Origin of the sequence: Exiguobacterium sp. s101 (genome assembly GCF_018617835.1) — a bacterium.
GTDB classification, from domain to species: domain Bacteria; phylum Bacillota; class Bacilli; order Exiguobacteriales; family Exiguobacteriaceae; genus Exiguobacterium; species Exiguobacterium marinum.
Genome location: NZ_JACSKX010000017.1, coordinates 1 through 51,297, shown reverse-complemented (window position 1 = coordinate 51,297; position 51,297 = coordinate 1). Strand labels below are relative to the sequence as shown.

Here is a 51,297-nt window from a genome sequence, read left to right as displayed (position 1 = left end):
CGTCAGACCTGAAAGGCATGACGTTACAGAGCGCAATGAGCATCGTCGCGGTCAATCTGAAGCGAATCATCGCCCTCAGGAAAGAAAAAACAGGATGAGGGCAAAGGGAAAAAGGACGATTGTCCCGACACTAGTCGGTCCAATCGTCCTTTTCTCTGTTCACACTCGGATAGAGCGAAGGTTTTTCAGCGCCCTCACATTTCGTGTCGGCCTTTTTTGCTTCAGTCTTCCATCGTCGATAAGTCACCGGCCTCGAGATTCAACTCCCAAGCTTTCAAGACGCGACGCATAATCTTACCACTCCGCGTTTTTGGCAGCATGTCTTTGAATTCTATTTCGCGTGGTGCCGCGTGAGCAGCCAATCCTTCTTTGACGAATTGCTGAATTTCTTGCTTTAACTCATCCGACGGCTCATAGCCTTTCCGAAGCGCGATGAACGCTTTGATGATTTCACCTCGAATTGGATCTGGTTTTCCGATGACGCCCGCCTCAGCGACAGCCGGATGTTCGACGAGTCGGCTTTCGACTTCAAACGGTCCTACTCGTTCTCCCGCTGTCATGATGACATCGTCGACACGTCCTTGGAACCAGAAGTATCCGTCTTCATCCATGTAAGCCGAGTCACCAGATACGTACCAATCTCCCCAGAAATAGCTCTCATACTTCGCATCGTTCTTCCAAATCTTCCGCATCATCGATGGCCAAGGTGTCTTGAGTGCCAAGTTCCCCATTCGATGCGGCGGGAGCGGTTTGCCACGGTCGTCCAAAATAGCAGCTTCGCATCCAGGAATCGGTTTCCCCATCGACCCTGGTTTGATATCCATTGTCGGGTAGTTACAAATCATCATCCCACCCGTTTCCGTCATCCACCACGTGTCATGGATTCGAAGGTCAAACGCCTCGTAACCCCAGCGAATCACTTCAGGGTTCAACGGCTCACCAACCGATAAAATGTGTCGTAAGGAAGACAGGTCATATTTCTCAAACGCTTCGTTCCCGGCACCCATGAGCATTCGGAACGCTGTCGGTGCACTATACCACACTGTCACGCCGAATCGTTCAATAACCGAGTACCAAAACTCTGGATTGAAGCGTCCGCCGACGATGACGTTCGTCGCGCTATTCAAGAACGGTGCAAAAATCCCATAACTCGTCCCAGTCACCCACCCCGGGTCAGCTGTACACCAGTAAACATCGTCAGGTTGAATGTCGAGTACCCATTTGCCTGTCATCATATGTTGGATCATGGCGTTGTGGACGTGGAGAACACCTTTCGGCTTCCCAGTCGAACCAGAGGTATAGTGTAAAATTAAACCATCCTCACGATCGACCCACGTCAACTCTAAATCTGTTGTCGCATCGTTCGCGAGTTTACGGTAATCGAGTGCTTTTCCCGATTCCTCGACATCGTCACCGACGAGTAAAATCGTCTCAAGATGTGGCAATTGGTCGACTGGGACACGTGGCAATAGTTCTTTCGTCGTTACAATCACTTTCGCTTCCGAGTCGAGTAACCGGTCGTGAACCGCCTGTTCCATGAATGCCTCAAACAGTGGTCCTACGATGGCTCCGAGTTTGATTGCTCCGAGTAAAATAAAATAAAGTTCTGGCTGACGTGGCATAAAGATAAAGACGCGGTCGCCTTTCTCCACACCAATCGACTTCAGAACATTACCAGAACGATTACTCTCTCTCTTCATATCCGCATACGTGTAGCGCTCTTCCCGACCCCCATCGAAATAAAGCAATGCCACTTTTGTCGCCAATTCACTCTCTGCATGGCGATCGATTGCTTCGTATGCCAAATTGACTTTCCCCGTCAAATTCCAAGAAAATAATGTTTCTGCTTGTGTCCATTCAAACGACTGACAAGCCTCTTCATACGACGCTAATTGATGCTCCCCTGTTAACGCTTTCAATTTTTCCATCGTTAAAGATTCGCCTCCCCTGTAAAGATTGGTATAACCACTTTCAGTATAGTGTTAAAATTATGACAAATCAACGAATTTCCAAATTCATCAAAACGGGTGATTCATACGCAATGAAAGCGCTATAATATAAGATGGAAAAGGTGGTGACCTAATGGAAAAACAATATCACTCAAAACTGTGGCAGACCTCACAAGGCGAAGTGACGATTGACGGTCCGGTGGCAGCTGATGTGTTGCAGACGTATCGTCTCGATGAAGGATTAACAGCTTTTCGCGAACCGGAAGATCAGCACGAAGCGCTTGTCGGTATTGCTGACTTAAAAGAGGGACGCATCATTGTCGCTCGACAAAATGACCTCGTCATCGGCTACGTGACATTTCTCTATCCTGACCCGTACGAGCGTTGGAGTGAAGGAAACGACCCGTATATCCTTGAACTCGGTGCGATTGAGGTGAGCCCACGCTTTCGTGGTCAACGGATTGGCAAGCAATTACTTGAAGTATCTATGATGGACCCGCATATGGATGATTTCTTAATTTTAACGACTGAATATTATTGGCATTGGGATCTAAAGGGCAGTGGACTTTCGATTTGGGATTATCGAAAAGTCATGGAGAAAATGATGAACCATGGCGGACTCGTATTCTTCCCTACAGACGACCCTGAAATCGCCTCTCACCCTGCCAACTGCTTAATGGCACGAATCGGGAAGAACGTGAGACAAGAATCAATCGATCATTTTGATTCGCTTCGGCTACGCCGACGATTCATGTACGACTAAGGAGGGGATTTCATGTTAATCGAACAGATGATGAATCGACATGTCGTGACGATTCAACCGACTAATACAATTGCTCACGCCGCTAAACTGATGCGGGAACATCGTGTCAGACATTTGATTGTGACAAATCCGGCAAGACGAGTAGTCGGAATTGTTGGACAATTCGAGATGAGCGGGGCGACGAGTGTATTTCATCCAGAAAGTGAAAATGCCGACTTTCAAAATCCGATATCGAGCATCATGCGCTCCGAGGTTCCTACAGCACATCCTTTCGATTTTTTTGAAGATGCAGCTGCCTTATTTTACGAAAATCGACTAACTTGTCTTCCGATTGTCGAACAAGGAAAACTCGTCGGAGTGCTGACCGAGACAGATTTATTACGTTATTTCGTACAATTGACTGGTGCACTCGAACCGAGCTCACAAATCGAAATCTTGGTTGAGAACACGACCGGCACGCTCGAAAAAGTGACCCGACTACTCGCCAAGACAAACGTCAACATCATTAACGTTTTCGTCCACCCCACGAGTGATCCCTATAAACGGATTGTCTCTTTCCGCATCCAGACGATGAATCCATTACGCATCATTGAACGCTTGAAACGAGAAGGTTATGAAGTACTCGGACCGGAGATGTCGCGATGAGACCGATTTACATATTCGGAGAAGACGAAACATCCTATCGTTTTCACGAGGATCATCCGTTCAATCCATTACGACTTGAATTGACAACATCTCTTCTGCTTGCTTCTGGGAAGCTCTCAAAATCAGAGTGTGTCAATCCCCCAATCGCTTCGGTCGAAGAGTTAGCACTTGTTCATGATTTAGACTACATTGAAGCTGTTCAAACAGCAGCAGCCGGGGAACTTTCATCCTTGAAAGCGAATAAGTTTGGTCTCGGAACGGAAGATACACCAATCTTCCCAACGATTCATGAAGGGGCCGCTCGTCTAGTCGGAGGGACGATTCATGCACTCGACCTCGTGGCGAGCGGAAAAAGAGAGCGCGCCTTTCATGTCGGAGGCGGATTACATCACGGTATGCGGCGTAAAGCTTCCGGGTTTTGCGTCTATAACGACGCCGCTATCGCCATTGCGCATGTCAGGAAACAATATGGGTCACGCGTTCTCTATGTTGATACGGATGCGCATCATGGAGACGGGGTCCAGTGGCTCTTTTATGACGATGATGATGTGATGACGTTATCCATTCATGAGACGGGGCGCTACCTCTTTCCAGGTACCGGAACTGTGACGGAACGAGGGAACGGGAAAGGGTACGGCTATAGTTGGAACGTACCGGTCGATGCATTCACAGAAGACGACTCATTTTTAAAATGCTATGAGACCGTCTTACGAGAGGCATGCGAATGGTTCAAACCGGATATCATTCTGACCCAAAATGGCGCGGATGCTCATGCCTTTGACCCTCTTACGCATTTGGCATCAACGATTCGAACGTTCGAACAAATTCCACAAATCGCTTCTCGTATGGCAGACGAATATACAGATGGGCGCCTCGTCGCGCTCGGTGGTGGCGGATACGACTGGTATCGTGCCGTACCGCGCGCCTGGGCTCAAGTATGGGCCGGATTGACGAGAGAGGCACCATATACTGGAGAACTTCCTGATGAATGGATTGAACATTGGTCAGGTGTTGCCGGTCAACCCTTGCCCTCGCGGTGGGACGATTCACTTTACGCGTTCGACCATATCCCGAGACGGCAACAAATCGAAGAGAAAAATTGGGAAGTCACAAAACGTGCGTTTTGGCCATTCATTTCGAATGACCGCAAATCTATTTATTTATGAAAAGAGCCTCCCCAATCATCACGTGATGATTGGGGAGGCTCTCTGTTAGTCTTGGCGAAGCGAGTCACGGCGTTCGATTCGGTGAGGGAGAACGACGTTTTTCTCCTCAATCTCTTCCGCATTTAAAATTTTCGTCAAGAGACGCATCGCTACAGCTCCGATATCATACATCGGTTGTACGACTGTCGTTAACTTCGGACGAATCATGGTCGCAAGGCGCGTGTTATCGTGACCAACGACTTCAAAGTCGTTCGGAACCGAGTAGCCGGCATCTTGAATCGCATGGATGACTCCAAGAGCCATCTCGTCTGTCCCGGCAAAAATCGCCTTCGGGCAATCATCGCGCTGCAACATTTTTTGCATCACTTCAAGTCCTGATGCGTATGTGTAATTCCCAAGAATCATATCATTCTCATGGAATGGAAGACCCTCATCTTCAAGCGCACGACGGTACCCGGCAAATTTCTTTTCGCCATTGATTTGTTGCTCAAGCGGTCCCGTAATGAATCCGACACGATCATGTCCGTGGTTAATTAACATTTGGGTTGCATCATATGCGGCCTGCTCATAATCGATGTTGACCGCAGGAAGGTCATATCCTTGATTTAACGTCGCTGCGAGAACAATTGGGACCGGTGATTTTTTGAACTCTTCAACGAGGTCCTCGTGCAAACGCCCACCCATGAAGATGATGCCGTCGACTTGCTTCCCTAACAACGTGTTCAGTAAATGAATTTCCTTGTCACGACTTGAATCCGAGTTACCAAGGATGATGTTGTATTTATACATCGTTGCAACATCTTCAATCCCTCGTGCCAAATCGGCAAAGAAAATATTCGAAATGTCCGGTACGATGACACCGACCGTTGTGGTTTTCTTACTCGCAAGTCCACGCGCGACAGCATTCGGACGATATCCGAGACGATCGATTGCATCTTGTACCTTCTTGCGTGTCGTTGGTTTGACATTCGGGTTTCCGTTGACGACACGTGAGACGGTGGCCATCGACACCCCGGCTTCTCGTGCAACATCATAAATTGTTACGTTATTACTATTCATAAATTACTCCTCCTACAAGTCCTGATTTTCAAAAAGTTTTCATAAAACATCTTAAAAAAGGAAGACAGGTATCTGTCATCAGTTTACCCTGTCTTCATGCGATATAAAACGTTTCCATTTGGAAAGCTTACTTTTTCACCAAATCAAGTTGAGGAAACTGGACAGTCAATCCTTCCACAAATTGATCAAATTGATCGAAGTCCAATTGTTGTTGCGCATCCGATAACGCAATCGCAGGATTTGGGTGTACCTCTACCATCACACCGTCTGCCCCGATGGCAAGTGCTGCTTTTGCAGCCGGCAACAACAAATCACGACGACCTGTTGAATGCGTCACATCTACCATGACAGGTAAATGCGTCTCTTGTTTCAAAATCGGTACCGCGGTAATGTCTAACGTATTGCGAGTAGCGCGCTCATACGTTCGAATGCCCCGCTCGCACAAGATGACCTGACTGTTTCCACTAGACATAATGTACTCTGCCGCGTAAATGAACTCTTCGATTGTAGCGGATAATCCACGCTTCAACAAGACTGGTTTGTCCGTCTTCCCGACTTCTTTTAGCAAATCGAAATTTTGCATGTTCCGCGCGCCGACTTGAATGATGTCGACATAGGGCAATGCTGATTCAACCGCACCTGGTGTCATAATTTCTGTGATCACTCGTAAATCATGTCGGTCAGCCGCTGTCTTCAACAATTTCAACCCTTCAAAACCCAATCCTTGGAAGTCGTACGGTGAAGTTCGAGGTTTATAAGCACCACCCCGCATCACCTTCACTCCGGACAACGCGAGCTTCTCAGCGACCGCATTCACTTGTTCAAATGATTCAACAGCACAAGGCCCCGCAATTAACTGTGGACGCCCGTTCCCAATGGTCACGTCCTTCACATGGACCAACGTATCTTCCGGTTGACGTTTACGAGAAACGAGTAACGTTTTGTCACGATCTTCACCTTGTAATTCAGCAGACGCTTTGAATACTTCTTTAAAAATATGTTGGAGACGTGACGTTTCAAACGGTCCTTGGTTGGAAGAAGCAATGAAATCAAGCATCTCACGTTCCCGGACCGGGTCATATCGTTCAACGCCTTGAAGACGTTTAATTTTTCCGATTTCTACGGCAAGTGCACCACGCCGACTAAGCAAGTCGAGCATTTCATGGTTCAATTCATCCATTTCTCGACGTAATCGATTCAACTGATCTTGTGGACTCATATTTCCCCTCTCATTCCTAAGCCGTTCTTTCCAGATTCCTAATTATATCGAACTTTGTGCGCTTTGTCATAAGGAAACGTTTTACGTCACAAAATCACCAAAAAAGGACCGAACGCATTCGGCCCTTACGTGTCACTCTTCTTTTTTGAGGTCTTTCTTCAAATCAGCAAGTTCTTCTTTTGACTCATCGTCAAGCAACTCCCTGACCGGCGCTTCAAGAGAATCGTCTGATGCAGATTCATCTGATGTGTTCGTCGTCTCTTCCTCGGTCGCGCGGTCCATCTGTTCTTTCACTTCTGATTCCGCTTCTGCGACGAGTTGATCCGCTTTTTCCATCGCCTCTTCAATCGAAAGGTCTTCCTCATTCATTTGTTGCTTTAGTTCGGCTGCTTCACGTGCCTTATCTTTTACGATATTAAGGACTGGTGCCGCCTTGTCACTAGCTACTTTGATCCATTCCCCAACGACCGGCTCTGCTTTTTCACGCATCTCTTTCGATTTGACAGTCAACCTTTCGCGTGATGTCGACGTCTTTTCGTCAAGGTACGTTCTTACTTCTCGCCCGCTTTTCGGTGAAGTCAATAAAGCGACTGCAGCCCCGACAATCCCTCCGAGAATGACACCCGTCAAAAATCCACCGCTTGAATGATTCTGTTCTGTTGGTTGCTTTTGGTCTATCATGTGTGAGTTCCTCCCTGATGTTTATTTAATCGTATCATCTGTATTAATCATATCAGGTGATACAGGTGTTTCTTCTTTCTTTTCACGACGTGTACGACGTCGTGGACGTTCTTTTGAAGTTGACGATTCCGGTTTATTCTTTTTAAATAGTTCAACCGCAACCGATCCCCATCGAACGGCTTGAGCAATCTGCTCCTTATTTTCGTCAGCTGCCGAGTGAACAGAAGTCGACACGGTACGAACTGACTCAGTTACCTCGTTCAGTGATGTCCCTAGTTCGTCAAGAGCGTGGGCAACAGGAGCGAGCAATTCAGTCTTCTCTTCCACATTATCCACGAGACGGTTCGTCTTATGTAAGAGCGCCGTCACTTCCATCGTGATTCCATCGAGCTGGCGTTCTAAATTTTCGGTCGTATTGGCGACGCTTCCAAGGGTACGGTTTACATTTGATAAAACACGCGCCAAGAAAATAACGAGTACGACAAATGCGAGTGCCGCAATTAGGCCAGCAATGCCTCCTAATGTGATTTCCATTCAATTCATTCCTCCTATTCAATCGTTTCTTGTTTCATTATAGCACCATTATGACTGAAAAGATTTGCTACAACCGTTTTCGCCATTCGGTCTGATTATTCCTTTACCCGTTTTTACGTTTTCGATTACACTAAAATAGAAATTCATAAAAATAATTAGGGGTGATCGTGTGAGAGATCCAAGAATTACACAATTAGCGGACGGTTTAATCAATTATTCTGTCCAGCTTCAGCAGGGTGAAAAGGTACTGATCGAGAATTTCGGAGTGGAGGAGTCGCTTGTTGAGGCGCTCGTCGAAAAAGCTTATGAAGCAGGAGGACATCCGTTCGTCTTGTTGAAAGAGAGCCGTATCTTACGTAAGTTATATACGGGCGCAAGCCGAGAGCAACTCGAACTTATGGCCGACATCGAGCGTAAACAGATGCAGGCAATGGATGCCTATATCGGCTTACGTGCTGGTGATAACATCAACGAACTCTCTGACGTGCCGAGTGAGCAACAAAAACTCGTTGGTGCCACACTCGGGAAAATGCATACCGAAGACCGCGTCAAAGGAACAAAATGGGTCGTGTTACGCTATCCATCCCCATCAATGGCACAACTTGCAGGAAAATCGACGGAAGCGTTCGAGGACTTCTATTTTAATGTGTGTACATTAGATTACGGAAAAATGGACCGAGCGATGGATGCATTGGTCGAGTTGATGAACAAGACAGACCGCGTCACGTTAATTGGACCTGGTACAGACCTTTCATTCTCAATCCAAGACATCCCCGCCATCAAGTGTTCTGGCCAAATGAACATCCCTGACGGTGAAGTATTCACGGCTCCGGTAAAAGATTCGGTTAACGGGGTCATTACTTATAACACACCATCTCCATATCAAGGATTCACGTTTGAAAATGTGAAACTGACATTCAAAGATGGTAAGATTGTGGATGCGACAGCCAATAACACAGAACGCATCAACGAAGTGTTCAACACAGATGAAGGCGCTCGTTATGTCGGTGAGTTCGCAATCGGTGTGAACCCATACATCCAGCACCCGATGAAAGATATTTTATTCGATGAGAAAATTGACGGAAGCTTCCACTTCACCCCAGGTCAAGCGTACGATGATGCCTATAACGGCAACAACTCGTCCGTCCACTGGGACCTTGTCAACATCCAGCGCCCAGATTATGGCGGCGGTGAAATTTGGTTCGACGATCAACTCATTCGGAAAGACGGTCGCTTCGTCATCGATGCTTTACTTCCACTGAATCCAGAAAACTTAAAATAAAAAAATGGTGTGCCTAACGTAGGCGCACCATTTTTATGTTACAGCTTCGTTTTTTTGCCGAGTGCGGCAGACATCATCCAAATCTCTTTTTCGAGTCGTTCAATATGAGAAACGAATGTATCTTCAATCGCTTCATCTCCATCTTCAAATTTCTCCATCGAATCCTGCATCTCTTGACGGATTTGTTTGAAGTCGTTGATGATGTCTTTGATCATCTGTTCTGTTTCAGCGTGACGATCGCCCTCTTTTAGCGTTGAGTGTTCTAAATACTCTTTCATCGTCGCAAACGGTTCCCCGTCGTTCATGAGAAGTCGCTCTGCTACGTCATCGTAAAGCTCTGCCACTAGGTTGTAGAGCTCTTCTAGTTTCTCATGATACGTAAAGAAGTGAGGACCATTGATATACCAATGATAATTATGGAGCTTCACAAATAACAGCCCATAGTTCGCCACTTCTTTGTTTAACGTATTGAGTGCACCTTGACTAGCCATTCAAAACATCTCCTTTGCATAATTCAATCGATACTACTATTACCGAGATTTTGAATAGCTAAACATAAAAAAGGAGAAACATTCGTCTCCCCCTCAATCTCATGCTTCAAGTTTCACAACTTCTTCATATTCACGTTGATACGTTTGAATGTCGCCCGCACCCATGAATAGTAGCACTGCTTCATTATGATCACGTAAGACGCTCGTTCCGCCACGCTTTAAAATATGTGCACCCTCGATTCGTGACTGAAGGTCCTCGATTGTGACGGTTCCTTCTTGTTCACGTGCTGAACCGAAAATATCACAAAGATATACTGTATCTGCTTCAGCCAATGCCGTTGCAAAATCATCCATGAATGATTTTAAGCGCGTGTACGTATGCGGTTGGAAAATCGCCACGACTTCTCGTTCCCCATACTTTTTGCGTGCTGCTTCAATCGTCGCACTAATTTCACGCGGATGATGCGCATAGTCATCGACGAGCACTTGATCATTCAACACCGATTCACTAAACCGACGTTTCACACCGTTGAATGTTTCAAGGCGCTCTTTCACTAACTCTTTCGATAAGTTCTCATAGTCACATGTCGCAATGACTGCAAGTGCATTCAGCACACTATGATCTCCGTATCCAGGAATGCGGAACGTCCCATAAAAATCATCGCGTAAGAAGACATCAAATGTTGTTCCGTTTTCAGTCGAATCAACATTTTCTACACGAAAATCGTTATGATCCCCAAATCCATAATAGACGAGTGGAACGTTTGCTTGAATTTGTTGAAGATTCTCGTCATCACCACAGGCAATGATTCCTTTCTTCACTTGCTTCGCCATTTCTTGGAACGCATCGATGACATCGTTTAGACCAGAAAAATAGTCCGAATGATCAAAGTCGATATTCGTCATAATGGCATAGTCTGGACGATAGTATAAGAAATGACGCTTATATTCACAAGCTTCGAATACAAAATTCTTTGAACCTGCAACACCTTCGCCCGTTCCGTCACCGATTAAAAATGATGTCGGCTCGATGCCACGCATTACGTGTGCGAGTAAACCGGTTGTTGACGTTTTACCGTGCGATCCTGTAATCGCCACACTTGTATAATGGTCAGCGAGTTCACCTAAAAATTCATAATACTTATAAATCGTCAAGCCAAGTTCGCGTGCTCGGACGATTTCTGGGTGATCATCACTGAACGCATTTCCTTGTACGATGATTTGGTCTTCAGAAATATTTTCAGGATCGAATGGCAAAATTTCAATCCCTTTTCGTTTCAATGCTTCTTCTGTAAAAAATGCTTTTTCAACGTCCGATCCACGGACTTCATTGTTCATATCAAATAAAATTTGAGCTAAAGGACTCATGCCCGTTCCTTTAATTCCGACGAAGTGATAACGGTTCATCTGTAAATAGCCCCCCTAATTCATTGCGGCTCGTCAAAATGCGACAAACCTTTGTCATTATAGCAAAACTCATGAAGTCATGCTATTACAGATTATTGTTTTTTTGTGCAAGTCGTCGGTTACGATACATGGCCATGCGATCTTTTGGCGTCATCATTACATTTACAGGGGGTTGATCAGCTTTGAACGATACTTGAACTGCAGGTGTCAAATCTGTATTCGTTGGTAGTTCTTGTTGCTCAGATGGTGTTTGTAATCTCTCTGCAATCTGTTCAATTGATGGTCCGACCTTCTCTGCAGAGCCGTCGATATTTAAATTGTCATGTGTTGCAACATCATGTAAAACTTCCACGATTGTTTCTTTATTCGAATGGGATAAATCTGTTGATTGCATAAAGACTGAAGAAAAACCGTTATCCGTTATAGAGACTTCACCAAGTATTGATTTTTCTTCAACAATCATTTCCTCGGAAATCGATTCGGTCTGTTCTTCACTCAAGTGATGCTCAACTTTAGACTCACACGCTACATCCCGGGTCGAATCTGCTGATTGTGATGGCTCGGATTCCATAATCGTCTCAATCGCCTCTCTCGTCTCAGGAGAATGTTCGGCTGGAAGTACAATCTTCGGCTTTGGGCGCGCATACCCGTAAATTGGCGATGGGACGTCTGTGGGGACAAGTTCATCGGTGACCTCTACCTTAGGTGGATGAGATACTGTCTGTCCTTCTTTCGATAGCTCTCTTTTAATTCGTTCTGCTTGTCGTTTCATTGAACGTTCATATGCATCCATACTTGATTCCTCGCTTTTTCGCTCAATCCATATTTAACAAAAAATCGGTCGAGTTTAGCGACCGATTTCAAATGCTGTACCTACTTCATATTCGTCATCTAACACTAAAATTCCTTTTTCCTGTGGAGGATTCGGAAGGTTTAATTCACGGGCAGAACAAATCATCCCGTGCGAACTCTCTCCACGGAGTGCGGATGGTCGGATAATTAACCCTGTCGGCATGACTGCACCGGGTTTCGCTACGACCACTTTCTGTCCTATCGCTACATTCGGTGCACCACACACGATTTGCACAGTGCCCTGATCGATTTGTACTTGGCATATCGATAATTTGTCGGCATCCGGATGCTTTTCCGCGCTTTCGACATAGCCTATGACGAACTTAGGTGTCACATCTACCCAAGAGAAGTCCTCCTCGATGCCATTATCGCTCAAGACGGCACGCAATTGTTCAACCAATTCGGCTGTCAAATCAACCGGACCATTCCACTCCGAGACGTCAAAATGTTGACTTGCTTCGAATAGATTATACCCATTTACTTCTCCGTCTACGGATTTGATAATGGCGACATCTCTCACCCGCTCGACAGATTGATGGTGGCGTTCTCCTTCTTTTAACAACACCATGAGTACATCGCCGATTCCTTCTCGGTTATAAAACACATTCATTTGCATACGTTCATACGTCCCTTCTTTCAAACTCATCTCACTTATTTTATCAGATTATGTGTTCGATGGCGGGGTCTTTTTTCCGACAATAAAAATCGGTTCAAGTTGCCCTGCTTCATAATGAAAGGCAAGTGCAGTCACTGGGATACGACCATTTGTGAAGAAATCAAACATCAGTTGTTGCATCGCATCATATCCTTGATCATTTCGTATATCCGCTATGATCATCACATCTTGGTGCGGAACACCAACGAGCATATCCCCTTCAACCCGACGCTCCATCATCCGAAGAAAGTCATCATTTAAAATACGAGACGCTTCGTACCCATCTCGGGTAGAAAGAAAGTAGAATGGATTACCTGCGACCTCATCTTGCTTCATCTCAGTCGGCAATTTTTTAATATTCTCTCGAGCTGTTCGTTCAATTAATGAGGCGTCCAAATCTTCCGAAAGGTGCCTTTCTTCAATCAATCGATAGCCGTTCCCTCGATCCAACGCATAGAAGATAGCAGTTTCTGCCGTATGCGGAGTGAACACAAGAGACTCTCCATTTTTTGTGGTTTTCGCGAACGAGTTCGAACGAATAACTGGATAAATAACATCCATATTTCCTGAGAGTGAGATTTGATCATCTGCCTTCATCGCCGATTCGATATATTCGATTACCTCATCGACCGCCACTTTTCCACGAGTTTTTGCTTTTGCCACAATTGGTGCGAGACGAATATTCACACCGAAGCGATCTGACCTTCTTTCGACGCGCAACACTTCATTCTCACGGTCATAAGAAGTACGATAATCCGCTTTGAAGTTTAATTCTAAATAACGTCTCAACTCATTCCGTTCCATATATCCTCACCCTAACCCGTTCAAGAAATCTTCGACCTGTTCGGGTGTCTTTCGTTCTCGACCGACATATCGATCGATTTCTTTGCCGTTCTGAAACGCAACAAAGCTTGGGATCCCGAAAATATCAAGTTCTTGCGCAAGTTCCATAAACTCGTCACGGTCTACATAATAAAACGTCCATGTCTCGAACTTTTTCTCGATGTCTGGCATGAATGGGTCGAGGAATCGGCAATCCCCACACCATTTTGCTGAGAACATGAAAATGCTTTTCGATTCTTTTGCTTCCATATATTCTGTCGTTGTTGATAATTGTTTCATAATTGACCACTCCTGTCCGTGTTTTCCTCACTTATAATAGCATAAGTCAAGTCGCACATTCTGCTCTCCTGTTTGTTATAATCAAAACCGAAACTAGTTGAAACAGGTGAAATCAAATGAAGTTAACGCGTACAAAATTAAATCCTGAAATGAAACACCCCCTTGAACAAATGGTCGGTGTTTTCGGAATGCTTGCCATTTTGCGATACGGATATTTATTTATTGACACCGATAAAACGAGATTGGAAATTTTAATTTGGCTCGTTGCCGGGTTCGCCATCATTTATGTTCTCGAAAAATGGTTAAAACAACTGGTCCGACGTTTGCCAATCGTACGAAAACGTTTTCTACTTCCAATCTACGTGATTGTCCTCACGCTATTCCTTATTAGCTTTCGTGTCCCTCGGGAAACGGTAGAGTCGGTTAAAATGTGGTTCGGGATTGGATGAAAAAAGAGCATCGTTTCGTTGAAACGATGCTCTTTTTTAATAATCAATCTTTAAATCATTCGGTTGAATTCTTCCGGTCCTCCGCAATACTGCATAGATCGCGTAACTCAACAAGGCTGGTCCGACAATTAAGAAACCAAGAACGACAATCAACGTGTACCAACTAAACCCCATCGTTTCGAGCATGACGATTGGACCTACGAGTCCACTTGTTCCCATGCCTGCCCCTGCAGCTACACTTTCCAATTCAAATAACAGAATCGCGATGGGTGCCAGTACAGCCCCGGCTAATGTTGGGGGAAGAAGAATCCAAGGGTTTTTCACGATGTTCCCAACTTGAAGCATCGAGGTTCCAATCCCTTGAGCAAGTGCTCCACCAACTCCATTATCTCGATAACTCGTGATGGCAAATCCAATCATTTGAGCGGCACAGCCAACTGTCGCAGCACCCGCTGCAACGCCATTTAAACCGAGCATCAGTGCGATGGCTGCACTTGAAATCGGGGCGGTCAAGGCTACCCCCATCAATGTTGCTACAACGATACCCATGAATAACGGTTGCTGCTCCGTTCCCCATTCAATCCAACTTCCGAGCTGTGTCATGAACATTCCGACATATTTCCCAATGTACGTCGCGGTGAAGAATCCGACTGCAATTGTCGTAAACGGCGTCACTAAAATATCCAACTTCGTTGATTTTGAAACGAGTTTTGAAGATTCGACGGCTAGAATTGTGGCGACGTAACTACCCGCAGGTCCAAATTCATATCCGAACGCTCCAACGACGAGAGCTGAAAATAGAATAAGCGGTGGTGCCTCAAGAGCATACGCAATCGCAATCCCGATGGCCGGACCTGTCAGACTCATAGCCACCTCACCTATTTGTATAAATGTGCCGCTCACTCCTGCGAGTGCAGTACCATCGAGTTGACCCCCGATCGTCTTCATGATCAGACCGATAATCAACGTACTGAATAAACCAAGTGCCATATAACTTAGTGCCGTCACAAAATAGAGAGACGGGCTGAGTGAAATTCCTTTTTTCTTTAACACGGGACATCCTCCTTACACTTTTACAGGTGTCTTGTCATAAGTAAAAATAATGTATAAACACCTCTATTAGTATAAAGTTTTTACCTGAAATAGCAAGAACAGCCGTATAAAAAAAACCGTTCACTCAAAATCATGAGTGAACGCACGTGCACTTAGCGAGACGGACGGAGCGTTTCGAGCGTCGAACGGTCAAGTCGTTTGACCAACGCTTTCAGTAACGCTTTCGCTGCATCGTAGTCATCTGTATGAAGAATAGAGGCATGTGTATGAATATAACGTGATGCGACACCGATCACGGCTGTCGGTACACCTTCACCGCTCATGTGCACACGACCCGCATCGGTACCACCTGGAGAGACAAAATACTGTGTCTTGATGTTTTCGTCTGAGGCAGTATCGAGCAAGAAGTCACGCATTTCGGGTGACATGACCATGACCCGATCTAAGATTCGAATCAAGGCACCCTCACCGAGCTGCCCAAACTCCGTCTTGCTTCCCGATGCATCGTTCGCCGGTGATGCGTCAAGAACGAGTGCCACATCCGGCTCTATCAATTCAGATGCCGTTTGCGCTCCACGCAATCCCACTTCTTCCTGTACCGTGGCCCCAGAGAACAAAATGTTTGGATGATCGACTTTTGTCGTTTCTTCTAGTAGTTCGACAGCAAGACCAACACCATAACGGTTATCCCATGCTTTCGCCATAATTTTTTTAGGGTGATGAAGTGGTGTGAACGCGCTCGTCGGCACCGCAGGAACACCCGGACGTACTCCCCAAGACTCTGCTTCCTCTTTTGAATCCGCCCCGATATCGATAAACATCTGCTTGATGTCCATCGGCTTACTCATCGCATCTGGACCTAATAAATGAGGCGGTGTCGAAGCGACGACACCCGGAATTTTACCGTTTGATGTGATGATATCAAACCGTTGTGCCATAAGCACTTGACTCCACCATCCACCGAGCGGTTGTATGTAAAGCATTCCGTTTTCAGTGATGCGCGTCACCATGAAGGCAACCTCATCCATGTGACCCGCTACCATGACTTTCGGGCCTGTCTCGTCTCCAACACGCTTCCCAAAAATCGACCCGATGCCATCCGTTACAATTTCATCCGAATATGGTTCGATCCGTTCACGTACAAACTGACGGACTTCTGACTCAAACCCCGGTGCACCTGGTAATTCTGTTAACGTCTTAAATAAATCTCTCGTCTTCTGATCCATCTTTTATCATCCTTTCCTAACCGTTCTTGTCTCATTATATACAAAAGTTTTGATAGGATGCGAATGCTTTTCATTCCATTCGGGTACAGGTTTTGGTACGATGTACATGATAGCCATAGTTCAAGGGGAGGTAGTCATATGAAAAAAAGGTATTGGTTTATTGGAATCGGGGTGGCCGTCATTGCCGCACTTATGACGAAAAAAGCTTTAGATGAACGTAGCTTATCTGCAGAAAACGCGTTAGAGTACACAAAACGTGCTTTCTCAGCTAAAGGTCATGTCCAAGGGGCATGGATTTCTGCATCACCTGAGATTTACACATATGATGGTCGTGAATACGACGTCTACAAAGGTGGAATTTCGGTTCTTGAGAACGACGAAGAAAAAACTTACGAGTTCACAGTCGACTCTGAGACTGGCGCTTTACTCGAATATGCATGACAAAAAAAACCGACGAATCATTCGTCGGTTTTTTGTTTAGTTCTAGTGAAAGAGTGGAAGATTGAAAATGGTAGTTTTCAATTTAAAAAAGGAGTGATCTCGCGTGAAAAAGCTAATCGGTGAAGCAAGTGAACTCGTAACACAAATGGTAGAAGGTATGGTCCATGCCCATCCTGAATTGTATGGTCGTGTCGACGATGTCAATGTCATCTGTCGGGCCAGTGGAGCTAAGTCTGGAAAAGTAGGACTCGTCTCTGGTGGCGGTAGTGGTCACGAGCCGGCACACGCCGGATATGTCGGGGACGGTATGCTCGATGCCGCAGTTTGCGGGGAAGTATTTACATCCCCCACTCCGGACATGGTACTCGAAGGAATCAAAGCGGCCGATGGCGGAAACGGCGTCCTGTTAATTGTGAAAAACTATTCGGGGGATGTAATGAACTTCGAACTTGCTGCGGAACTGGCCGAAGGGGACGGCATCAAAGTTGTCCACGTCGTTGTCGCGGATGATGTCGCCATTTCAAATAAAGAAGATCGTCGAGGCGTTGCCGGGACTGTCTTCGTTCATAAAATCGCGGGCGCTGCTGCGGCAAGCGGGAAATCACTCGAAGAAGTCAAAGCAATTGCTGAAAAAGTAGCCTCTCATGTTCGTTCGATGGGAATGGCTGTAGAACCTTGTTATATGCCAGTTAGCGCCAAGCCCGGTTTCGACTTGAACGAGGAAGAGATGGAGATTGGGATTGGAATTCACGGGGAGCGTGGTGTCGAACGTAAACCGACGAGCGATGTCGACCAAATCGTCGATGATTTACTCAGTCATTTGAAAAAAGAAGTCGAACCTGGCGAAGTCGCTGTCATGGTGAACGGGATGGGCGGAACTCCACTATCTGAGTTATACGTGACGTATCACTTCGTTGCAGAAAAACTTGAAGCCGCTGGATATACTTTGAAACGAAAATACGTCGGCAACTATATGACGTCACTTGAGATGCATGGTTTCTCGATTACATTATTACCGCTCGATGATGAGATGACGTCCTATTTAGATGCCCCATCTGCGGCACTTGGATTTAAAATTTGATGAATGGGGTGTTTGGTTTATGTTGACGATTGAACGGATGAAGCAGGCGTTACGCGACACACAAATTGGAATCGAAGAACAAAAAGACACGTTGACAGATTTAGACCGTGCTATCGGTGACGGCGATCATGGGATCAATATGTCTCGTGGGTTCGATGCTGTCTCTTCCATTCTAGACGAAGATTATGACTCTCTCGGAGCGATAAGTAAAAAAGTTGGTATGACGCTTATGTCGAAAGTAGGTGGCGCTGCCGGACCGCTGTATGGTTCCGCTTTTGTGAAGATGGCTACCAAGTTCGGAGATGCGACTGCAGCTGATTTCAACTTGCTCATAGAAGCACTCCAAGAAGGTTCGAATTCAATTAAAGCACGAGGAAAGTCTGAGGTCGGTCAAAAAACGATGGTTGATGTTTGGGATCCATTCCTTGAGCATGTAAAGCAAGGGAACGACTACAAACAGCAATTAGACGAACTCGTACAAAAAACAGAAGATATGGTGGCAACAAAAGGCAGAGCCTCATATTTTGGCGAAAACTCACGGGGGACGGTCGACCCTGGCGCCCTCTCAAGTTCAATCCTGTTAGCCGCCATCATGAAGGAGGTCGATTGACATCGTTGAACTGATTATCGTCTCACACAGCTCTAAAATTGCGGAAGGTATTCAAGATCTCATGAAGGAGATGGCGCCGGTTGTCCCTATTCATTTAGCCGGAGGTCTCGAAGACGGGGCAATCGGAACGGACGTCAATCGCATTTTGACAGCACTGAACGATGTCAAAGGAGAAGCACTTCTCCTCAGTGATATCGGCTCGGCTACGATGAATGCTGAACTCGCAATCGACATGTACGAAGGAGACAAAGAAGTCGCATTTTTCGACGGTCCGATTGTCGAGAGCGCCTTCATCGCATCCGTCTCCTCAGGAAACGACATGTCATTGTCTGACATCGTAGAACAATTGAAACAACAGTAAACATAAAAGCACCCCGTTCATGAGAACGGGGTGCTTTTATGTGTTAACGTGGGTTGTCATTCTTTTCATATACAGGATTCATATATGGACTAGTTGAATAGAAACGTGGTACGACCAAGAACAAAATAAGTGCTGGAATCGCAATCAATAGAAGCAATACCAATACTGGCAACCAGTAGACAATTTGTTGACCGAGCATGTCGATGTTCGTATCTGCGAATTCAGCTGCTCCTTCAACTTCTACGAGGTCTGCTGATGAAAGGATTTTGTTGTCTGTCGCATCAAAGTAATGATACTCCGTTTTACGAGTGATGAAGATGCCATCACGAATCGTATCGAGTTCTACAACAGCCGCAATCACTTCATTCCCATTTGAATGGCGAAGTGTCTCTTCTTTGATGATTTCAGCCGTTCCTTCTTTATAGTCGTAATGCGTCGCTTTCAAATCCTCTTCGAGTGCGTCCAAGAACGCTTCATTCGCTGAGGTATTCATTGGTGCGATTGTTAGAATGAAGATTACTGCAAACAGGCTTGCCCATGCTTTTTTCAACATCCCCATGTTCCCCCTTCTTTTATTCCAGTTTAGCGTCATTCTTATTGTACCAAGAAGAAAGAAAAAAGTGTGAAGAAAATACTATTAAAATAAGAAAAAAGCGTGTCAATTTTTCGGACGAAAGACGGCTTCCATACGATAGATAGGTTGACCGAGCGCACTGAAACGCTCTTCATACTCTGTTCGAATATTATCTTCTGGTTCACTCACGTGTAAATCAAGTGAAATATCTGTGAAGAACATTCCGTATTGGCTCATGCTTTGAAGCGAATATTCAAACAGTCCACGGTTGTCCGTCTTAAAATGAATCTCTCCTGCTTTCGGAAGAATCGCCTCATATGTCGCTAAAAACGTCTTATACGTTAAGCGACGTTTCGCATGGCGCGTTTTTGGCCATGGATCCGAGAAGTTTAAGTATACTCGATCGACTTCGCCCGCTTCAAAATAGTCGGTGAGATGCTTCGCATCGACCGTCAAAACTCTCACGTTCGGCATCGGTGATTCGACTAATTTTTGAACGATTGAGACGGCTACACTCTCAAATAATTCAATTGCGATGAAGTTCACATCCGGATGTTGGTTTGCCATCCCTAAAATGAATTGTCCTTTGCCTGAACCAACTTCAATAAAGAGAGGGTGGTCATTCCCGAACTCGGTTTCCCACTTTCCTTTCAACTGATCAGGGTGTTGAATAAATACGTGTTCTTGGGCTTCCATATATTCTTTTGCCCAAGGCTTATGTCTTAAACGCATGAAAATCCTACCTTTCGTTCATCAAATGTTCAAGTTTAATGGGGGGATGCACGTTTCGAACGAGCAGTCCTCTTGCGATTATACACGAAATCATAGTTTAATGAACGTGAATCATCCTTCACAAGGAGGTTATATAAGATGAGTACATTAGATCAATTCCTAATTTTTTACGCAGCTCCACTCACGTTTTTCGCTGGTGTCATCGCAACGTTCGTTTGGGCTTTCTTCATGAATCCAGACGACATTTAACACATTCAAAAAGGGGTGGCGCTCAGCCATCCCTTTTAGTTAATTCGCTCATACGCCTCGTCCATCAACTCACGTAACACATGAAAGCCTTCTGTTCGCGCAGAATCGTTCTCTTCCCCATAAATCGTCAAAATCGTTTGGGCGATCGCATACCAATGCATACGATTATGAAGCTTGTTCGAGACACATACTCCATAATGCGAAAACCAACGCTCCCATTCCGTTTCATCGACATAACTGTAGACAACCATCGCCAAATCAAACGCGCGGTCCGCGATGATGGCATCATCCCAATCTGTTAGGTAGAGAAGACCGCTCTCATCTTCAATCCAATTATTATGGTTTAAGTCGGAATGACACACGACGAACTCTTGCTCATCGACTTTTGGCAAATGGTGCTTTAACCATTGTACAGCCTCTCCAATCGTCGGGTCCGTCTCATCTTGTTCATATGCTTCACACTGACGGAGCAATAAGTGCGGCGTCACTGGTGTGTGATTTAATTGTTGTAACATGAATAATAGCTCTTTCGAATCATGAATCTTTCCGAGCTGTGCCGCGACATCTGGTCGCTTCATATCGTCTGGCGAAAGTTCACGACCTTCAATAAACTGTTGGGCACTTAACACATCCCCGTTAAACATTCGTTTTGTCCAAAGAAGTTTTGGAACAATTCCTTCTGCTGAAAGAATCGCCAAGAACGGAGAAGAATTCCGTTTCACAAAAATCTTCTGTTGGCGCGTCGTCGCTACATACGCTTCTCCGGTAATTCCTCCGGCTGAAGCGACTGTCCACTCTTTACCGAGCGCACCGACTATATCTGAATACATATTCATCACGCTCAAATCTTACTTGAAATTAAAGAGATACAATCAACATCTTAACATGCGAGAATCGTCATTGACAACGACTTGACTTGAATGTTTTCAGGGTTTCGTACGAGCGGGACGAGACTGGCCGTTTCACCTTGAACATAAACATTCCATTTCGCATCGCTCGTGAACGATAGATTTTCAAACGTCCCATTTACATATACCCGTACCCGTTGCCACGCATCATACGAATGACCGGCCGTCAATTCATAAATGATGACACCAGGCGGTGAAGGAAGAAAAGTAAAGTGATCGATTATTTCTTGACGCGAATCATAGCGGAAACACGTATGGAGTCGCCGCAGCTTCAGGAGCGTCTTCACATACTCGATTTCGTTGACTCGCGTATCACGTAAATCCCAATCAAAGTGATTGATATGGTCCGGTGAGTTATAGCTATTTTCTACACCTTGCTTCGTACGTCCGAATTCTTGACCAGCGTGAATAAACGGAATCCCTTGAGACGTGATGACCACCGCATTAGCCAAACGTTGCATGGCGAGGCGAGTCGCTTCATCGATTTCTTCGCATGACAATTTCAATTTATCAAAAATCGTGTAATTATCATGGGCTTCGGCATAGTTGATGGAGTATGTCGGGCTCGGAAAGCGTCCAACCGTCACGTTCGGAATATGGACGGCACCGGTGAGACATTCACGTAGCTCCCACTCCCTCCACTCATTTCCAGAAATAAATCCACGTTCCCGGTCATTGAAAGTCGAACCTTTCAGCGCATCTCGAATCATGTCATTAAAATGTCCAACTCGGGGCATCTGAGCAGCATTTTGTGATGTTGCCTTTAATGACTGACCGAGCGGTGTGGCCAAGTCCCATCCTTCTCCATAAACAAGGATGGATGGATCGATTTTATCGAGAGCTGCCCGCACTTGATTCATCGTCTCCACATCATGAATACCCATCAAGTCAAAGCGGAATCCATCGACTTGATACGTTGTCGCGAAATAGGTCACGAAGTCGACAATCATCCGTCGCATCATATAGCGTTCTGACGCCGTGTCATTCCCGACACCGGTCCCATTTGCAACTGTGCCATCATGCTCGTATCTAAAATAATAGTATGGTACGAGCGCTTCGAGTGGGGATTGTTCTCGAATATAAATATGATTCATCACGACGTCTGTAACGACTCGAAGACCAGCTTGATGCAAGTCAGAGACGAGTGTCGCATATTCGAACACACGACTCATCGGCACATCCGGTCTTGAGGCATAACTTCCTTCTAAACTGAACCAATGAATCGGGTCGTATCCCCAATTGTACGGCATACGCGTCGCTTCATCGACGCTTCCAAAATCATGGACGGGTAACAACTGGACATGGGTCACGCCAAGTTCTTTTAAATAGTCGAGTCCGGCACTATTCCCTTCTTTCGTCCGAACTCCTTTTTCAGATACCCCACCGTATAGTCCTTTCAATTGACTCATCGATGAAGGATGGCTTGTAAAATCCCGGATGTGCAGTTCATAGATGACGGCATCCGTTGCCTTCCATAAAGGGGGGCGCGCGGCTCGTTCGACCTGTTTATTGACAAATCGTGAGACATCTTGTAGTACGCCATACTCACCGTTCAAACTGACGGCTCGCGCATAAGGATCGACGACTTGCCTCGTATCGACCGGTGTTTTTACTTCTAAGCGATAAAACATACCTTGGAACGCTTGTGGTATTTCACCACTCCATTCCCCGCGTGCGCCGCGGTTCATGTGAAATCGCTCAATTTCTCTGTGATTCGTATCATCATGCACTGTAATCCACATGGATAAAGCAACCGGAGACCATACCGTCACTTCCATTCCGTGCGGCGTAAACGATACGCCGAGTGGACCATCATATGAGAAACGACGTTCGAATTCCTCTGATCGGACGATTTCTCGTGGTACGACAACCGTCGTCTTATGACCCGGATGGCAGACGGTGTACAACATTTCTAAAGAGATTGGTTCGTTTAAACGAAGGATTTGTTCGATTTTTCCGGATTCCGTCACAAACTGTTGCTCGACGAGATAGTCGATCGGGCGTCCATTCTGTTCGATTTGTACTGGAACGGATTCATATTCGCGCACAATCTCTAGTTGTATGGTCTCAAACGATACGAAAGACGCACTCTCGATGCTTACATGCGAGGCGGTCTTTTGATCTGGTGTATGATGCATATGCTTCCCTTCCTCTCAATCACTGATCCATAAATTGGCGAAACGGCATCTTGGCTGTCACCTCTAATAAGGTAGCGACATCCCGAATTTGCTGCGCTTTAACAATCGGCGCGCGCCCGTTCACTTGTTTCATCCATTCTGTATACTCATTCTGTCCCACATAATGTGTCGATCGAACGTTTGGAACGTTATCGAAGTACCCATCTGTCGCAACGACGACTTTGTGCAATACCCCCGCATAGTTCGGTAAAATCTGTCGAACAAGTTCTTCCGTTCTTGTTAATGCGATGAGCGGGTTCACTACACGAGTATTTTCCCCTTTCAACGGTTGATGAACCCATGTCTTCTCTTTTGATATGTGATAGATACTTCGGTCTCCTTCGAGCCATTCCACGACATAGAGATGCGTTGGGCCAACAATGATATGACTTAATTCTACGCTCGCACCGCTCCATTCGATGACTGGGCGATACAAGAAGAAGTGTCGTTCATTCCACTCGGAGCGCATCATCCGATAGGCAAAGTCTCGAGTAAATGCCAAATGCGGCAAATCAGCTTCGAGTACACCTTCACAGGCAAATTGAAGTTTTTGAATGTGTCGTCGTTTCCGTAACATCTTTTGATATTGTGATTCAGAGAGCGGTTTTGGCTCCAATTCGATTCGCTCTGTCTTCGCCCAAAACTTCCACCATGGTCGGTCGATTTCGAGCACTTCGACCGGGCTTAGGCGATTGTTCTCATGAAGGCGCTGTAGACGTGCCGTATCGGAGTCCACATACTCCAGATAGCGATTGTATTGGTCTAATACATCACGTTCATATTTTGAAATTACGTCAAAAACTTTAACCGGGATTGCCATATTTCCTCCTCTGGCCGTCTTAACGGAAATACTTCTATTGCCCGATAGGCAGGTGTATGATGCGGCTGTACTTCATACAGAATCACTTCTTCTACAGATTCAGTCACTTGAAAATCGGGTGACACGTAGGGAACGCGTTCCCCGGCATCCCATTTTTTTGCGAGCGTCACATGAGGGACAAACGCCTTTCGATCCAATCTTGGGATCACGTCGACAAGTTCTTTACGGAGTTCGTGCGCCAACCGCTGAAGGGGCTCCGAATCATCCGGCACGATTGTCAGAACGCGTGGACGATCGGGTCTACCGAAATGGTCGATGGAACGGAACGTCAACGTGAACGGTAGCGTATCTTCACAGATTCTACGTGTGATTTCTTTCACTTCATCCAGTTCTTCTCCGTCTACGTATCCTAAAAATTGAATCGTCATATGAAATTCGTCCGGTCGATAAATACGCCGATACGAATAATAAGGCAAAATAGCACGCTGTACATTAATTAGTTCGGTCGACTCAATGGGAATCGCAATAAAATAATGCGTACTCATTTTGATCATCCTTTCGTAGCGCGACGTGACATCCCAATCCAAATCAATGCCCCGAGTGCCGTAACGATCGTATACATCCAAAACACTCCTAAAATGTCATCGAGTTCAATAATTTTACCACTCAACATATTAAATCCTGCCGTGGCAAGTCCTGATGTCAATGCCATGTATACTCCGATTGCCGTCGAGGAAACTTGCCGGTCGACGAGCGTCCGAACGAACTGAAGCGCGACCGGAATTAAAAGCCCGACGACGAGACCTTGCGCGATGGCGAGGAGCCATACGACCCAAATCGGTGGTTCTAAAGCGAGTATCCCGTTCCGCACAGTCGAGATGATGGCTGCACCAACCAACACACTGACACTTCCGTAACGTTCCATAAGCTGAGAAGCCACTTTCATGAACGGGATCTCAAACAGCACCGCAACGAGGAATAATGTTCCGACTAACGTCGTCGAACCCCCACTACTTGTCACATACAGCCCAAAGTAATAGTTGTTCGCATAGATTGGTCCGAAAACGAGCATCCCACCAAGTAAGAAAAACACAAAATACTTGTTCCACACGGCCGTCCATGAGACGGGGGTCACGTCACGAACCGAGCGTTTCTCCGGAATCATTCGGACGAACACACTTCCGATGAGGAGAAGAATCGCACTTAAGACGAACGTACTAGCTAGTCCCCATGTCGTGTCAGAAATTCGACCCATAGCAAATACAGCGATAGCGAAACCGGCCGACCCATATAGACGAATTGCACCATAATCGACTTTTGAGCGCGTCGTATAATCGAGCGTCATCATGTCCACGAGTGGAATATGGGCACATTGGAACACCGACCAAATCACCATGAGCACGATAATCCAAACGTATGAGGTCGCAACTAAAAAGGTGAACGAAATAAGGGCGGCACTTACCATCGCGAGAATGAGCCAAGACCGAACCCGACCTGTACGATCGGTCAACATGCCCCAAAGCGGTTGTACCCCGATCGAGAGAATCGGTAAGATAGCGACGATGATTCCGACCTGACTCGGTGTCAGTCCAAATTTAGTTTGCGAAAAATACAAGGCCATGTAAGGGATTAACGCCCCTTGTGCGAAGAAAATCGCGACGTACACTGACTGAAACAATCTCTTTTGCGAATCCAATGATAACTTCCTTCCTAAAGGACAGAGAGCCGACTATACTTGCCAGCTCTCCTTGTTTCTTATTTAGCGAGCTCGTAGATTGCTTCAGCATAGATGGCTGCAGCACGTAATAAATCTTCTATCTCCATATATTCATCGACCTGATGTGCCACATCTTTAGCTCCTGGGAATAATGCTCCGAACGCGACCCCGGCTTCGAGTGAACGCGCGTACGTTCCGCCTCCGATTGCCATCAAATTCGCATGCTCACCCGTTTGACGCTCGTACACGCCTGCCAATGTCTTCACGAGTGGATGATCTTCTGCGACATGATGAGGTGGCATATGTTGTCGCGTCTTCAACTCGAACCCAAGGGACAAGGCGATTTCGCGAAGGTTTTGTAAACGTTCTTCAAATTTCGCCGTATATGGATAGCGAATGTTGACCGTTGCTGTGCGTTCTTCTTCACTGTAGCGGAACACGCCTCCGTTGATTGTCAAATCGCCCGTCTCATCGCTCGCTTCAATCCCGAGAGAAATGCCGCGCGAGTCTGCGAATACATGACGAACGAGTTCGATGTAGCGCTCCCCTTGAATGTCGAGCGGAAGGTGCAATAAAAATCCGGCAAGGACGTAAGCGGCATTGATCCCGTTATCCGGCTCCATCGCATGCGCTGCTTTCCCCTTCATCGTGAACGTATAGGTTCCACGGTCGGAGATACACGTCCCATCTGCTTCATACTTCGCTAAATAAGCTTCGAATTTCTCTTCAAGTACCTCGTCTGTCTTCAATTCAGCTTTCGCAAAGTCCGGGACCATATTCGGCCGCTCCCCACTTGAGAACGAAATAAGATGATATGCAGATTCTGATACGCGCTGAATCGGAAGTTGCGTCAATACGCCGTCATACAATCCTTTCTCCGCATTGATAATCGGGAAGTCAGCATCTGGTGCGAAACCGTACGTTGGCATCTGTTCTTGCTTGAAGTATTCACGAACGCAGCGCCACTCACTTTCCTCATCACAACCTGCAATTAAGCGGACTCGCTTAGAGAGCGGTAAACCGAGTTCTTTGACGATGCGTAAACCGTAATAAGCGGCCATCGATGGCCCTTTATCATCATTGCTTCCACGGGCAACAATTTTTCCGTCTGTGATCGTCGGATTGAATGCACCATACGTCCATCCTTCACCTGCAGGAACCACATCAAGATGACACAAGATCCCGACGATTTCCTCGCCATCTCCATACTCTAAATGTCCTGCGAAACCGCCGACATCCTTCGTTCTGAATCCGTCACGCTCACCCATATCAAACATGTAATCGAGTGCCTTTCGAACCTCTGGTCCAAACGGCATGTTCGGTGCGGCTTTCGATTCATCGAGCACACTAGGGATTTGTAATAATCCTTTTAAATCATCCAAAAATGCATCTTTACGATTGTCGACTTCTTGTCTCCAATTCATGTTCATCTCCCCTTTTGCGAATGTTCTCTCCCTTACTAGTATATCCAAATGTATGAAAGACGAACATTCATTTAGAAAAGTTTTTTTCGTTCGTGTTTAACCTTATTTTTAATCTAAAATAACATTCTTCATTCGACATTTACGTTCATAATCAAATATTTACAATCAAATTGTTCGTTCTTTCTACTTGCATTTTCCCACGAGAGCGGTATACTAAAGGTGTAATTTTAGAAAATAACAATTTTATATTTCATTTTGTCGTCTGTAGGTATGGTTTAACATTATTCTACACATTGGGAGGTTATCCAATGAAAGGCTCAACAGATCGGATGTTAACACGCATCAAGTCCATTTATTTGTTCATCAATGAAAGGGAATCCGTTACCACTTCAGAACTAGTAGAAGAGTTCGGCATCACGTCCCGTACGGTGCAACGTGATTTGAACGTGCTTGAGTACAATAACCTTGTGAAGAGTCCTAGCCGGGGCACGTGGACGTCGTCTAAACGTACACTCAAGACGGCAAATTGAAAAAGTATATGTAGATTCAAGAGACCTGGCATCCAGGTCTCTTTTTTATGAAAAAGAGAATCCGTCCCATCGGACAGATTCTCTCTCACCTCTTTAATTATTAATTATTGAAGAAACAATTGAACTTCTTCTTCCGTCAACTCACGATATGCCCCGAGTTCAAGCGATTCATCGAGTTCTAGCGCGCCGATTTGAACACGCTCCAATCGCTCGACATGTTTTCCGACCGCCGCGACCATTCGTTTCACTTGGTGATATTTCCCCTCAGACAATGTCAGACGAATGACAGAGCGACGTTCGCTCCGGCTCAGAATCTCGAGACGAGCCGGCTTTGTCGTATACCCATCCTCTAACTCAACGCCGTTCGCAAACGTCTTGATGTCCTCTGCCGTCATTTCTCCATCGACATCAGCGATATACACCTTGTCAACGTGCTTGCGAGGTGACATGAGCGCATGATTGAATGCACCATCGTTTGTGATGAGGAGAAGCCCTGTCGTATCTTTATCGAGCCGTCCGACCGGGAAGAGGTCATAATGGGCATACTCGGGATCAATCAAGTCGATGACTGTCGTCTCGACCCGATCTTCCGTCGCGCTGACGACTCCTTCCGACTTGTTCATTATGAAGTAGATATATGGACGATATTCGACCACTTCCCCAAGCACCGTGACTTTCTCAGATGTTGGGTCGACGTGCCGTTTGGCATCTTTCACAGGTGCATCATCCACTCTTACCGCACCTTGTTTCAATAGAATCTTTACATCTTTTCGTGAACCGTATCCCATGTTCGCTAACAACTTATCAATTCGCATTACTTTTTCCTCCGATATTCAAAGCGTTTCCCTAATAATTTTCCTGCAAGGTGGCTCCGCCAACCGAGGTAACCGTATACGAGAATCCCGATGGTCACTCCAACGACAGTCGCAAAGATGTCGTTCCCCCAACTCGCTTCTTCATTCAAGGTGATAAGAAGTGACAGATACACAGCCGCAAACATCGCCGCCCCCATCAAGAACATCAAGATGGTTCGTCGAAGCAATTGCTCATAAGGAAACTGGAGGGTCCGTTGAATCATCCATACCATGAGAACAATCGCAACGATGTACCCTAAAATTGTCGCATATCCCGCACCAATTCCACCGAGCCAGTAGACGAGCGGAACGTTCAACGCAAGTTTCGTCAAAAGACCCATCGATGTAGCAAAAATGGTGAAATATTGACGATTGATTCCCTGCAAAATCGCAGCCGCGACCGAATAATAGGCCAAGAAGAAAGCACTCGGTGCATAGTGGAACAAATACACCCATCCTTCACGGTCACCCGGGAACAACGTACCAAACAATGGCTCCGCAAGGGCAACGAGACCGATGACAGCAGGAATCGTTACGAAGAACGAGACTTGAAAAATGTGGTTCACTTGATTCCGCACCTTTTGCATGTCCCCTGTCGTGAATGAGCGGGTCACGAGTGGAATCGTCGCCATCGAGACACTCGCTGCAACAGATACAGGAATCAAGACAATTTTATGCGCGTTTCCGGTCAAGAATCCATAAGCCGACGTCGCTTCCGAAACCGTCGCCCCTGAGCTGAGTAACGTATTGACCATCGTCAGCTGATCAATCAATTGATAGAGAGGGGTCGATACCCCGACCATCACGATTGGAATGGAGTAGCTGAGCAATTCGAGCAACAACGACTTCATCGAACGGACGGGTGTGCCCGCCGGATTCTCTGTCTGGCGATGAATGTCTTTTCGCCGTTTCCAATACATGATGAGCACGGCAAAACTACCGATTGCACCGATGAACGCACTGAACGTCGCAATCGTGACCGCAATGACTTTTAATCCGTTCAGTTCAGTCGTTTCGACCGACTGCGTCCCACCGAGAGCATTGGCAATCGGACGAATGAATTCAGAGTCTGCAAAGACGAATAAGACGAGCATCGTTCCACTAAGTAGGAACAAGATGCGCACGATTTGTTCAACGACCTGTGAAATTGCCGTCGGCGCCATGTCTTGATGACCCTGGAAATAACCACGCACCATACTCATTGCCGGAATGAGCAGTAACGCAAAACTGACGCTTCGCGTCACGAGTGTGAGCGACTCAATGTACTGCTGATTGTTTTCTGAATTTCGAACCATCAGCTCGGATAACCATGGTGCCGCAAAAAAGAGTAATAAAAAAGCGACGACACCGGTCGCAAGCATCAGCTTCATTCCTTGACGGAACAATCGTTGACTTGTCCCGTACTCTCCTAACGCATTATATTTGGCGATAAATTTTGAAACAGCAACGGGAATACCTGCCGTCGATATCGAGATCATGATTGCGTAATACGTATATGCCGCTTGATATAACGTCACTCCGGCTATCCCGACCATCGCTTGGAACGGGAACGTGTACAACAGTCCTAGCATTCGGGAAGTCAAGTTTCCCGCCGATAAAAGAAGCGTTCCTTTGACGAAGGAGGCTCTTCCGGAATCTTGTTTGGCGCTTGATGACATGAGGCACCTCCATCTATAAAATCAACTATTCAAATGAGTTCGGTTTTACAAAACAACCGCTTCTCATTATACTCTTACTGTTACGGATAATAAAGTTACGATAATTTTACTAATCATATAGATGAAGAAATGAGGAGATTACCTATGAAAGATGTCATCGTCATCGGTGGAGGCCCAAGCGGTCTCATGGCAACGTATGCAGCGGCGAAAAGTGGTGCTTCGACCTTGTTGATCGATAAAGGATCCAAGCTCGGTCGAAAATTGGCCATATCAGGTGGAGGACGCTGTAACGTCACGAACCGAAAACCAATCGATGAATTGATTCAATTCATTCCAGGGAATGGTCGCTTTTTATATAGCGCCCTCGCCCAGTTCGACAATCAATCCATCATCGACCTGTTCACAGGATTCGGCATTCCGCTGAAAGAGGAAGACAATGGGCGCATGTTCCCTGTGACGGATAAAGCACAGGATGTCGTCAACACGTTACTTCGGGCGATTGAAGACCTCGGTGTCGAGATTCGAAAAAAAGCCGAAGTCAAAACACTGCATTTTAATGAAGAAAATGAGTTTTACGCTGTCGAATTGATGGATGGCGAGATGCTTGAAGCAAAAGCATGTGTCGTCGCGGTCGGCGGACAGTCCGTCCCACACACCGGTTCGACCGGGGACGGTTATCCATGGGCACAAAAGGCCGGTCATACAATCACCGAACTTTTCCCGACAGAGGTGCCAATAAAATTGAACGATTCGTTCATCGGAACGAAACAACTTCAAGGCTTATCGTTACGTGACGTCGCGTTGACGGTACACGGTAAAAAAGGGAAGGCCATCAAGACGCACCAGGGCGACATGATTTTTACCCATTTTGGAATTTCAGGTCCAATCGCTCTCCGTTGTAGCCAATACACGATCAAAGAACGAAAGCGTAGCAAAGAACAAGTCGTTCTCCTTTCAATTGACTTCTTCCCTGACACGTCACGAGATGAGCTCGTCCACGAGCTATGGAATCAAGTTCAGAACCAACCGAAGCGTGCCGTTAAAAACGTGTGGAAAGGCTACATCCCCGAGCGACTACTTGACTTGTTGCTAGAAGAGCTCACATTTGGCGAAGAAGACGCGAGTCAGTTGAAGAAGCAATCCGTCATCGACTTCGCATCGCGTTTGAAACTGTTCGAGATGCACGCCATCGGTACGCTTGACTTTGATAAGGCGTTTGTCACAGGTGGTGGCGTATCGGTCAAAGAAATTGCGCCACAGACGATGATGTCGAAGAAGGCACCGGGTCTCTTCTTCGCAGGAGAAGTACTCGACATCCATGGATATACGGGTGGCTACAATATCACGGCCGCTTTCACGACAGGTCATTGCGCCGGATCGCACGCAGCCGAACTGGCTACAGAGCGATAAGGGTATAAGTTCGTTGCGTGACGAGCCCCCTTAAAAACAACCAAAAGGCTTGATCCCTGAACGAGCCAGGGTCAAGCCTTTTGATATTCTTTTCAACTTAATTTTCCAACTTCATCACATCTCGATACTCGTACTCTTCTAGAATTTCATGACCTTCTTTGAATGTCCATTCGGGAATCGATAGCTCTGGGTGCGACGTCAAATAGTTATGGAACACATCCTTCCCTAGAATATAGTTACTCCAACGTGGAATGTCTTTTTGACTATTACCTACTACAAAATCAGTAAAGGATGTTTCATAATCATTCACTTGACTCGCAATGTGTTCCATGGTCGCATCATCTAATTGCACATGCCATGGGGGAGAAACCCCTTTGACAATCCGATCAGCAAATGCGTCCGCTTTCCCTTCGATGATGATAGACTCAAGAATCGAACTAAGATTGTATTCGTTTTGATCACGAAGGATCAGGTGGTGGTATTCATGAGCTGTTGAATAGGCTAGAACATCTTTGTCAAAATCTGTATCGAGAAATAAGATGAAGGCGTCTTTGTATGCTGTTGCGCCTACACCTTTCATCGGTTCAATATCATAGAATAATTCAGGATTATACGGAGCAATAAACACCGTACTCTTCTCTTTAGGAAGGATTTGATTTGAATCTGCGTATGTCGATTCAATAATCTCTTTAATCTCGTCATACCGTTCAATCAATGTGTCAAGTTGCTTCAGCAATTGTTGCTTATGAGGGGTCGGCTTTAGCGAAAAGTTCGTTTTGATGAGGGATGTATCAAGTTTTTCTTCCGCTCCAATTTCCCCTATGTAATCTAATACGTATTTTTTGAAGTTTTGTTTGCTCTCCTCCGAATCGGTTGTTTCAAGGGATGCGTTCAAATATTGCTGGTACTGGGTGTAGAGTGGCACGATTGTCAATTCGTTCTCTTCGTTAATTTTTATCGTTTCCATTGAAACGTCAGGCTCTGACCGTTTAGATTCTAGCGACTTTTCATCATCACTACATGCTGTTAATAGAAGTGCTAAACTACAACATAGAATACCGAACAACTTTTTCAGTTGAATGACCTCTATCTCAATAATCAATTCTCTCAATCATTTACTTATGTTAAATTATACCACAAATTACTCTAATCACCATTTTTATACGCTCCAATATCATGATGTCGCTAGGACTTTCACATCTTCAATCACAACAAAACGGCTCAAGCCTTTTCTGATGAAAGGCTCAAGCCGTTTGTGATTATTCTTTTCCTGCGATTTGACGACGCACTTCTTTTTCGAGCTCTGGTTCCGGCGGCATCCACCCTTCAGGTTTCATGACTTTATTGTCCGACTCGCGTAAAATCGGCTTCCCGTCCGGTCCAAGTTTCGCCATATTGGCGCGCTGGACGATTTCAAACAATGGGACGGGATCAAGCCCGAGTTCAACGAAACTTCCCATGACAAAATACAACGCGTCCGTTAATGCATCCCCTTGACCGACGAGACGTTCCACATCATCTGACGGTGGTGCGTCTTGTAACGATTTTTGAACGGCCTTTTGGAATCCTACTTGGAATTGCTCGATGGCTTGTAAGAACTCATCTTCCGATTGCGACGATTGATGCAAAAACTCGACGACCGCTTCCTCTGCCGTCCACACCGACCGTTTCGTCGCGCGATCAAGCGTCAACGGTTGCGGAGATTCCGCTCCCGGATGTCCGAATGTTTCGTGGAATTGCTTCACTTCTTCAAAAAAATAACGTTTACTCATCTATAGTTCCCCCATTGTCAGTCCACCGAGACGAAGGCATCCAAATCGAATACTTCCGGGTGGACGATTGCAAAGATTTCATTGTCTTGTAAAAACATACCGGTCGAGTCATACACACGAGGTGTCACCATCTGACCGTTGATCGTCCCTTCTTCCGGGTTGACCGTGTAGAGGACGAGTTCTTCTGAATCGAGCACATAGATACGTCCTTGCCTCTCGACAAGCCCGACGCCTTCGAACCGTTCGAATTTTTGTTGAATGGAAGCACTCATGCCGTCGGCGGATAACGCTTGTCGCGAATCAAGCATCCATTCGGTCTCGGGTTCTTTTTTCTCATCCTCTTCTTGAACGTTTCGCCCATTGTCAGGTGCGTCTTCAGAAGCAGCCGTTTCGGTCGAGTCGTTGTCATTCGTCGAGACGTTCTCTGTCGCTGTATCTTCTGATGGTTCTTCTGTATTTTCAGCACTCATGTCAGCTTCAGTTGACTCTTCTTGGGACTTGTCATCCACTGGCGTCTCCAGTTCAATCTCCCGCTCTTCAATATAGAGGAGCTCAAGGTCCGGCGTGTCCGCCAACCGATTCATCATGAACAATCGATTCGATTCACGGTCATAGCCAACACCAAAAATCCGGTCTTCCGACACGAGACCTTTGATTTGTTTACGTGGCCGCTCGACCCAGCGCCCCTCTTCCCGTTCAATGGTGACAAGCGTCCCATTTGCAGTAACCGCATAAACTAAATCCTCTTTGATCATTCGCATACCGATGAAGTCATCGAGGCTGGCTTTCCCTGAGTTTTCAAGTTGGAGTACTGAGTTGACACGGGTTCCGTTTCCACTCACTTCAAAGAATTCAGCCTGCTCGGTTATGACGAGATAGGCCCCAATCGTGTCACTGTAATACACTTCATCGATTTGGTTAATCTGTTCGAGTGCATCGGTCGTGTCAATATCGTCATCATCTTGGGCCGCCTCTACGGGTGGGAGTGAAGCCGTTTGATGACTTGTTTGAATATCAATTTTTTCAAATGTCGAAGCGACCTGTCGCTGAATCTCTTCATCTGAAAAGACGAAGATATAGCAAAGCACCGCACCGACTACGACAGCACAAAGTGTCGTATAGAGCACATAAGAACGTTTCATGGACATGTCGTCCCCTTCTACTTCAGTATCGCCCTTTAGTGTATCAAAACCGCCAGTAAAAGAAAATGACCCCACTAAAAAGAAAAGAATGTGCGACAATGTCACACATTCTTCATGTTACCCGACTACAATATTGACGAGTTTCCCTGGAACGACAATGACTTTACGAACCGTCTTGCCTTCTGTGAACTCTTGGACACGCTCGTTACCGAGTGCTTCCGCTTCGAGTGCTTCTTTCGACGCGTCACGCGAAACGTGCATTTTCGCACGAAGTTTCCCATTCACTTGAATGACGACTTCAATCGTGTCACTCACAAGTTTTGACTCATCGTAAGTCGGCCATGCCGCATACGTCAATGCTTCAGTCATGCCCATCTTCTCCCACAACTCTTCAGACAAGTGAGGTGCGACCGGTGAGAGCATTTTAATGAAGTCGACCATTTGTGACTTCGGCAACGTCTCTTGTTTGTTCGCTTCATTGACGAAGACCATCAATTGCGAGATGGCCGTGTTGAAGCGAAGTGCCTCGTAGTCTTCCGTCACTTTTTTCACGGTCTGATGATACGTGCGTTCAAAGTCGGCAGTCGGTGCCACGTCCGCGAAGTTTGTTTGATCGAACAAACGCCATACGCGGTCGAGGAAGCGACGTGCCCCGTCAAGCCCATTCGTCGACCATGCGATCGCTGCATCAAGTGGTCCCATGAACATTTCATAAAGACGGAGCGTATCCGCACCGTGTGACTTCACGATATCATCCGGGTTGACGACATTCCCACGAGATTTCGACATCTTCTCGTTGTTCTCACCGAGGATCATCCCTTGGTTGTAGAGTTTTTGGAACGGTTCGTTCGTCGGGACAACGCCGATATCGAAGAGGACTTTGTGCCAGAAACGCGCATAGAGCAAGTGAAGGACGGCATGCTCCGTACCACCGATGTATAAGTCGACCGGAAGCCAACGTTTGAGTTTCTCAGGGTCCGCAATCATCTCCTCGTTATCCGGATCGATGTAACGGATGTAGTACCAGCAGCTGCCGGCCCATTGTGGCATCGTATTTGTCTCACGACGACCCTTCTCCCCAGTGACAGGGTCTGTGTACGTCAACCACTCTTCTGCGTTCGCAAGTGGTGATTCGCCCGTACCCGATGGTTTGATTTCATCGATGATCGGAAGTTCGAGTGGAAGCTCTTCGACCGGTACCGTCTTCATCGTACCGTCTTCCATATGAACAACCGGAATCGGCTCGCCCCAGTAACGTTGACGGCTGAACAACCAGTCACGAAGACGGTATGTCGTCTTCGCACGACCTGTGCCACTAGCTTCAAGTTCTTCAATGATCGTCTTGATGGCATCAGCTTTATTGAGTCCGTTCAAGCTACCTGAGTTGACGTGCTCTCCATCTTCGACGTAAGCCGCTTCTTCCACGTTCCCACCTTTGACGACTTCACGGATTGGAAGGTCGAACGTTTTCGCAAACTCATAATCGCGTTCATCGTGCCCAGGGACGGCCATGACCGCACCTGTCCCGTATGTCGAGAGGACATAGTCCGCTGTCCAAATCGGAAGTTTCTCGCCGTTCACCGGGTTGATCGCATATGCGCCCGTGAAGACACCCGTCTTCTCTTTGGCGAGATCCGTACGTTCAAGGTCTGTTTTCTTCGAGACTTCTTCAATGTATGCTTCGACTGCTGTCGATTGTTCAGGCGTCGTGATCACTTTCGTGAACGGATGCTCTGGTGCGAGTGTCACGTAAGTCGCTCCGTGAAGCGTATCTGGACGTGTCGTGAAGACGGTGACGATCTTATCGTGACCATCGACCTTGAAGTCGACCTCGGCACCGACCGATTTGCCGATCCAGTTGCGTTGCATCTCTTTCACGCTCTCCGGCCAGTCAAGACCTTCCAAATCTTCAAGTAAACGCTCCGCATATTCCGTGATGCGAAGCACCCATTGCTTCATCGGCACGCGATAGACAGGGTGGTTCCCCCGCTCTGACAAGCCATCGATGACTTCCTCGTTCGCAAGGACCGTACCGAGCGCTGGGCACCAGTTGACCGCGACTTCATCGACGTAGGCGAGTCCACGTTCGAAAAGTTGAGTAAAAATCCACTGCGTCCATTTATAGTACTTCGGATCCGTCGTGCTGATTTCACGGTCCCAATCATATGAGAATCCAAGATCCTTCAATTGACGACGGAACGTCTCGATGTTACGCGCTGTGAACTCGCGTGGGTCGTTCCCCGTATCGAGTGCGTATTGCTCGGCAGGAAGACCGAATGCATCCCATCCGATTGGGTGAAGGACGTTATATCCTTGCATCCGTTTCATCCGGGCAATGATATCCGTTGCCGTATAACCTTCCGGGTGACCGACGTGAAGGCCGGCACCTGATGGGTAGGGGAACATATCAAGGACGTAAAAACAATCCTTCTCCGGGTCTTCTGTCGTTTTGAACGCTTCTTTTTCTTCCCAGCGTTTTTGCCATTTCGGCTCGATTTCTTGATGTTTAAAATAGCTCAACATTCTTCCTCCTCTGCATAAATAAAAAGCCTTCCGTCCCCGAAAATGGGACGAAAGGCTTGAAAGCTCTCCGCGGTACCACCCATGTTGCATTACTGCCACTTGAGACGCCGGTAACGAGGCGTAACCCCGGTTTTCCTTACTCGTTTCAGGAAAACAGCTCCAAGGCGAGTTCACAACGTCCGCTTATCGATTCACACCACCCATCGACTCTCTTTGAAACGGAACGTTCGTTACTAATCCTCTTCATCGCTTGCTATTCATCGTAGTCTATTTTAGCCCATTCTGAAATTCAACGTCAACTTGATTTTTCAGTAACGCGAATGTCTTTCATGAATACGAATAGACTGAGGGCAAACGTGGCGAGTAGGAGCAGCATACCAAAGACTGCCGTAATCCCGAACACATCGTAGATAAACCCAGATAACGTCGGGCCAATCATCCGACCGACGGAAGCGGCAATATTGACGAGCCCTTGATATTGACCTGCCTTCCCAGGCGGGGCAAGTTTCGCCGCAATCGTTGGAACTGCTGGCCAAACGAACATTTCGCCGATTGTCATGACGACCATCCCTACCATGAACATACCGAAGCCACCAGCGAACGGCACGATCAAGAAAGCACCGAGGAAAATCGATGCCCCGATGATCAATTGACGTTTCAAATCATCCTCAAACTGTCGCAACACCCGATTGAGTAATGGCTGTGCAAAAACAATCATTGCCCCATTCACTGTCCATAGGAGTGAGTATTGACTGATTGTGACACCGAGGTCTTTCGAGTGAACCGCGATCGTTCCTTGCCACTGAACGTAGACGAACCAAAGCACCGCATAACCGATAGCGACATACCACATCGACTTCATCGTCGCGCTCGAGAGCGTCGTGGCCGCTGCTTCTAGCTGGGATTGCACGACAGGACGTGTCGGGTTCTTCAAATAGCGAAGTCCAAATAAAAGAACCACAACAAATAGAACCGACAAGAAGAAGTTTGCGTAAAAAATCCACTCGATGTTCAATCGCGCGATTTGACCGCTCATCGCTGTACCGAGGGCGACCCCAACATTTTGCGCGACATAAATCGCGTTGAAGGAACGACGTCCCCCTTCTGGCCAAATGAGTCCCGCAAACGCATAAACGGTCGGAAAGACAAGTCCCCCTGAGAACCCGATCAAACCGAGCCACACCAAATAGCCGAAGAACGTGGCGTGGAACAGTAAAAATCCAAGCGAACTCGCAAGCAACAAGCCGACGGAGATGACGAGCGTCGCTTTTCCTCCGATTCGGTCGAATAGCGTCCCTCCAATGTAGTTACCGACGATTGCGAGTGCGGAGTTCACGAGAAGCGCCACTCCGGCAAGCGTCATCGACTCACCTAAAAAATCATGAATATACAGGGTGTTAAATGGCCATAAAAAAGACGCCGCCGTTGTATTGAGCGCCATCGCAATGACTAGAATCCATACCGAGATTGGCATTTTATTGTTCACACCAAGTCCTCCTTTCATCCCTCTTCACATTAAAAAAATCGGCACAAAAGGCCGAATCGACAAGATTTCCTTATCAAACCTAAACGAATGCCAAAGAAGTGTCAAGAAAAATTACTCATTATGAAGTTTTGTCATTTTTCATTTGTGATAGGATGAGCAAGGAAGGAGAGATAACCATGAATCCATTTGGTCAAAACCGCTATCATACATTGAATGAGGCATATCGTCGGGAATACGGGAACAAGGTGTTTAAAGTGCCGCTCGATGGTGGCTTCACATGTCCGAACCGTGATGGCCGCGTCTCCAAAGGCGGATGTACATTCTGTTCAGATGATGGAAGTGGCGATTTTGCGGGTAATGCCTGTGACCCGATTCCCGTTCAATTCGAAGAAGTAAAAACGCGACTTCATCGAAAATGGAAGAACGCCGACTACATCGCCTATTTTCAGGCGTACAGTAATACCTATGCGCCAGTCGAAAGATTACGCGAATTATTCGAAGCAGCGCTTCAGCAAGAAGGTGTCGTCGGTCTCTCGATTGCGACACGCCCAGATTGCTTGCCTGATGACGTTGTCGACTATTTAGCCGAACTGAATGAGCGGACTTCTTTATGGGTGGAACTCGGTTTACAGACCGTACATGATACGACCGCAAAAAAAATCAATCGCGGACACGATTATCAAACATTTTTGAACGGTCTTGAAAAACTGCGTCGTCACAACATTCGCGTATGCGTGCACATCATCAATGGCCTACCCGGTGAAACACCGGAGATGATGCTCGACACAGCCCGAGAAGTTGCTAAAATGGACATACAAGGAATCAAAATTCATTTGCTCCACGTCTTGAAACATACACCACTTGCCCGTCAATATGAGAAAGGCTTGCTCGACTTGATGGAGGAAGACACATACATCTCCCTCGTTTGTGATCAACTCGAACGGATACCACCCGAGGTGATCGTCCATCGATTGACGGGAGACGGTCCGCCTGACTTATTGATTGGTCCATTATGGAGCCGTCACAAGATGCAGGTGCTAAACAAGATTCGTGCGGAATTGGAGCGACGTGATTCCTTCCAAGGAAAAAAGAAGGATGAGATTGATGGGATTAATGAGAGTACTACCATTTGCAAAACAATTACTACATGACCACCTCGAAGTAGGACATGTCGCCATCGATATGACTGCCGGGAACGGGCACGACACGTTGTTCTTGGCGAACGCCGTAGGCGAAACGGGACACGTATACGCATTTGACATCCAAACAGAAGCGGTTGCTTCAACCCGTGCACGTATACAGGAAGCAGGTGTCTATGAACGGGTGACCGTCATTCATGATAGTCACGATACGGTTCATACGGTCGTCGCGAATGAGACACGACCAATCACCGCAGCCGTCTTCAATTTGGGTTATTTACCAGGAAGTGACAAATCCGTCACGACACAAGGGAATACGACCATTGCCGCATTGTCTCAATTACTAGAGGTCATGGCTATCGGTGGTGTCATCGTCATCGTCATCTACCACGGCCATGAGAGCGGGAAGGTCGAACGGGATGATGTGCTTCGCTATGTGGAGTCGCTTGACCAAAAGCAGGCGGGTGTACTGCGTTACGGCTTCATCAACCAGATCAACCACCCTCCATTCATCGTGGCGATTGAAAAACGTTCAAAATAAAAGAAGGCGGCTCCTGTGAGTCGCCTTCTTTTATTCTTGAATCAATTCATAAAACGTCATGAGCGTTTCTGCAAATTTGGTGTTCAACCGCTCATACCCAAAATGCGGGAATCCTTCTAATCGACGGATATACACTTGATCTCCACCAATCTTTCGGCAGACGTTCAACGTCAACTTCACGTCTGCAAATTGATCATCAGGTGCGTAGAAACAAGCGAGCGGGAGACGTGGCAAATGTTTCTTTTCTTCTTGATGCTCTACGATTTCTTCTTCGATTTCCCGATATTGGGCATATGTGATTTCACCAAATCGGGACGATTCGTCGCCGCCGCCGCCGGTGAATGTCATCATTCCGAGTGGTAAGTCTGGGCGAAAACGATCGACTGCACTCGCGACGACTTGTTTTAATCCACCGATTTGACGAGTCGCATGCCAATCAAACAATGGAGAGATATAAGTCAGGCTCCCGAGCGGCACATCATACTCCTGAAGAAGCCGGTTTGTAAAGAGCGCCCCGAGGCTGAACGCCACGACATGAATCGGTAATTTATACTCGCCGGCCTCACGTAACGCCCGTTTGATCAATTGTTTATGATCTTCTGCCGTCAAGCCCATCGATTGGTCGCGGACGACAATTACTTCGTACTCGTCTTGAAGTCGTCGAATAAAATTCTCGCTGATCCGAGATGTGAACTGTAGCGGATAAACGATGACGATGACCCCTTTTTGTGTTTCTTCATATGTCATGCTGCCGTCACCTCATTTATAGACTATATTCATTGTATCAAAAAAACATCAGCCGCAACTGATGTTTAAGCAAAATCCGTCTGGAGTCTTAGCTCGGGACATATCTTAGATGAATGAGTTCCATCGGTTGGTCGTAGACCTCTTCTTGAATTCGATTCACTTCTTTAAATGATTGATGCAAGAGGAAAGCAATCGCCTGGTCATTCGAATTTTCAACGTACACTTCCACCGGTTGTGTTTTTTTCGATTGAAGGTGCCTTAAAAAATCTGCACCGTACCCGTTCCGATGGTGATCGGGATGAAGATAGAGACGAAGCATCTCCCACATGTCACCGCGATCGATGGCATGACAAAATCCGATGACATGGTCTTCATACTCGCCAACGATAAAATATTGTTCTCGTGCTTCTTCACTTGAACTGATTGCTCGTACAATCTCTTCTTGTCGATAGGCGCGCTCCATCGCTCTTGTCCGATTGGAATCATTCTTTGAAATCGTTGCAAGTGCAATCGTTCGAATTAACGCCGCATCTTCTGGAACTGCTTCTCGCATATTCATGATCGCTTCCCCCTTTAGGCCAATCTATTTGTATCATTCCCTATCATAGTGTTTTTATCCTGCACTACATTTCTTTTTCATGACGATTCATTATAAAACGTTATCTCAGCATTCGACTTGGGTATAAAACTAGCAATGCCAATCAAATGAAGGAGTGGAACAACATGGAACCAAAATTAGAGCATGACCCGAAAGTCGAACAAACAGAGAACCCAAATCGTCAATTTGACCAAATGAACGCGGGAAGTCCGAAAATAAACGTCGTGACCGGCATGTTACTCGGTGCACTTGTCGGCGGTCTCCTCGCATTACTTAGCTCCTCGAATCGAGATCATACGAAACAATCCCTCTCGAGCGCAAAATCTTCGGTCGGCGGCATTGTCAATGAAATGAAACAAGACCCTGCTGGTAAAGCCTCACAGGTTATTGAACAAGTGAAGACGGCTTCCGGCAAAATTCAGGAAGTATCTACAGACGTTCAGAACGTATATGAAAAAGTCGTCAGAGAAGTAGATACAGTTAAAGAAGACGTCAATAAAATCGTTGATACGGCACAAGAAGCCAAGTCTGATTTACAAGATATCGGTGAGAAGGTCGTCGAAGCGAAAGATACAGCTCTCGGACAAGAAACAACTTCCAACGATTCTGAGTCAGACGAAAATAAACAGACACCACCAACTACATGAACCAAAAAAAACGACCTTTCCGCGGAAAGGTCGTTTTTGATTACACGAAACGCTTCGCGCCTTCTTCAAGAACTGCTGCTTTATCTGTTTGCTCCCAAGGGAGTTCCACATCTGTACGACCGAAGTGACCGTAAGCTGCTGTCTGTTTGTAGATCGGGCGACGAAGGTCGAGCATTTTGATAATACCTGCCGGACGGAGGTCAAAGTTCTCACGAACGAGTTCAACGAGTTCTGTTTCGCTCAATTTTCCAGTGCCGAATGTATCGACAGCGATTGATACAGGGTGTGCAACCCCGATTGCATACGCGAGTTGTACTTCCGCTTTATCCGCAAGTCCTGCTGCAACGATGTTTTTCGCTACATAGCGGGCTGCGTATGCCGCTGAACGGTCAACTTTTGTCGGATCTTTACCAGAGAATGCACCACCGCCGTGACGAGCGTATCCACCGTACGTATCGACGATGATTTTACGTCCTGTCAAACCTGCATCCCCTTGTGGTCCACCGATTACGAAGCGACCAGTCGGGTTGATGAAGTATTTCGTTTCAGCATCGATAAGTTCAGCCGGAATGACTGCTTCAATGACATATTTTTTCAAGTCTTCTTGAATTTGCTCGAGTGTAATCTCTTCTGCATGCTGCGTCGAGATAACGATTGTATCGATACGAACAGGGTTGTTATTCTCATCGTACTCAACCGTTACTTGTGTTTTCCCATCCGGACGGAGGTACTCAAGCGTACCGTTCTTACGTATTTCCGCAAGACGACGTGACAACTTGTGTGCCAACGAGATTGGGAGGGGCATGAGTTCAGGTGTCTCGTTTGTTGCGTATCCGAACATGAGACCTTGGTCTCCTGCCCCGATTGCATCAAGCTCCTCTTCAGTCATTTGACCTTCACGAGCTTCAAGGGCTTGGTCTACACCTTGCGCGATATCGACCGATTGTTCGTCAATCGATGTCAAGACTGCACATGTTTCAGCATCGAAACCATATTTCGCACGTGTGTATCCGATTTCACGGATTGTTTCACGGACAACTTTCGGGATATCCACGTAAGTTGACGTTGTGATTTCACCAGCTACGAGTACAAGACCTGTTGTGACAGACGTTTCTGCCGCAACACGGGCATTCGGGTCTTCCGCTAAAATGGCATCCAAAATCGAGTCAGAAATCTGATCACAAATTTTGTCTGGATGTCCTTCAGTAACCGACTCTGAAGTAAAAAGTCGACGGTTCAAATTTGACATTCAAAAAACCTCCTATAATAAGGGTGATATGTGGACGGTACTCGTTCCCCTTACGCGTTGCTTTGGGACGGTAATGAAAAAAACCTCCCCCGATGACATACATGGGGAAAGGTTGAATCGTTCTTCCTTACCCTCTTATCGTTCGAAGCTAATGGCTTCGCTTCAGGATAGCACCTTTTCCGCACAAGACTTCATGTCGGACGGTTGCTGGGCTTCGTAGGGCCTTGTTCCCTCCACCGCTCAGAATAAGAGTATCCGTTACGAAAACCATCATATAAATGACATCCGATTATGTCAAGGGAATTGAACGAATTCGTATTTTTTCACAGACTTGCTAAACATTTCTGTTTGTGAATCTTCAACCATTTTTTTATTTCGTTTCTTTTTTTTAACACCTTGTGATAAGAGAATGTGTTAAACTATCCTTGTAAGAAAGCGCTTACTTAATAGAGAAGAAATGCTTGTTTTTAATTAGTGTGTCACATATAATTAAAAACGTCATACTAATTAATCTTGATTGCGGAAGTATGCGGATTTCATCCACATCTATTTAGGGGAAAGGTGGGATTCAGGATGGCGACAACGCTCCTGAAAATCGAAGAATTAATTAATCGTACCGACATGTTACGGAACTTGACGGTTCCAGAGCTGGTAGAAGAAGCCATTCAAAATGGTGAAGGTGTACTGACAAAAGACGGGGCATTATCTGTCAGCACCGGTGCTTTTACCGGACGGTCACCGAAAGACAAATTCGTCGTACAAGATGAAGTCAGCAACAACCTTGTCGATTGGGGGAAGGTCAACCAACCAATCGCTGAAGAGAAGTTTTCAGCACTTCTTGAAAAAGTACTCAATCACTTAGAGAAGAAAGATAAGCTCTACTATCTTGAAGCTGCGGCTGGCGCGGATGAACACTACACCTTACCCGTTCGTGCCATCACAGAGTATGCGTGGCATAGTCTATTCGCTAAACAACTCTTCTTACGTGAATGGCCGACGAAAGGTGCGTTCGACCCGTTTACGGTCATTTATGCACCGAGTTATAAAGCAGACCCTGCGGTCGATGGCACAAACTCAGAGACGTTCATTCTCGTTTCATTCGCCAAACGTACAATTCTGATCGGGGGAACAGAATACGGTGGTGAAATCAAAAAATCAATCTTCTCCGTCATGAACTTCTTGTTGCCTGAACAAAACGTGTTATCGATGCACTGTTCGGCAAATGTCAATGATGCGAACGAAACGGCTCTCTTTTTCGGATTGTCGGGAACTGGGAAGACGACACTTTCGGCTGACCTTGAGCGTCACTTGATCGGTGACGATGAACACGGATGGTCACCAGACGGCATCTTTAACATTGAAGGCGGTTGCTACGCAAAGACAATCAATTTATCACGTGAGAACGAACCACAAATTTATGATGCGATTCGATTCGGTTCATTGATTGAAAACGTTGTGCTAAACGATGATCGAACACCAGACTACAAAAACATTTCTTTAACGGAAAACACGCGTGCGGCATATCCGATTGAGTTCATCGACAATGCGATGCTCCCATCACGCGCAGGTCATCCGAATACAATTGTTTTCTTGACGGCAGATGCGTACGGCGTCTTGCCACCGATCAGCAAATTGACGAAAGAGCAAGCGATGTATCACTTCTTGTCTGGCTATACGTCAAAACTTGCCGGCACGGAGCGCGGTGTCACAGAACCACAAGCGACGTTTTCGACTTGCTTCGGTTCACCGTTCCTCCCGCTCGCACCAGAGCGTTACGCGGATATGCTTGGTCAATTGATTGAAAAACACGATGTCGATGTCTATCTCGTCAACACAGGTTGGACAGGTGGTGCATACGGTGAAGGTTCACGTATGAAACTCGCTTATACGCGCGCGATGGTCAACGCCGCAATCAATGGACAGCTTCGTGATGTCGAAACGATGAAACATGACATTTTCAATGTCGAGATTCCAGTAGCCATCGAAGGTGTACCGAGTACTGTTCTCAATCCACGAGATACATGGAACGATTCAGCTCGTTACGACATGGAGGCAAAAGCACTTGCCATGAAATTTAAAGAGAACTTCAAGCGTTTCACGAAAGCAAGTGAATCAATCATCGCAGCCGGTCCACTCGTCATCTAACTACATCAAAACACCGACTCAATCATGAGTCGGTGTTTTTTCTTGCTGTATCATCCAGTCCATCGCCTGCTCTGTCGTCTCCCATTTATCCCAAAATGGGAGCTGATGTCCGAATGGGACCACCCAAAATTCAGCCTGCTCCCCTAACTTCTCAGCGACAGCTGTCGCATGACGCAAGCGAACCTGCTCATCATCCGTACCATGGATGATGAGTGTCGGGGCCTCCCATTCTTTATAGAGCGGGGAGCGTTCGACGTATGCGGACTCAGCTGTCCTTGGGTCCCCACCTGTCATGCGACGTAACATCTTCCGCATCGAACGCTGTTCCTCATATGTCCATTCTAGGTTCGTCACGCCTGCCCAGGATGTGACCGTGGTGACCGGTCGTTCGGAGGCGAGCGATAGTGCCATCATTCCGCCTCGCGAAAAGCCGAGCACGTGAACCGGTCGTCCGCTCGTTTGAACGCGATCGAAGAGCGAGAGCACATCTTCCAAGTCATCCCCACCAAAATCCTCTTTTCCAGTCCCACCATGGTTGCCACGATAGACGGGAGCGACGACATGAAAGCCGCGTGATGCGAATTGCATGAGCCGCGGTAAACGGACGTCCCCGATTCGTGCCGTCCCTCCCCGTAAGTACATCAACACGTGCCCATTCGGTTGTTTTGGTTCGATTGAATACGCTACGACCTCTTCTCCATCATTTGTCGTGTACCACCCTCTTGTCACCCGATAACCTGCGTACGGTGGTAACACATCAACTCGGTCAAACCAACTGTTGTTCATGTAGAACCCTCATCGTCTCCGGTAAGACTCGGTCTTTCATCATAAAACTATAACGTTGATTGCGTAACAAATTACCCGGCAATGCATCAATCAAGACGGCCCCATCCGTCTCGTCGACGGCAGGATGATCTTCAAATCGCTCAATCTCTGCAAAGTAAATATTTTTGACGACCGTATCACCTCGACCGAGCACCCGATACTGTCCCAAGTAGCGTAGTGTCTTCACGATTCCACCGGTCTCTTCATAAACTTCTCGGATTGCGGCGGCGTCCTCATGCTCGCCCGGCTCGACTTTCCCGCCCGGAAACTCGAGTCCTCTTTGTTTATGCTTCGTCAATACCCACTTATCCTCGTAACGGGCGACGACCCAGACGTGGAGCGGTGTGTCTGAGAATGGATAATGGGTGAAGCTTAGCTCAACTTGATTATGATAGTAATCCTTGAATGTCTTCATAGTCCATCCCTTTCTTTCCCCTATCTACTCTCACTTTACCTTGTCTTCACCCAGTTTCAAACAAAAAAATCAGCCCGACTTGCGGACCGATTCGTTTTCTTATTGATTCAAGCGTTTTTCGAGTTCTGCTTTTTGTTCTTCATATCCCGGTTTACCGAGCAAAGCGAACATGTTTGCTTTGTACGCTTCGACGCCTGGCTGGTTGAACGGGTTCACTCCGAGGATGTAACCGCTCATCGCGCATGCTTTCTCAAAGAAATAGAACAAGTAACCAAGGTGATAGGGGGTCATCTCCGGCAATTCGACGACTAAGTTCGGTACATCGCCGTCTGTGTGTGCGAGAAGTGTTCCTTCTGTCGCCTTGTCATTCACAAATTGAATCGTTTCACCGGCAAGGAAGTTCAAGCCATCCAAGTCCTGTGCGTCTTCTGGAACGTTCATCGAATGACGAACTTCTTTCACACGGATGACTGTCTCGAACAAGTCGCGACGACCTTCTTGGATGTATTGCCCCATTGAGTGAAGATCCGTCGAGAAATCGACAGCCGCAGGGAAGATCCCTTTATTGTCTTTCCCCTCTGATTCACCGTAAAGCTGCTTCCACCACTCTGACACGTAGTGAAGAGCCGGTTCGTAGTTGACGAGCATCTCAATCGACTTTCCTTTTGCGTAAAGGGCGTTTCGTACAACCGCATATTGATATGCTTCATTCTCTGCCAATTCAGGAGAGCTGTAAGCGTTCTGTGCGTCACGTGCCCCTTCCATCAAGGCATCGATATCGATTCCGGCAGCGGCAATCGTAAGAAGACCGACTGGTGTGAGGACAGAGAAGCGTCCACCGACATCATCAGGAATAACGAACGATTCGTATCCTTCCGCGTCCGCGAGGGTCTTGAGTGCACCGCGAGCCCGATCTGTCGTTGCGTAGATGCGCTCACGCGCCCCGTCTTGTCCGTACTTTTCTTCCATGAACTGTTTAAGGACACGGAAAGCAATCGCAGGTTCTGTCGTCGTCCCTGATTTCGAGATGACGTTAACCGAGACGTCTTTTCCTTCGAGCACTTGAAGCAATTCTCTCATATACGTCGATGAGATATTGTGGCCCGCATAGAATACTTGTGGAGCCTTGCGCTCTTCTTTTGATAATACGTTGAAGAACGAATGTTGAAGCATTTCGATCGCTGCACGGGCACCGAGGTAAGATCCTCCGATTCCGACGACGACGAGAACGTCTGAATTCTCGCGAATTCGTTCCGCCGCAGCTTTGATTCGTGCGAACTCATCTTGATCGTATTCGGTCGGAAGATCGACCCACCCAAGAAAATCACTTCCGGCTCCGCTTCGCTCGTGAATCACAGAGTGAAGGGTTTTTACCGTTTCTTGCATTTGGTCGATTTCGTGCCTCCCTACGAATGAGAGCGCGTTTGAATAATCGAAACGTACAGTTGACATGTCATTTCCTCCTTTAAATCGCTCGTAAAAGAGCCATACATGACCCATCATAAACGGAAACGTCGGATTCGTTCAATCATTATTGCAAAATAGGCAAGAATTCGCCTTATTTACTAAGTTCTAAGATTTTTGAGACATCTTCCCGTTCAAGTGTACGGAAACGACCGAATGCACCACGCTTCATTGCCGAATCGAGAATCGCATCGAATGTCGACTCATCAATTTCGTAGTCCCGGAGCGAGTTTGGCGCACCGAGTTGGTCGAAGAATGCACGAACAGCTTGGATTGTCCGTTTCCCTGTCTCCAAGTCATGTTCACCCGGCTCGACATCGAATACTTCGGTACCGAGTCGTGCGAAACGTGCTGCGTTGTCTTCATCCAATACGTGTTCCATCCAACGTGGGAAGAGGATCGCGAGACCGCCTGCGTGCGGGATGTCGTGAACAGCCGATACCGCATGTTCGATGTTATGAGACGCCCAATCTCCCGCAGCACCCATTTGAAGCACACCGTTCAATGCCATCGTACCCGAGAACAAGATGATGGCACGAAGGTCTACGTTTTCTAAATCGTTCACGAGTTTCGGAGCCGATTCCACGACCGCTTTCAAAACACCTTCTGTCATGCGTTCCTGTACCGGTGCATGGTTCGGGTGGAAATATTGTTCGAAGCAATGGCTCATCATGTCGACGATGCCGTAAATCGTCTGGTCTTTCGGAACCGACACCGTGTAACGTGGATCAAGGATGGAGAACGTCGGGAATACGAGCGGATGGCCCCAACCGAACTTCTCTTGTGTCTCCCAGTTCGTAATGACCGACCCAGAGTTCATCTCTGACCCCGTCGCCGCGAGTGTGAGGACCGTCCCGAATGGCACCGCCTCTGTCGGGATATGCTCACGGAGGACAATGTCCCACGCGTCCCCTTCATAAGGGATTGCCGCTGAGATCAGTTTCGTACAGTCGATGACGGAACCTCCGCCGACTGCGAGTAAGGCATCGATGTTTTCTTCACGGGCAAATTTCACAGCACGACGTACCGTCTCGATACGAGGGTTCGGTTCAACACCTGAGAAGTCTACGTATGAGATACCGGCTTTTTCAAGTTCGGCCACGACTTCATCGTACGTCCCGTTCTTTTTGATGCTTCCGCCACCATAGACAAGCATCACTTTCTTCGCTTCGAGCACTTCGAGTTCTCCAGCTAATTTTTCGACCTGATGTGTCCCAAAAATTAGTTTTGTCGGGTTTTTGTATTCAAAGTTGTGCATAAGTCATCCTCCTCATAGAAATATGTAACACCTTCACTATATACCCTGTTTTTACGGAATGAAAAGTATCGTGCTTACTGATAGATGCGGTCGATGATCCGATGCAAGATGACTGCTTCCTCCGCTTGACGATAATTCGGCTCCTGTCGACAGGCTTCAAGGAAGAGCTGGATTTGCCGTTCGTACGGATCGTGTTCAGTCAAATAAGCAGGTTGCTCGTCAAAGAGCGCTCCATATTTTTCGGTATGAAGGGTGAGTGGAAATAAGCTGGCCCCAGCTTTCGTTCCGCGACATTCCACACGCATCGTATCCTTCTCTTCGATATTGGCCATGTAGCTGACGTCAAGCAGCAAGGATGCCCCTGTTTCAAACGTGACCATCGCCCTCGCCGTATCTTCGACTGAAAGCGAACTCGAATCCCATTCTCCTAGTAAGCCGACACCCGGACGATTTCCTAAATATTGCCCGACGTGCCCAACGACTTCACTCGGCTTCGGATAGCCCATCAAGTAAAGCGCAAGGTCTAACATATGGACACCGACATCGAGCAGTGCTCCCCCGCCTTGTAGTTCCTTGTTTGTAAACACACCCCAACCCGGAATCCCGCGTCGTCGAAGCGCGAGCGCCGTCACCGCATAAATATCTCCGAACTCTCCCGCATCGATCATCCGTTTTAATAGAATGGTGTCGGCACGGTTTCGGTAGTGAAATCCATAATGAAGCGTTTTACCGGCTCGTTTTGCCGCTTCTAACATCTCAACTGCGTCGTTCTCCGATATCCCTGGCGGCTTCTCACAAAGGACGTGACACCCTGCTTCAAGAGCTAGAATCACCTGTTCTTTATGTAAGGCGTTCGGTGTACAAATGCTGACGGCATCGAGCTGTTCGCATGAAAGCATCTCTTCGACCGTCTCATAGACGTTCGGGATGCCAAATTGCCGCGCGACACGTTCCCCGTTGGCTCGTGTTCGATTCATGACAGCTACCACATCCATCTCTGCCTTGATGTAATTTGGAATATGGGCACTTGTGGCAATCCCGCCCGTTCCGATGATGCCAATCTTCATATGATCTCCTCCTATTCGGTTTACAGTTTCGTCATACGGTCCGCTGATTCCTGTAAAACACAAAAAAGGTGACCCGTTTAGAACGGGTCACCTCAGGCTGTTGACTAACATGAATCATATCGCTCGCCTTTCCGGCGCCCACGCTTTCCGCAGGCAATCCCGGAGCCGCATCGCGACTTG

52 protein-coding genes, 1 riboswitch and 1 other annotated feature are annotated in these 51,297 nt (G+C 46.8%); of the genes, 16 read left to right on the top strand and 36 right to left on the bottom strand.

Features of this window, described 5'->3' with window-relative positions:
- Positions 1-221: 221 nt before the first annotated feature.
- A complete protein-coding gene (gene acsA / locus KNO76_RS12695; protein WP_214885790.1) occupies positions 222-1,928 on the bottom strand; it encodes an acetate--CoA ligase in 1,707 nt (568 codons plus the stop codon).
- Between the two features lie 154 nt (positions 1,929-2,082).
- Here acsA and KNO76_RS12690 point away from each other — a divergent pair, with 154 nt between their 5' ends.
- From KNO76_RS12690 to KNO76_RS12680, 3 genes are read left to right on the top strand one after another with little or no spacing between them, the layout of a single operon-like run.
- Positions 2,083-2,712, top strand: coding sequence for a GNAT family N-acetyltransferase (locus KNO76_RS12690; protein ID WP_026825580.1), 630 nt, complete (start codon positions 2,083-2,085; stop codon positions 2,710-2,712).
- A 12-nt stretch (positions 2,713-2,724) separates the two neighbouring features.
- Positions 2,725-3,357 carry an acetoin utilization AcuB family protein gene (locus KNO76_RS12685; protein ID WP_214885788.1) on the top strand — a complete coding sequence of 211 codons (633 nt, stop codon included), beginning with the start codon at positions 2,725-2,727 and terminating at the stop codon, positions 3,355-3,357.
- Entirely contained in the window at positions 3,354-4,523 is a 1,170-nt protein-coding gene (locus tag KNO76_RS12680) for an acetoin utilization protein AcuC (protein ID WP_214885787.1), read from the top strand. The genes KNO76_RS12685 and KNO76_RS12680 overlap by 4 nt, the downstream gene beginning before the upstream one ends.
- Positions 4,524-4,568: 45 nt before the next feature.
- Here the strand turns inward: KNO76_RS12680 and ccpA are convergent, their stop codons facing one another.
- The 4 genes from ccpA to KNO76_RS12660 all read right to left on the bottom strand — a co-directional run bounded on the left by ccpA (position 4,569) and on the right by KNO76_RS12660 (position 8,016).
- Positions 4,569-5,582 carry a catabolite control protein A gene (gene ccpA, locus KNO76_RS12675; RefSeq protein WP_214885786.1) on the bottom strand — a complete coding sequence of 338 codons (1,014 nt, stop codon included), beginning with the start codon at positions 5,580-5,582 and terminating at the stop codon, positions 4,569-4,571.
- Positions 5,583-5,709: 127 nt separating this feature from the next.
- Positions 5,710-6,801 (bottom strand): bifunctional 3-deoxy-7-phosphoheptulonate synthase/chorismate mutase, encoded by a 1,092-nt coding sequence (locus tag KNO76_RS12670; RefSeq protein WP_026825576.1) that lies wholly within the window; start codon positions 6,799-6,801, stop codon positions 5,710-5,712.
- Between the two features lie 132 nt (positions 6,802-6,933).
- Complete coding sequence (locus tag KNO76_RS12665) at positions 6,934-7,482, bottom strand: YtxH domain-containing protein (protein WP_214703498.1); 549 nt, start codon at positions 7,480-7,482, stop codon at positions 6,934-6,936.
- A gap of 21 nt (positions 7,483-7,503) precedes the next feature.
- On the bottom strand, positions 7,504-8,016 hold the full coding sequence (locus KNO76_RS12660) for a DUF948 domain-containing protein (protein ID WP_026825574.1): 513 nt from the start codon (positions 8,014-8,016) through the stop codon (positions 7,504-7,506).
- 169 nt (positions 8,017-8,185) lie between these two features.
- On the opposite strand from KNO76_RS12660, the gene KNO76_RS12655 reads away from it, so the two are divergent.
- Positions 8,186-9,298: an aminopeptidase gene (locus KNO76_RS12655; RefSeq protein ID WP_214885785.1), complete on the top strand. Its 1,113-nt coding sequence runs from the start codon at positions 8,186-8,188 to the stop codon at positions 9,296-9,298.
- Positions 9,299-9,336: 38 nt separating this feature from the next.
- Here KNO76_RS12655 and KNO76_RS12650 read toward each other — a convergent pair whose 3' ends face one another.
- The 6 genes from KNO76_RS12650 to KNO76_RS12625 form a co-directional block, all read right to left on the bottom strand.
- The gene (locus tag KNO76_RS12650; RefSeq protein ID WP_026825572.1) at positions 9,337-9,789 is read right to left on the bottom strand and encodes a Dps family protein; all 453 of its coding nucleotides are present in this window, start codon (positions 9,787-9,789) and stop codon (positions 9,337-9,339) included.
- A 99-nt stretch (positions 9,790-9,888) separates the two neighbouring features.
- Positions 9,889-11,196: a UDP-N-acetylmuramate--L-alanine ligase gene (murC, locus tag KNO76_RS12645; protein WP_026825571.1), complete on the bottom strand. Its 1,308-nt coding sequence runs from the start codon at positions 11,194-11,196 to the stop codon at positions 9,889-9,891.
- 85 nt (positions 11,197-11,281) lie between these two features.
- On the bottom strand, positions 11,282-11,989 hold the full coding sequence (locus KNO76_RS12640) for a hypothetical protein (protein WP_214885784.1): 708 nt from the start codon (positions 11,987-11,989) through the stop codon (positions 11,282-11,284).
- A 54-nt stretch (positions 11,990-12,043) separates the two neighbouring features.
- Positions 12,044-12,658 carry a YtpR family tRNA-binding protein gene (ytpR, locus tag KNO76_RS12635; protein ID WP_214885794.1) on the bottom strand — a complete coding sequence of 205 codons (615 nt, stop codon included), beginning with the start codon at positions 12,656-12,658 and terminating at the stop codon, positions 12,044-12,046.
- A gap of 54 nt (positions 12,659-12,712) precedes the next feature.
- Entirely contained in the window at positions 12,713-13,507 is a 795-nt protein-coding gene (locus tag KNO76_RS12630; protein WP_214885783.1) for a DUF1444 family protein, read from the bottom strand.
- Between the two features lie 6 nt (positions 13,508-13,513).
- Positions 13,514-13,825, bottom strand: coding sequence for a thioredoxin family protein (locus tag KNO76_RS12625; protein ID WP_214885781.1), 312 nt, complete (start codon positions 13,823-13,825; stop codon positions 13,514-13,516).
- Positions 13,826-13,941: 116 nt separating this feature from the next.
- Between KNO76_RS12625 and KNO76_RS12620 the strand changes: the two genes are divergently transcribed.
- On the top strand, positions 13,942-14,274 hold the full coding sequence (locus KNO76_RS12620) for a hypothetical protein (RefSeq protein ID WP_214885779.1): 333 nt from the start codon (positions 13,942-13,944) through the stop codon (positions 14,272-14,274).
- 36 nt (positions 14,275-14,310) lie between these two features.
- On the opposite strand, the gene KNO76_RS12615 is transcribed toward KNO76_RS12620, so the two are convergent.
- Together KNO76_RS12615 and KNO76_RS12610 are read right to left on the bottom strand one after the other, a co-directional pair.
- Positions 14,311-15,327 carry a PTS sugar transporter subunit IIC gene (locus KNO76_RS12615; protein ID WP_214703491.1) on the bottom strand — a complete coding sequence of 339 codons (1,017 nt, stop codon included), beginning with the start codon at positions 15,325-15,327 and terminating at the stop codon, positions 14,311-14,313.
- A gap of 152 nt (positions 15,328-15,479) precedes the next feature.
- The gene (locus tag KNO76_RS12610) at positions 15,480-16,553 is read right to left on the bottom strand and encodes a M42 family metallopeptidase (protein ID WP_214885777.1); all 1,074 of its coding nucleotides are present in this window, start codon (positions 16,551-16,553) and stop codon (positions 15,480-15,482) included.
- Positions 16,554-16,691: 138 nt separating this feature from the next.
- Between KNO76_RS12610 and KNO76_RS12605 the strand changes: the two genes are divergently transcribed.
- From KNO76_RS12605 to dhaM, 4 genes are all read left to right on the top strand, one after another.
- Positions 16,692-16,994, top strand: coding sequence for a PepSY domain-containing protein (locus tag KNO76_RS12605; protein WP_012726763.1), 303 nt, complete (start codon positions 16,692-16,694; stop codon positions 16,992-16,994).
- A gap of 103 nt (positions 16,995-17,097) precedes the next feature.
- Positions 17,098-18,075, top strand: a complete 978-nt coding sequence (gene dhaK / locus KNO76_RS12600) for a dihydroxyacetone kinase subunit DhaK (RefSeq protein ID WP_214885776.1) — start codon at positions 17,098-17,100, stop codon at positions 18,073-18,075.
- 19 nt (positions 18,076-18,094) lie between these two features.
- Positions 18,095-18,685, top strand: coding sequence for a dihydroxyacetone kinase subunit DhaL (dhaL, locus tag KNO76_RS12595; protein ID WP_214885775.1), 591 nt, complete (start codon positions 18,095-18,097; stop codon positions 18,683-18,685).
- Positions 18,681-19,046, top strand: a complete 366-nt coding sequence (gene dhaM, locus KNO76_RS12590; protein WP_353047887.1) for a dihydroxyacetone kinase phosphoryl donor subunit DhaM — start codon at positions 18,681-18,683, stop codon at positions 19,044-19,046. The genes dhaL and dhaM overlap by 5 nt, the downstream gene beginning before the upstream one ends.
- Before the next feature lie 43 nt (positions 19,047-19,089).
- On the opposite strand, the gene KNO76_RS12585 is transcribed toward dhaM, so the two are convergent.
- Together KNO76_RS12585 and trmB are read right to left on the bottom strand one after the other, a co-directional pair.
- Positions 19,090-19,599 (bottom strand): hypothetical protein, encoded by a 510-nt coding sequence (locus KNO76_RS12585; RefSeq protein WP_251128004.1) that lies wholly within the window; start codon positions 19,597-19,599, stop codon positions 19,090-19,092.
- Positions 19,600-19,704: 105 nt separating this feature from the next.
- Positions 19,705-20,352 carry a tRNA (guanosine(46)-N7)-methyltransferase TrmB gene (gene trmB / locus KNO76_RS12580; RefSeq protein ID WP_214699245.1) on the bottom strand — a complete coding sequence of 216 codons (648 nt, stop codon included), beginning with the start codon at positions 20,350-20,352 and terminating at the stop codon, positions 19,705-19,707.
- Between the two features lie 138 nt (positions 20,353-20,490).
- Here trmB and KNO76_RS14300 point away from each other — a divergent pair, with 138 nt between their 5' ends.
- On the top strand, positions 20,491-20,601 hold the full coding sequence (locus KNO76_RS14300) for a cytochrome bd oxidase small subunit CydS (RefSeq protein ID WP_407636718.1): 111 nt from the start codon (positions 20,491-20,493) through the stop codon (positions 20,599-20,601).
- Between the two features lie 35 nt (positions 20,602-20,636).
- On the opposite strand, the gene KNO76_RS12575 is transcribed toward KNO76_RS14300, so the two are convergent.
- The 6 genes from KNO76_RS12575 to pepV are packed head-to-tail and all read right to left on the bottom strand — an operon-like array spanning position 20,637 to position 27,647.
- The gene (locus tag KNO76_RS12575; protein WP_235181831.1) at positions 20,637-21,437 is read right to left on the bottom strand and encodes a phosphotransferase family protein; all 801 of its coding nucleotides are present in this window, start codon (positions 21,435-21,437) and stop codon (positions 20,637-20,639) included.
- 44 nt (positions 21,438-21,481) lie between these two features.
- The gene (gene pulA / locus KNO76_RS12570) at positions 21,482-23,647 is read right to left on the bottom strand and encodes a type I pullulanase (RefSeq protein ID WP_214885773.1); all 2,166 of its coding nucleotides are present in this window, start codon (positions 23,645-23,647) and stop codon (positions 21,482-21,484) included.
- Positions 23,648-23,666: 19 nt separating this feature from the next.
- Positions 23,667-24,506 (bottom strand): NERD domain-containing protein, encoded by an 840-nt coding sequence (locus KNO76_RS12565; protein ID WP_214885772.1) that lies wholly within the window; start codon positions 24,504-24,506, stop codon positions 23,667-23,669.
- Complete coding sequence (gene thpR, locus KNO76_RS12560; protein WP_214885770.1) at positions 24,476-25,051, bottom strand: RNA 2',3'-cyclic phosphodiesterase; 576 nt, start codon at positions 25,049-25,051, stop codon at positions 24,476-24,478. Before thpR ends, KNO76_RS12565 begins: the two co-directional genes overlap by 31 nt.
- A 5-nt stretch (positions 25,052-25,056) precedes the next feature.
- Positions 25,057-26,202 carry an MFS transporter gene (locus KNO76_RS12555; RefSeq protein ID WP_214885768.1) on the bottom strand — a complete coding sequence of 382 codons (1,146 nt, stop codon included), beginning with the start codon at positions 26,200-26,202 and terminating at the stop codon, positions 25,057-25,059.
- Between the two features lie 59 nt (positions 26,203-26,261).
- Entirely contained in the window at positions 26,262-27,647 is a 1,386-nt protein-coding gene (gene pepV, locus KNO76_RS12550; protein WP_214885766.1) for a dipeptidase PepV, read from the bottom strand.
- Between the two features lie 308 nt (positions 27,648-27,955).
- Here pepV and KNO76_RS12545 point away from each other — a divergent pair, with 308 nt between their 5' ends.
- Positions 27,956-28,177 (top strand): DeoR family transcriptional regulator, encoded by a 222-nt coding sequence (locus KNO76_RS12545; protein WP_026825552.1) that lies wholly within the window; start codon positions 27,956-27,958, stop codon positions 28,175-28,177.
- 104 nt (positions 28,178-28,281) lie between these two features.
- Here the strand turns inward: KNO76_RS12545 and KNO76_RS12540 are convergent, their stop codons facing one another.
- Together KNO76_RS12540 and KNO76_RS12535 are read right to left on the bottom strand one after the other, a co-directional pair.
- Complete coding sequence (locus KNO76_RS12540; protein WP_214885764.1) at positions 28,282-28,992, bottom strand: pseudouridine synthase; 711 nt, start codon at positions 28,990-28,992, stop codon at positions 28,282-28,284.
- Positions 28,992-30,689, bottom strand: coding sequence for a putative polysaccharide biosynthesis protein (locus KNO76_RS12535; protein ID WP_214885762.1), 1,698 nt, complete (start codon positions 30,687-30,689; stop codon positions 28,992-28,994). The genes KNO76_RS12540 and KNO76_RS12535 overlap by 1 nt, the downstream gene beginning before the upstream one ends.
- Before the next feature lie 144 nt (positions 30,690-30,833).
- Here KNO76_RS12535 and KNO76_RS12530 point away from each other — a divergent pair, with 144 nt between their 5' ends.
- Positions 30,834-32,099, top strand: a complete 1,266-nt coding sequence (locus tag KNO76_RS12530; protein WP_214885760.1) for a BaiN/RdsA family NAD(P)/FAD-dependent oxidoreductase — start codon at positions 30,834-30,836, stop codon at positions 32,097-32,099.
- A gap of 97 nt (positions 32,100-32,196) precedes the next feature.
- Here KNO76_RS12530 and KNO76_RS12525 read toward each other — a convergent pair whose 3' ends face one another.
- The 5 genes from KNO76_RS12525 to KNO76_RS12505 all read right to left on the bottom strand — a co-directional run bounded on the left by KNO76_RS12525 (position 32,197) and on the right by KNO76_RS12505 (position 39,022).
- Positions 32,197-33,210, bottom strand: a complete 1,014-nt coding sequence (locus KNO76_RS12525) for a DUF2268 domain-containing putative Zn-dependent protease (RefSeq protein ID WP_251128005.1) — start codon at positions 33,208-33,210, stop codon at positions 32,197-32,199.
- Between the two features lie 148 nt (positions 33,211-33,358).
- Positions 33,359-33,871: a pyrophosphohydrolase domain-containing protein gene (locus tag KNO76_RS12520; protein WP_214885759.1), complete on the bottom strand. Its 513-nt coding sequence runs from the start codon at positions 33,869-33,871 to the stop codon at positions 33,359-33,361.
- Positions 33,872-33,888: 17 nt separating this feature from the next.
- Positions 33,889-35,013, bottom strand: coding sequence for a hypothetical protein (locus tag KNO76_RS12515; protein WP_251128006.1), 1,125 nt, complete (start codon positions 35,011-35,013; stop codon positions 33,889-33,891).
- Positions 35,014-35,130: 117 nt separating this feature from the next.
- The gene (gene leuS, locus KNO76_RS12510; protein ID WP_214703480.1) at positions 35,131-37,536 is read right to left on the bottom strand and encodes a leucine--tRNA ligase; all 2,406 of its coding nucleotides are present in this window, start codon (positions 37,534-37,536) and stop codon (positions 35,131-35,133) included.
- A 40-nt stretch (positions 37,537-37,576) separates the two neighbouring features.
- Positions 37,577-37,792, bottom strand: a binding site (T-box leader).
- Positions 37,793-37,831: 39 nt separating this feature from the next.
- Positions 37,832-39,022 carry an MDR family MFS transporter gene (locus KNO76_RS12505; protein WP_235181828.1) on the bottom strand — a complete coding sequence of 397 codons (1,191 nt, stop codon included), beginning with the start codon at positions 39,020-39,022 and terminating at the stop codon, positions 37,832-37,834.
- Positions 39,023-39,198: 176 nt separating this feature from the next.
- On the opposite strand from KNO76_RS12505, the gene mnmL reads away from it, so the two are divergent.
- Positions 39,199-40,173 (top strand): tRNA modification radical SAM protein MnmL/YtqA, encoded by a 975-nt coding sequence (mnmL, locus tag KNO76_RS12500; RefSeq protein WP_214885755.1) that lies wholly within the window; start codon positions 39,199-39,201, stop codon positions 40,171-40,173.
- Positions 40,127-40,702, top strand: a complete 576-nt coding sequence (gene mnmM, locus KNO76_RS12495; RefSeq protein ID WP_214885753.1) for a tRNA 5-(aminomethyl)-2-thiouridylate-methyltransferase MnmM — start codon at positions 40,127-40,129, stop codon at positions 40,700-40,702. The genes mnmL and mnmM overlap by 47 nt, the downstream gene beginning before the upstream one ends.
- A 30-nt stretch (positions 40,703-40,732) precedes the next feature.
- On the opposite strand, the gene KNO76_RS12490 is transcribed toward mnmM, so the two are convergent.
- Together KNO76_RS12490 and KNO76_RS12485 are read right to left on the bottom strand one after the other, a co-directional pair.
- A complete protein-coding gene (locus KNO76_RS12490; protein ID WP_214885751.1) occupies positions 40,733-41,449 on the bottom strand; it encodes an alpha/beta fold hydrolase in 717 nt (238 codons plus the stop codon).
- A gap of 88 nt (positions 41,450-41,537) precedes the next feature.
- Complete coding sequence (locus KNO76_RS12485; RefSeq protein ID WP_214699274.1) at positions 41,538-42,008, bottom strand: GNAT family N-acetyltransferase; 471 nt, start codon at positions 42,006-42,008, stop codon at positions 41,538-41,540.
- Between the two features lie 164 nt (positions 42,009-42,172).
- On the opposite strand from KNO76_RS12485, the gene KNO76_RS12480 reads away from it, so the two are divergent.
- Positions 42,173-42,694 carry a hypothetical protein gene (locus tag KNO76_RS12480; protein ID WP_214885749.1) on the top strand — a complete coding sequence of 174 codons (522 nt, stop codon included), beginning with the start codon at positions 42,173-42,175 and terminating at the stop codon, positions 42,692-42,694.
- A gap of 40 nt (positions 42,695-42,734) precedes the next feature.
- Here the strand turns inward: KNO76_RS12480 and metK are convergent, their stop codons facing one another.
- The gene (gene metK / locus KNO76_RS12475; protein ID WP_214885747.1) at positions 42,735-43,943 is read right to left on the bottom strand and encodes a methionine adenosyltransferase; all 1,209 of its coding nucleotides are present in this window, start codon (positions 43,941-43,943) and stop codon (positions 42,735-42,737) included.
- A 132-nt stretch (positions 43,944-44,075) separates the two neighbouring features.
- Positions 44,076-44,195, bottom strand: a riboswitch (SAM riboswitch).
- Positions 44,196-44,516: 321 nt separating this feature from the next.
- Between metK and pckA the strand changes: the two genes are divergently transcribed.
- Positions 44,517-46,088: a phosphoenolpyruvate carboxykinase (ATP) gene (pckA, locus tag KNO76_RS12470; RefSeq protein ID WP_214885745.1), complete on the top strand. Its 1,572-nt coding sequence runs from the start codon at positions 44,517-44,519 to the stop codon at positions 46,086-46,088.
- 18 nt (positions 46,089-46,106) lie between these two features.
- Here pckA and KNO76_RS12465 read toward each other — a convergent pair whose 3' ends face one another.
- The 5 genes from KNO76_RS12465 to KNO76_RS12445 all read right to left on the bottom strand — a co-directional run bounded on the left by KNO76_RS12465 (position 46,107) and on the right by KNO76_RS12445 (position 51,117).
- A complete protein-coding gene (locus tag KNO76_RS12465; RefSeq protein WP_214885743.1) occupies positions 46,107-46,874 on the bottom strand; it encodes an alpha/beta hydrolase family protein in 768 nt (255 codons plus the stop codon).
- Positions 46,855-47,328 (bottom strand): RNA deprotection pyrophosphohydrolase, encoded by a 474-nt coding sequence (ytkD, locus tag KNO76_RS12460; protein ID WP_214885742.1) that lies wholly within the window; start codon positions 47,326-47,328, stop codon positions 46,855-46,857. The genes KNO76_RS12465 and ytkD overlap by 20 nt, the downstream gene beginning before the upstream one ends.
- 99 nt (positions 47,329-47,427) lie before the next feature.
- Positions 47,428-48,780, bottom strand: coding sequence for a glucose-6-phosphate isomerase (locus KNO76_RS12455; protein WP_214885740.1), 1,353 nt, complete (start codon positions 48,778-48,780; stop codon positions 47,428-47,430).
- 106 nt (positions 48,781-48,886) lie between these two features.
- A complete protein-coding gene (locus KNO76_RS12450; protein ID WP_214885738.1) occupies positions 48,887-50,050 on the bottom strand; it encodes an iron-containing alcohol dehydrogenase in 1,164 nt (387 codons plus the stop codon).
- Between the two features lie 74 nt (positions 50,051-50,124).
- On the bottom strand, positions 50,125-51,117 hold the full coding sequence (locus tag KNO76_RS12445) for a Gfo/Idh/MocA family protein (RefSeq protein ID WP_214885737.1): 993 nt from the start codon (positions 51,115-51,117) through the stop codon (positions 50,125-50,127).
- Positions 51,118-51,297: the final 180 nt, after the last annotated feature.

Bases quoted from the DNA above. Each gene is read 5' to 3' on its own strand.
- KNO76_RS12690 (WP_026825580.1), top strand. From the start codon at position 2,083: ATGGAAAAACAATATCACTCAAAACTGTGGCAGACCTCACAAGGCGAA.
- KNO76_RS12660 (WP_026825574.1), bottom strand. From the start codon at position 8,016: ATGGAAATCACATTAGGAGGCATTGCTGGCCTAATTGCGGCACTCGCA.
- mnmL (WP_214885755.1), top strand. From the start codon at position 39,199: ATGAATCCATTTGGTCAAAACCGCTATCATACATTGAATGAGGCATAT.
- ytpR (WP_214885794.1), bottom strand. From the start codon at position 12,658: ATGAATGTGTTTTATAACCGAGAAGGAATCGGCGATGTACTCATGGTG.
- KNO76_RS12650 (WP_026825572.1), bottom strand. From the start codon at position 9,789: ATGGCTAGTCAAGGTGCACTCAATACGTTAAACAAAGAAGTGGCGAAC.
- KNO76_RS12640 (WP_214885784.1), bottom strand. From the start codon at position 11,989: ATGGATGCATATGAACGTTCAATGAAACGACAAGCAGAACGAATTAAA.
- metK (WP_214885747.1), bottom strand. From the start codon at position 43,943: ATGTCAAATTTGAACCGTCGACTTTTTACTTCAGAGTCGGTTACTGAA.
- KNO76_RS12540 (WP_214885764.1), bottom strand. From the start codon at position 28,992: ATGCGAATTGATAAGTTGTTAGCGAACATGGGATACGGTTCACGAAAA.
- pepV (WP_214885766.1), bottom strand. From the start codon at position 27,647: ATGAATTGGAGACAAGAAGTCGACAATCGTAAAGATGCATTTTTGGAT.
- KNO76_RS12630 (WP_214885783.1), bottom strand. From the start codon at position 13,507: ATGGAACGGAATGAGTTGAGACGTTATTTAGAATTAAACTTCAAAGCG.
- KNO76_RS14300 (WP_407636718.1), top strand. From the start codon at position 20,491: ATGAGTACATTAGATCAATTCCTAATTTTTTACGCAGCTCCACTCACG.
- KNO76_RS12680 (WP_214885787.1), top strand. From the start codon at position 3,354: ATGAGACCGATTTACATATTCGGAGAAGACGAAACATCCTATCGTTTT.
- KNO76_RS12565 (WP_214885772.1), bottom strand. From the start codon at position 24,506: ATGGCAATCCCGGTTAAAGTTTTTGACGTAATTTCAAAATATGAACGT.
- KNO76_RS12450 (WP_214885738.1), bottom strand. From the start codon at position 50,050: ATGCACAACTTTGAATACAAAAACCCGACAAAACTAATTTTTGGGACA.
- KNO76_RS12530 (WP_214885760.1), top strand. From the start codon at position 30,834: ATGAAAGATGTCATCGTCATCGGTGGAGGCCCAAGCGGTCTCATGGCA.
- KNO76_RS12665 (WP_214703498.1), bottom strand. From the start codon at position 7,482: ATGATAGACCAAAAGCAACCAACAGAACAGAATCATTCAAGCGGTGGA.
- KNO76_RS12535 (WP_214885762.1), bottom strand. From the start codon at position 30,689: ATGTCATCAAGCGCCAAACAAGATTCCGGAAGAGCCTCCTTCGTCAAA.
- KNO76_RS12480 (WP_214885749.1), top strand. From the start codon at position 42,173: ATGGAACCAAAATTAGAGCATGACCCGAAAGTCGAACAAACAGAGAAC.
- KNO76_RS12620 (WP_214885779.1), top strand. From the start codon at position 13,942: ATGAAGTTAACGCGTACAAAATTAAATCCTGAAATGAAACACCCCCTT.
- KNO76_RS12485 (WP_214699274.1), bottom strand. From the start codon at position 42,008: ATGAATATGCGAGAAGCAGTTCCAGAAGATGCGGCGTTAATTCGAACG.
- pckA (WP_214885745.1), top strand. From the start codon at position 44,517: ATGGCGACAACGCTCCTGAAAATCGAAGAATTAATTAATCGTACCGAC.
- KNO76_RS12490 (WP_214885751.1), bottom strand. From the start codon at position 41,449: ATGACATATGAAGAAACACAAAAAGGGGTCATCGTCATCGTTTATCCG.
- ccpA (WP_214885786.1), bottom strand. From the start codon at position 5,582: ATGAATAGTAATAACGTAACAATTTATGATGTTGCACGAGAAGCCGGG.
- KNO76_RS12545 (WP_026825552.1), top strand. From the start codon at position 27,956: ATGAAAGGCTCAACAGATCGGATGTTAACACGCATCAAGTCCATTTAT.
- mnmM (WP_214885753.1), top strand. From the start codon at position 40,127: ATGGGATTAATGAGAGTACTACCATTTGCAAAACAATTACTACATGAC.
- trmB (WP_214699245.1), bottom strand. From the start codon at position 20,352: ATGCGTTTAAGACATAAGCCTTGGGCAAAAGAATATATGGAAGCCCAA.
- leuS (WP_214703480.1), bottom strand. From the start codon at position 37,536: ATGTTGAGCTATTTTAAACATCAAGAAATCGAGCCGAAATGGCAAAAA.
- KNO76_RS12465 (WP_214885743.1), bottom strand. From the start codon at position 46,874: ATGAACAACAGTTGGTTTGACCGAGTTGATGTGTTACCACCGTACGCA.
- pulA (WP_214885773.1), bottom strand. From the start codon at position 23,647: ATGCATCATACACCAGATCAAAAGACCGCCTCGCATGTAAGCATCGAG.
- KNO76_RS12605 (WP_012726763.1), top strand. From the start codon at position 16,692: ATGAAAAAAAGGTATTGGTTTATTGGAATCGGGGTGGCCGTCATTGCC.
- KNO76_RS12670 (WP_026825576.1), bottom strand. From the start codon at position 6,801: ATGAGTCCACAAGATCAGTTGAATCGATTACGTCGAGAAATGGATGAA.
- dhaL (WP_214885775.1), top strand. From the start codon at position 18,095: ATGTTGACGATTGAACGGATGAAGCAGGCGTTACGCGACACACAAATT.
- KNO76_RS12625 (WP_214885781.1), bottom strand. From the start codon at position 13,825: ATGAAACAATTATCAACAACGACAGAATATATGGAAGCAAAAGAATCG.
- ytkD (WP_214885742.1), bottom strand. From the start codon at position 47,328: ATGAAGACATTCAAGGATTACTATCATAATCAAGTTGAGCTAAGCTTC.
- murC (WP_026825571.1), bottom strand. From the start codon at position 11,196: ATGAACCGTTATCACTTCGTCGGAATTAAAGGAACGGGCATGAGTCCT.
- KNO76_RS12455 (WP_214885740.1), bottom strand. From the start codon at position 48,780: ATGTCAACTGTACGTTTCGATTATTCAAACGCGCTCTCATTCGTAGGG.
- KNO76_RS12575 (WP_235181831.1), bottom strand. From the start codon at position 21,437: ATGAATATGTATTCAGATATAGTCGGTGCGCTCGGTAAAGAGTGGACA.
- thpR (WP_214885770.1), bottom strand. From the start codon at position 25,051: ATGAGTACGCATTATTTTATTGCGATTCCCATTGAGTCGACCGAACTA.
- KNO76_RS12520 (WP_214885759.1), bottom strand. From the start codon at position 33,871: ATGAGTAAACGTTATTTTTTTGAAGAAGTGAAGCAATTCCACGAAACA.
- KNO76_RS12610 (WP_214885777.1), bottom strand. From the start codon at position 16,553: ATGGATCAGAAGACGAGAGATTTATTTAAGACGTTAACAGAATTACCA.
- acsA (WP_214885790.1), bottom strand. From the start codon at position 1,928: ATGGAAAAATTGAAAGCGTTAACAGGGGAGCATCAATTAGCGTCGTAT.
- KNO76_RS12585 (WP_251128004.1), bottom strand. From the start codon at position 19,599: ATGTTGAAAAAAGCATGGGCAAGCCTGTTTGCAGTAATCTTCATTCTA.
- KNO76_RS12445 (WP_214885737.1), bottom strand. From the start codon at position 51,117: ATGAAGATTGGCATCATCGGAACGGGCGGGATTGCCACAAGTGCCCAT.
- KNO76_RS12515 (WP_251128006.1), bottom strand. From the start codon at position 35,013: ATGAAACGTTCTTATGTGCTCTATACGACACTTTGTGCTGTCGTAGTC.
- KNO76_RS12685 (WP_214885788.1), top strand. From the start codon at position 2,725: ATGTTAATCGAACAGATGATGAATCGACATGTCGTGACGATTCAACCG.